General features: G+C 43.8%; 57 protein-coding genes, 2 tRNA genes, 1 other RNA gene and 1 other annotated feature. Of the genes, 20 read left to right on the top strand and 40 right to left on the bottom strand.

Features of this window, described 5'->3' with window-relative positions; genetic code table 11:
- Positions 1-169: 169 nt before the first annotated feature.
- From J0K78_RS08515 to tadA, 7 genes are all read right to left on the bottom strand, one after another.
- Entirely contained in the window at positions 170-433 is a 264-nt protein-coding gene (locus J0K78_RS08515) for a pro-sigmaK processing inhibitor BofA family protein (RefSeq protein WP_206946311.1), read from the bottom strand.
- A 72-nt stretch (positions 434-505) separates the two neighbouring features.
- A complete protein-coding gene (locus tag J0K78_RS08520) occupies positions 506-721 on the bottom strand; it encodes a YaaL family protein (protein ID WP_160910444.1) in 216 nt (71 codons plus the stop codon).
- A 15-nt stretch (positions 722-736) separates the two neighbouring features.
- A complete protein-coding gene (recR, locus tag J0K78_RS08525; protein ID WP_160910445.1) occupies positions 737-1,333 on the bottom strand; it encodes a recombination mediator RecR in 597 nt (198 codons plus the stop codon).
- A gap of 11 nt (positions 1,334-1,344) precedes the next feature.
- Positions 1,345-1,662: a YbaB/EbfC family nucleoid-associated protein gene (locus J0K78_RS08530; protein ID WP_160910446.1), complete on the bottom strand. Its 318-nt coding sequence runs from the start codon at positions 1,660-1,662 to the stop codon at positions 1,345-1,347.
- 25 nt (positions 1,663-1,687) lie between these two features.
- Positions 1,688-3,415: a DNA polymerase III subunit gamma/tau gene (gene dnaX / locus J0K78_RS08535; RefSeq protein ID WP_206946312.1), complete on the bottom strand. Its 1,728-nt coding sequence runs from the start codon at positions 3,413-3,415 to the stop codon at positions 1,688-1,690.
- Between the two features lie 135 nt (positions 3,416-3,550).
- Positions 3,551-3,816: signal recognition particle sRNA large type (gene ffs / locus J0K78_RS08540), an RNA gene on the bottom strand.
- Positions 3,817-3,866: 50 nt separating this feature from the next.
- Positions 3,867-4,349, bottom strand: coding sequence for a tRNA adenosine(34) deaminase TadA (tadA, locus tag J0K78_RS08545; protein ID WP_206946313.1), 483 nt, complete (start codon positions 4,347-4,349; stop codon positions 3,867-3,869).
- An 81-nt stretch (positions 4,350-4,430) separates the two neighbouring features.
- On the opposite strand from tadA, the gene J0K78_RS08550 reads away from it, so the two are divergent.
- A complete protein-coding gene (locus J0K78_RS08550) occupies positions 4,431-5,717 on the top strand; it encodes a glycoside hydrolase family 18 protein (RefSeq protein ID WP_206946314.1) in 1,287 nt (428 codons plus the stop codon).
- Positions 5,718-5,776: 59 nt separating this feature from the next.
- Here J0K78_RS08550 and J0K78_RS08555 read toward each other — a convergent pair whose 3' ends face one another.
- The 5 genes from J0K78_RS08555 to acsA all read right to left on the bottom strand — a co-directional run bounded on the left by J0K78_RS08555 (position 5,777) and on the right by acsA (position 12,065).
- Complete coding sequence (locus J0K78_RS08555; protein WP_206946315.1) at positions 5,777-6,544, bottom strand: DUF3891 family protein; 768 nt, start codon at positions 6,542-6,544, stop codon at positions 5,777-5,779.
- A gap of 386 nt (positions 6,545-6,930) precedes the next feature.
- Entirely contained in the window at positions 6,931-7,443 is a 513-nt protein-coding gene (locus J0K78_RS08560; RefSeq protein WP_206946316.1) for a type 1 glutamine amidotransferase domain-containing protein, read from the bottom strand.
- 94 nt (positions 7,444-7,537) lie between these two features.
- Positions 7,538-8,857 (bottom strand): lysine N(6)-hydroxylase/L-ornithine N(5)-oxygenase family protein, encoded by a 1,320-nt coding sequence (locus J0K78_RS08565; protein ID WP_206946317.1) that lies wholly within the window; start codon positions 8,855-8,857, stop codon positions 7,538-7,540.
- Positions 8,858-8,887: 30 nt separating this feature from the next.
- Complete coding sequence (locus J0K78_RS08570) at positions 8,888-10,198, bottom strand: purine/pyrimidine permease (RefSeq protein WP_206946318.1); 1,311 nt, start codon at positions 10,196-10,198, stop codon at positions 8,888-8,890.
- A 157-nt stretch (positions 10,199-10,355) separates the two neighbouring features.
- The gene (gene acsA, locus J0K78_RS08575; protein ID WP_206946319.1) at positions 10,356-12,065 is read right to left on the bottom strand and encodes an acetate--CoA ligase; all 1,710 of its coding nucleotides are present in this window, start codon (positions 12,063-12,065) and stop codon (positions 10,356-10,358) included.
- A gap of 368 nt (positions 12,066-12,433) precedes the next feature.
- On the opposite strand from acsA, the gene queF reads away from it, so the two are divergent.
- Positions 12,434-12,928, top strand: a complete 495-nt coding sequence (queF, locus tag J0K78_RS08580) for a preQ(1) synthase (RefSeq protein WP_160910455.1) — start codon at positions 12,434-12,436, stop codon at positions 12,926-12,928.
- Positions 12,929-12,966: 38 nt separating this feature from the next.
- Here queF and aldA read toward each other — a convergent pair whose 3' ends face one another.
- The 4 genes from aldA to J0K78_RS08600 form a co-directional block, all read right to left on the bottom strand.
- Positions 12,967-14,418: an aldehyde dehydrogenase gene (gene aldA / locus J0K78_RS08585; protein ID WP_206946320.1), complete on the bottom strand. Its 1,452-nt coding sequence runs from the start codon at positions 14,416-14,418 to the stop codon at positions 12,967-12,969.
- Positions 14,419-14,910: 492 nt separating this feature from the next.
- A complete protein-coding gene (locus J0K78_RS08590; RefSeq protein ID WP_160910457.1) occupies positions 14,911-15,162 on the bottom strand; it encodes a hypothetical protein in 252 nt (83 codons plus the stop codon).
- 109 nt (positions 15,163-15,271) lie between these two features.
- A complete protein-coding gene (locus tag J0K78_RS08595) occupies positions 15,272-15,382 on the bottom strand; it encodes a YjcZ family sporulation protein (protein WP_089650761.1) in 111 nt (36 codons plus the stop codon).
- A gap of 104 nt (positions 15,383-15,486) precedes the next feature.
- A complete protein-coding gene (locus J0K78_RS08600; protein ID WP_206946321.1) occupies positions 15,487-16,143 on the bottom strand; it encodes a M50 family metallopeptidase in 657 nt (218 codons plus the stop codon).
- 95 nt (positions 16,144-16,238) lie between these two features.
- Here J0K78_RS08600 and modA point away from each other — a divergent pair, with 95 nt between their 5' ends.
- Both modA and modB read left to right on the top strand, forming a co-directional pair.
- On the top strand, positions 16,239-17,015 hold the full coding sequence (gene modA / locus J0K78_RS08605) for a molybdate ABC transporter substrate-binding protein (RefSeq protein ID WP_206946322.1): 777 nt from the start codon (positions 16,239-16,241) through the stop codon (positions 17,013-17,015).
- A 4-nt stretch (positions 17,016-17,019) separates the two neighbouring features.
- Positions 17,020-17,694: a molybdate ABC transporter permease subunit gene (modB, locus tag J0K78_RS08610; RefSeq protein ID WP_160910460.1), complete on the top strand. Its 675-nt coding sequence runs from the start codon at positions 17,020-17,022 to the stop codon at positions 17,692-17,694.
- Positions 17,695-17,725: 31 nt separating this feature from the next.
- On the opposite strand, the gene J0K78_RS08615 is transcribed toward modB, so the two are convergent.
- Positions 17,726-17,798 (bottom strand) — tRNA-Arg (locus J0K78_RS08615).
- A 196-nt stretch (positions 17,799-17,994) separates the two neighbouring features.
- On the opposite strand from J0K78_RS08615, the gene J0K78_RS08620 reads away from it, so the two are divergent.
- Together J0K78_RS08620 and J0K78_RS08625 are read left to right on the top strand one after the other, a co-directional pair.
- Positions 17,995-18,636, top strand: coding sequence for a deoxynucleoside kinase (locus J0K78_RS08620; protein WP_206946323.1), 642 nt, complete (start codon positions 17,995-17,997; stop codon positions 18,634-18,636).
- Positions 18,633-19,316, top strand: coding sequence for a deoxynucleoside kinase (locus J0K78_RS08625; protein WP_160910468.1), 684 nt, complete (start codon positions 18,633-18,635; stop codon positions 19,314-19,316). Before J0K78_RS08620 ends, J0K78_RS08625 begins: the two co-directional genes overlap by 4 nt.
- Positions 19,317-19,340: 24 nt before the next feature.
- On the opposite strand, the gene J0K78_RS08630 is transcribed toward J0K78_RS08625, so the two are convergent.
- A complete protein-coding gene (locus J0K78_RS08630; protein ID WP_206946324.1) occupies positions 19,341-19,805 on the bottom strand; it encodes an NUDIX hydrolase in 465 nt (154 codons plus the stop codon).
- A 78-nt stretch (positions 19,806-19,883) separates the two neighbouring features.
- Complete coding sequence (locus J0K78_RS08635; protein ID WP_242517797.1) at positions 19,884-21,092, bottom strand: MFS transporter; 1,209 nt, start codon at positions 21,090-21,092, stop codon at positions 19,884-19,886.
- A gap of 274 nt (positions 21,093-21,366) precedes the next feature.
- On the opposite strand from J0K78_RS08635, the gene J0K78_RS08640 reads away from it, so the two are divergent.
- Entirely contained in the window at positions 21,367-21,711 is a 345-nt protein-coding gene (locus J0K78_RS08640; protein WP_160910471.1) for a winged helix-turn-helix transcriptional regulator, read from the top strand.
- A 149-nt stretch (positions 21,712-21,860) separates the two neighbouring features.
- On the opposite strand, the gene J0K78_RS08645 is transcribed toward J0K78_RS08640, so the two are convergent.
- The 6 genes from J0K78_RS08645 to guaB form a co-directional block, all read right to left on the bottom strand.
- A tRNA-Ser gene (locus J0K78_RS08645) sits at positions 21,861-21,953 on the bottom strand.
- A gap of 244 nt (positions 21,954-22,197) precedes the next feature.
- Complete coding sequence (gene serS, locus J0K78_RS08650) at positions 22,198-23,472, bottom strand: serine--tRNA ligase (protein ID WP_206946325.1); 1,275 nt, start codon at positions 23,470-23,472, stop codon at positions 22,198-22,200.
- 67 nt (positions 23,473-23,539) lie between these two features.
- Positions 23,540-23,761, bottom strand: a binding site (T-box leader).
- 37 nt (positions 23,762-23,798) lie between these two features.
- Positions 23,799-24,389, bottom strand: a complete 591-nt coding sequence (gene pdxT, locus J0K78_RS08655) for a pyridoxal 5'-phosphate synthase glutaminase subunit PdxT (RefSeq protein ID WP_206946326.1) — start codon at positions 24,387-24,389, stop codon at positions 23,799-23,801.
- Positions 24,390-24,406: 17 nt separating this feature from the next.
- The gene (pdxS, locus tag J0K78_RS08660) at positions 24,407-25,291 is read right to left on the bottom strand and encodes a pyridoxal 5'-phosphate synthase lyase subunit PdxS (RefSeq protein ID WP_160910474.1); all 885 of its coding nucleotides are present in this window, start codon (positions 25,289-25,291) and stop codon (positions 24,407-24,409) included.
- Positions 25,292-25,410: 119 nt separating this feature from the next.
- On the bottom strand, positions 25,411-26,742 hold the full coding sequence (locus J0K78_RS08665; protein WP_370551099.1) for a serine hydrolase: 1,332 nt from the start codon (positions 26,740-26,742) through the stop codon (positions 25,411-25,413).
- 104 nt (positions 26,743-26,846) lie between these two features.
- Complete coding sequence (gene guaB, locus J0K78_RS08670; protein WP_206946327.1) at positions 26,847-28,316, bottom strand: IMP dehydrogenase; 1,470 nt, start codon at positions 28,314-28,316, stop codon at positions 26,847-26,849.
- A gap of 173 nt (positions 28,317-28,489) precedes the next feature.
- Between guaB and J0K78_RS08675 the strand changes: the two genes are divergently transcribed.
- Positions 28,490-29,206, top strand: a complete 717-nt coding sequence (locus J0K78_RS08675; RefSeq protein WP_206946328.1) for a YaaC family protein — start codon at positions 28,490-28,492, stop codon at positions 29,204-29,206.
- A gap of 16 nt (positions 29,207-29,222) precedes the next feature.
- Here J0K78_RS08675 and J0K78_RS08680 read toward each other — a convergent pair whose 3' ends face one another.
- The 8 genes from J0K78_RS08680 to dnaA all read right to left on the bottom strand — a co-directional run bounded on the left by J0K78_RS08680 (position 29,223) and on the right by dnaA (position 39,947).
- Positions 29,223-30,317: an HD-GYP domain-containing protein gene (locus tag J0K78_RS08680; protein WP_206946329.1), complete on the bottom strand. Its 1,095-nt coding sequence runs from the start codon at positions 30,315-30,317 to the stop codon at positions 29,223-29,225.
- A gap of 344 nt (positions 30,318-30,661) precedes the next feature.
- Positions 30,662-33,214 carry a DNA gyrase subunit A gene (gene gyrA, locus J0K78_RS08685; protein WP_206946330.1) on the bottom strand — a complete coding sequence of 851 codons (2,553 nt, stop codon included), beginning with the start codon at positions 33,212-33,214 and terminating at the stop codon, positions 30,662-30,664.
- A gap of 80 nt (positions 33,215-33,294) precedes the next feature.
- Positions 33,295-35,217 (bottom strand): DNA topoisomerase (ATP-hydrolyzing) subunit B, encoded by a 1,923-nt coding sequence (gene gyrB / locus J0K78_RS08690; protein ID WP_242517798.1) that lies wholly within the window; start codon positions 35,215-35,217, stop codon positions 33,295-33,297.
- 65 nt (positions 35,218-35,282) lie between these two features.
- On the bottom strand, positions 35,283-35,567 hold the full coding sequence (gene remB, locus J0K78_RS08695; RefSeq protein WP_206946331.1) for an extracellular matrix regulator RemB: 285 nt from the start codon (positions 35,565-35,567) through the stop codon (positions 35,283-35,285).
- A gap of 9 nt (positions 35,568-35,576) precedes the next feature.
- Entirely contained in the window at positions 35,577-36,695 is a 1,119-nt protein-coding gene (gene recF / locus J0K78_RS08700) for a DNA replication/repair protein RecF (protein ID WP_206946332.1), read from the bottom strand.
- A gap of 9 nt (positions 36,696-36,704) precedes the next feature.
- A complete protein-coding gene (yaaA, locus tag J0K78_RS08705) occupies positions 36,705-36,926 on the bottom strand; it encodes a S4 domain-containing protein YaaA (protein WP_160910481.1) in 222 nt (73 codons plus the stop codon).
- A gap of 350 nt (positions 36,927-37,276) precedes the next feature.
- Entirely contained in the window at positions 37,277-38,416 is a 1,140-nt protein-coding gene (dnaN, locus tag J0K78_RS08710) for a DNA polymerase III subunit beta (protein WP_206946333.1), read from the bottom strand.
- A 175-nt stretch (positions 38,417-38,591) separates the two neighbouring features.
- Positions 38,592-39,947, bottom strand: a complete 1,356-nt coding sequence (gene dnaA, locus J0K78_RS08715; protein WP_146814498.1) for a chromosomal replication initiator protein DnaA — start codon at positions 39,945-39,947, stop codon at positions 38,592-38,594.
- Positions 39,948-40,619: 672 nt separating this feature from the next.
- On the opposite strand from dnaA, the gene rpmH reads away from it, so the two are divergent.
- From rpmH to J0K78_RS08760, 9 genes are all read left to right on the top strand, one after another.
- Positions 40,620-40,757, top strand: a complete 138-nt coding sequence (gene rpmH, locus J0K78_RS08720) for a 50S ribosomal protein L34 (RefSeq protein WP_160910483.1) — start codon at positions 40,620-40,622, stop codon at positions 40,755-40,757.
- Between the two features lie 265 nt (positions 40,758-41,022).
- Complete coding sequence (gene rnpA, locus J0K78_RS08725) at positions 41,023-41,376, top strand: ribonuclease P protein component (RefSeq protein WP_160910484.1); 354 nt, start codon at positions 41,023-41,025, stop codon at positions 41,374-41,376.
- A 112-nt stretch (positions 41,377-41,488) separates the two neighbouring features.
- On the top strand, positions 41,489-42,247 hold the full coding sequence (gene spoIIIJ, locus J0K78_RS08730; protein ID WP_206946334.1) for a YidC family membrane integrase SpoIIIJ: 759 nt from the start codon (positions 41,489-41,491) through the stop codon (positions 42,245-42,247).
- Positions 42,247-42,861: an RNA-binding cell elongation regulator Jag/EloR gene (jag, locus tag J0K78_RS08735; protein ID WP_160910486.1), complete on the top strand. Its 615-nt coding sequence runs from the start codon at positions 42,247-42,249 to the stop codon at positions 42,859-42,861. The genes spoIIIJ and jag overlap by 1 nt, the downstream gene beginning before the upstream one ends.
- Positions 42,862-43,774: 913 nt before the next feature.
- Positions 43,775-45,151, top strand: coding sequence for a tRNA uridine-5-carboxymethylaminomethyl(34) synthesis GTPase MnmE (mnmE, locus tag J0K78_RS08740; RefSeq protein ID WP_206946335.1), 1,377 nt, complete (start codon positions 43,775-43,777; stop codon positions 45,149-45,151).
- A 49-nt stretch (positions 45,152-45,200) separates the two neighbouring features.
- Positions 45,201-47,090 (top strand): tRNA uridine-5-carboxymethylaminomethyl(34) synthesis enzyme MnmG, encoded by a 1,890-nt coding sequence (gene mnmG / locus J0K78_RS08745; RefSeq protein ID WP_206946336.1) that lies wholly within the window; start codon positions 45,201-45,203, stop codon positions 47,088-47,090.
- Positions 47,091-47,107: 17 nt separating this feature from the next.
- Positions 47,108-47,824 (top strand): 16S rRNA (guanine(527)-N(7))-methyltransferase RsmG, encoded by a 717-nt coding sequence (gene rsmG / locus J0K78_RS08750; RefSeq protein WP_206946337.1) that lies wholly within the window; start codon positions 47,108-47,110, stop codon positions 47,822-47,824.
- Positions 47,825-47,895: 71 nt separating this feature from the next.
- Complete coding sequence (locus J0K78_RS08755) at positions 47,896-48,390, top strand: metallophosphoesterase family protein (RefSeq protein WP_206946338.1); 495 nt, start codon at positions 47,896-47,898, stop codon at positions 48,388-48,390.
- A gap of 110 nt (positions 48,391-48,500) precedes the next feature.
- Positions 48,501-49,262 carry an SDR family oxidoreductase gene (locus J0K78_RS08760; protein ID WP_206946339.1) on the top strand — a complete coding sequence of 254 codons (762 nt, stop codon included), beginning with the start codon at positions 48,501-48,503 and terminating at the stop codon, positions 49,260-49,262.
- A 17-nt stretch (positions 49,263-49,279) separates the two neighbouring features.
- On the opposite strand, the gene nei is transcribed toward J0K78_RS08760, so the two are convergent.
- From nei to J0K78_RS08785, 5 genes are all read right to left on the bottom strand, one after another.
- Complete coding sequence (gene nei, locus J0K78_RS08765; protein ID WP_206946340.1) at positions 49,280-50,113, bottom strand: endonuclease VIII; 834 nt, start codon at positions 50,111-50,113, stop codon at positions 49,280-49,282.
- An 18-nt stretch (positions 50,114-50,131) separates the two neighbouring features.
- The gene (locus J0K78_RS08770; protein WP_206946341.1) at positions 50,132-51,001 is read right to left on the bottom strand and encodes an SDR family oxidoreductase; all 870 of its coding nucleotides are present in this window, start codon (positions 50,999-51,001) and stop codon (positions 50,132-50,134) included.
- 94 nt (positions 51,002-51,095) lie between these two features.
- A complete protein-coding gene (locus tag J0K78_RS08775) occupies positions 51,096-51,563 on the bottom strand; it encodes a hypothetical protein (protein ID WP_206946342.1) in 468 nt (155 codons plus the stop codon).
- Positions 51,564-51,586: 23 nt separating this feature from the next.
- Entirely contained in the window at positions 51,587-52,573 is a 987-nt protein-coding gene (locus tag J0K78_RS08780) for a DUF3231 family protein (protein ID WP_206946343.1), read from the bottom strand.
- Positions 52,545-52,775 carry a hypothetical protein gene (locus J0K78_RS08785; RefSeq protein WP_206946344.1) on the bottom strand — a complete coding sequence of 77 codons (231 nt, stop codon included), beginning with the start codon at positions 52,773-52,775 and terminating at the stop codon, positions 52,545-52,547. Before J0K78_RS08785 ends, J0K78_RS08780 begins: the two co-directional genes overlap by 29 nt.
- 106 nt (positions 52,776-52,881) lie before the next feature.
- On the opposite strand from J0K78_RS08785, the gene J0K78_RS08790 reads away from it, so the two are divergent.
- The 3 genes from J0K78_RS08790 to J0K78_RS08800 are packed head-to-tail and all read left to right on the top strand — an operon-like array spanning position 52,882 to position 56,574.
- Positions 52,882-54,393: a spore germination protein gene (locus J0K78_RS08790; protein WP_206946345.1), complete on the top strand. Its 1,512-nt coding sequence runs from the start codon at positions 52,882-52,884 to the stop codon at positions 54,391-54,393.
- A complete protein-coding gene (locus J0K78_RS08795) occupies positions 54,386-55,495 on the top strand; it encodes a GerAB/ArcD/ProY family transporter (RefSeq protein ID WP_206946346.1) in 1,110 nt (369 codons plus the stop codon). Before J0K78_RS08790 ends, J0K78_RS08795 begins: the two co-directional genes overlap by 8 nt.
- The gene (locus J0K78_RS08800; RefSeq protein WP_206946347.1) at positions 55,492-56,574 is read left to right on the top strand and encodes a Ger(x)C family spore germination protein; all 1,083 of its coding nucleotides are present in this window, start codon (positions 55,492-55,494) and stop codon (positions 56,572-56,574) included. The genes J0K78_RS08795 and J0K78_RS08800 overlap by 4 nt, the downstream gene beginning before the upstream one ends.
- Before the next feature lie 114 nt (positions 56,575-56,688).
- Here the strand turns inward: J0K78_RS08800 and J0K78_RS08805 are convergent, their stop codons facing one another.
- Both J0K78_RS08805 and J0K78_RS08810 read right to left on the bottom strand, forming a co-directional pair.
- On the bottom strand, positions 56,689-57,192 hold the full coding sequence (locus J0K78_RS08805) for a hypothetical protein (RefSeq protein ID WP_206946348.1): 504 nt from the start codon (positions 57,190-57,192) through the stop codon (positions 56,689-56,691).
- On the bottom strand, positions 57,189-57,662 hold the full coding sequence (locus tag J0K78_RS08810; RefSeq protein WP_206946349.1) for a hypothetical protein: 474 nt from the start codon (positions 57,660-57,662) through the stop codon (positions 57,189-57,191). Before J0K78_RS08810 ends, J0K78_RS08805 begins: the two co-directional genes overlap by 4 nt.
- Positions 57,663-57,671: the final 9 nt, after the last annotated feature.

Consider the following 57,671-nt stretch of genomic DNA (forward strand, 5'->3'; position numbering starts at 1 on the left):
TTTTCTTAAAAAAAGTTACATATTTTCATAGATTGTTCCTTCCGTGTAAGATGCCCCGTCCTATAGACTGTCGGCAAAGGTACCCGGAAGGAAAATAACACAATAAGGAAAGTTTGAATCAAAAGGGTTTTTCCGCAAAATAAAAAGGCGAAGCATAAAACTCCCCCTTTTAAATAATCCAAAAATGAATAGCTGTTAAAGACAATACTCCAGGAACCCCCAGGACAGCTGATACGATTGCCGTAAAACCATTGATTGGAACATGCAGACCAAATTGGGCTCCGAACAGGTTCACAAAAAATAACAGAATGACAGCAACAATCAGTCTTGTCATAACCTGACCTACAGCCTTCAACGGCTTGGACGGCATACCTACAATCAGTAGTAATGGGATGGCCAGTCCTAATAGAAGAATGACGAGTACCGGATCCATAAAAAACCCCCTTGTCCAAGAAACTGTTCTATCAACAGTCTATGCTCTTAGACAAGAGGGTAGTACATTTAATTAAGACAACGCATTGATTCCTCTGAATCTAGCTTCCCTTAATAGGTAAAAATACTTCGCTTTGACAACGGCTAAATCATTCAAGCCCTCGTCGCTCGGTTCGATGCTCTGTTCAATGATCGTGTTTAACGTTTCCCACTCCCGTTTCAACTCTTTAATATGAATGAGGAGTTCACGATCCATTTCTTTTTTTATTGTTTTTTTTCTGCCAAACAAACCTTCTCCCCCTCCCTAAAGTTCTCTACGTCCTTCAAGAGCTTTGGACAGGGTCACTTCGTCGGCATATTCAAGATCCCCACCAACCGGAAGACCATGGGCAATTCTCGTCATACGGATACCAGAAGGTTTCACGAGACGGGAGATATACATCGCTGTCGCTTCCCCTTCAATATTCGGGTTCGTTGCGAGAATTAATTCTTCAATCCCTTCATCTTTCAACCGGTTGATCAGGCTTGCTACGTTAATATCTTCAGGGCCGATGCCATCCATGGGCGAAATCGCCCCGTGGAGGACGTGATACTTTCCGCTGAATTCTTTCATTTTTTCCATTGCGATGACATCCTTCGGATCCTGAACGACACAAATCAACGCTTGGTCTCTCGATTCATCCTGACAAATCGAGCAGGGATCCTGGTCTGTGATATGTCCACATATGGAACAATGGGTAAGTTCCCTTTTCGCATTGACCAGTGACTTGGCAAAATCGAGGACATCATCCTCTTCCATTTCTAAAACGAAAAAAGCCAGGCGAACAGCCGTCTTCGGTCCGATTCCTGGCAGTTTCGTAAAACTGTCGATCAGTTTTGATATAGGTTCCGGGTAATACATGAAAATTCCTCCTAGAACATTCCTCCAGGCATACCTTTCGTGAATTGTCCCATAGTATCATTCGTTTTATCATCTACTTGCTTCAATACGTCATTCGTAGCTGTAATGATCAAATCCTGCAACATTTCCACATCATCTGGATCAACCACTTCTTCATCAATTTCAACATCGGTGATTTCCTTCTTACCGTTGGCTATCACCTTCACCATACCTCCGCCTGCAGAAGATTCAAAGGTCATTTCATAAAGCTCTTCCTGAGCCTTCATCATTTTCTTCTGCATTTTTTGCATTTGCTTCATCATGTTATTCATGTTTCCTCCACCACGCATGGAGCATTCCTCCTTTAAATAGCTGTTAATCTTGTACTTCTATTAAATCATCTCCGACTAGTTTTCGAGCTTCTGAAACTAAGGGGTCTTCTTCTCCCGCTTGAGATGGAGCCGTTTCACTTTCTTCCCCTTCTACTCCAGACCCTCCGTCAGATGATTGTTTCTGTTTCCTGACGTATTCCTCCCTGATTTCCTGCCAGTTCTGTTCAGGAATCGGAATAATTGTCAGCGGCTTGCCAATGAATTCCGTCAGCAATGGCTCAATGGTCTTCTGATGTTCGGATGCCAAAGAACAATGGATATCATAACGGAAGGCAAGCACAAGCGCCTTCGCAGAGGCAGCCCTCGGCTTACTGTTCAAAAGCGTTGCATGAGCTGGAGCGTTTGTCCGCTTCAAAGCTTCCATAAAGTCCGCCCATCGCCCCTGAACATTTTTGATATCCTCCTTCGAGGCTTCGTTCAACACTTGACGAATACGTTCATAAGGAACATTATACCCTTTTTTCCCGGATTTTGCAGGGGACCGCTTTTTCGGTGCCGCCTGTGGTTGTGGTGCTGCACTCACCCCTTTTTCTTTCAGGGTGGCAAGCTCCTTTTCAAGGCCTTCAATCTTTCTTGCCAGCTGATCTACGGCTTCTGATTGAACCGGTTTTCCCTGGGCAGGTCCTGCCTGAACTTCCACCATATTCAGCATAGCAATTTCGATGAACACCTTCGGGCTTGTCGTCCATTTCATTTCCTGCTGACAACGATTCAGCTCGCGGATTGCCTGCTGAATCCACACAGGAGACAATTCGCCTGATAAATTTCTGAAAGCTTCATCAGGAATTGCTCTTTCCAAATTATGTTCAAGGTCTGGCGCACTCTGGAATAAAAGCAGATCTCTCAAATAATAGATCAAATCGAAAACAAAGCGACCGGGATCTTTTCCTTCTTGAATCAAGTCATCCACCGCTTCAAGAGCTGCTCTTGCATCCTGGTTATGAAGGGACTGCAAAACTGCTGTGAGTTTACTTTGAGAAACGGAACCGGTCACCGCAAGAACGTCTTCAATGGTTACTTCATCATCACTGTAGGAAATCGCCTGATCAAGAAGACTAAGCGCATCACGCATTCCACCTTCTGCTGTGAGTGCTACAATTTCCAGCGCTTCTCTTGCAATCGCGATTTCTTCAATTGACGTAATTTTCTCCATCCGTTCAACCATCGCTTTTTGCGAGATCCGCTTAAAGTCGAATCTTTGACATCTGGATATAATCGTCAATGGAATTTTATGAGGCTCCGTCGTTGCCAGTATGAATATGACGTGCTTCGGAGGTTCTTCCAAGGTTTTCAATAAGGCATTGAAAGCCCCCATGGAAAGCATATGGACCTCATCAATGATGTACACCTTGTAAGGCACCGCACTGGGAGCATATTTTACCTTGTCCCGAATTTCCCTGATTTGCTCGACGCCGTTGTTCGAAGCGGCATCAATTTCAATGACATCGGATATCGATCCATCCTGAATACCAAGGCACGCATCACACTCGTTACACGGTTCCTTCACAGGGGAACGCTCGCAGTTGACGGCTTTGGCGAAAATTTTGGCAGCACTCGTTTTCCCCGTCCCTCTCGGTCCAGAGAATAAATACGCATGCGAAAATTTATTCTGCTCAATCGCATTCTGCAGTGTCCGTGTAATATGCGTTTGTCCGACGACTCCTTCAAAATTTCGCGGGCGCCATACGCGATATAAAGCCTGATAGCTCATAAAACCGTTCTCCCTTAATAGTCTCCTCCTCATTATACCTGATTCAAGGTTGTGATGTGAACCTTCGAAAACCGGTATAAAAAAAGAGCTGCTATGAATGGATCATAGCAACTCTTTGGGCTTTCTTATGTAATGCCGTGCACCCATCTTCGATGATGTGGCCCTAAGCGTTACTTATGGTTGTGGCTCGACCCAGGCACTCCCACGGCACACGGGAGAGACAGCTTACTGCTGCTTCCTTCCGGACCTGACAGGATTCACTGTTTCCCGTTGCGCAGGACCTGGGTGTCAACACCACTCACATAAGGCAGACCTTAAGGCCGCACCACCTCGGATGGGGATTCGGCCTCGCTATAGCGGATTGCGAGTACAGGGCACCGCTACCTCCCCGCTTAGCACGGCATTAACAAGTATAGCGAGTTTTCGAGAAAAATGCAATGATAAAACACTGTTAATTATTAGTCGATGGCTTATTTTTCTTACGCTCACGCAGGTCGCGGAAAAAATCCGTCAATATTTTTCCGCATGCCTCTTCCATAACCCCAGGCAGAACTTCTGATTTATGATTGAAACGCTCATCATCCAAAAGATTAAGCAGTGTACCTGCACAACCTGCTTTCGGATCCTTGGCACCATAAACGACCCTTGGAATCCTCGATTGTAAAATAGCACCCGCACACATTGGACAAGGCTCTAAAGTGACATACAACGTACAACCCTCAAGCCTCCAGCTTCCTACTTGCTGGTTTGCCTTTTCAATCGCTATAAATTCAGCGTGAGACGAAGCCAGTTGGGACGTTTCTCTCTGATTGTATCCTTTGGCGATTACTTCCCCATCTTTTACGATGACAGCACCAATCGGAACTTCCCCTTCCAACTCTGCTTTTTCTGCTTCTTTTAAAGCAAGTTTCATATAATGTTCATCGTCAATCATGATGTTCCTCCTGTGATTTTCAAGAATAATTCCGTTTTCCTCTCTCATACATTATTAAAGATGAGAAAGGAGCGAATCCATATGCAAATCCACGTCGTGCAAGAAGGAGATTCGGTATTCTCCATTGCCGGTCTTTACGATAGTACGCCAAATGCCATTATCGAAGCAAATGAACTGGAGACCCCAGGTGACCTTGTCATCGGTCAAGCTCTCGTCATACCGATTGTCGGCCAATTTTATTTTGTCCAGCGGGGGGACAGCTTATATTCCATTGCCCAAAAGTTCAATACCACCGCCGAAAAGCTGGCCCAGGTAAATGGCATTCAAGCCGGCGCCCCTCTTTCTGTTGGCTTACGCCTCTATATTCCAGATGAGCCGCCAAGACCGATTACAGCCAATGCTTATATAGAGCCGTATGGTGGGGAAGTCTCCGACACGCTTCGTGCTTCTGCTGAAAACAGAGCAGGATCACTGACCTATCTGGCTCCATTCAGTTATGAAATTCAGGAAGACGCTTCGTTAAAAGCACCTCCTCTTGATAATTTCAAAGAGATCGCTCAACAGAATGATACGGCTCTTATGATGGTTGTTACAAACCTTTCGGAAGATGGATTCAGTGCTGAATTAGGCAGGAAAATTCTTTCCGATGAAGCGCTGCAGGATAAATTGCTCGACAACATTATTCAAACAACCAAGCAAGTAGGTTTTAAAGATGTCCACTTTGATATGGAGTTTCTCCCTCCTGAAATGAAAGAGAACTACAACCAGTTTTTGAGAAAAGCAAAACAGCGATTGGCGGCGGAAGGATTACTCATTTCCACTGCCCTTGCTCCTAAAACGAGTGCCGATCAAAAAGGAGCCTGGTACGAGGCCCATGACTACAAAGCCCACGGAGAAATTGTAGATTTCGTGGTTTTAATGACTTATGAATGGGGATACAGCGGTGGTCCCCCACGTGCCGTATCTCCAATCGGTCCGGTCACGGAAGTGGTGGACTATGCATTGTCGGAAATGCCAGCGGAAAAAATCCTTCTCGGTCAAAATTTATATGGATATGATTGGACCCTTCCTTACGAGCCAGGTGGAGAGTTTGCTAAGGCAATTAGTCCACAGCAGGCCATTCAAATTGCGAGAGAAAACAATGTACCGATTTCCTATGACCAGGAGGAACAGGCCCCTTACTTCACCTATACCGATAACGCCGGAAAGAAACACGAAGTATGGTTTGAAGATGCCCGCTCCATTCAACGGAAATTCGACTTAATTAAAAATCGCGGTCTTCTTGGAATCAGCTATTGGAAACTGGGACTTTCCTTCCCTCAAAACTGGGTGCTGCTCGATGGACAATTCAGTATTGATAAGAAATAAAAGATACTTTGCCTGCAGGTAAACTATAAAACAGTCGCTTACCGTTGAGATGTAAGTGACTATTCTTTTTTTACAAAAGTAACCATGTGCGTTTTTATTTCTGTGTCGTGAAACGCTTGAGACAGACCTTTTTCTTTAATCTCTATTTTTGACACTGGACGGTAAGGAATTTCTATGCTGAATGGCTTCTCAAATGGAAAAGGATGAACGGAAACATTTTCATCATCGATCCAATGGGCAGCCATACCAGCGGGAGCGAAATCAAAAGATTGTCTGAAACCGCCTTGGAACCATGAAACTTCCTCTTCTTTCGGTGTTCCAGGTTCCTGCATGCATACGTAAAGGGATAAATCATCACAAAATTGCAACCGGCGAAAATGAAGGTCATAGATATCATAAGGAATGTCCATTTCCATTGCTTCGAACAGATCCTGCTGACGTGTTTTTTCTTCAGCTAAAAACGTCTGTACATCGGGATCTTTGTCATCTTTGGAAAAGAAGGACGCATAGTGCATACTGCAGAGCATACCCGCATACAAAGAGCGGTCGGCTACCTCTTTAATCCCGCGCTGATAAGCCTGCAATTTTCTCTCTAACGGATAATCGACGAATGTATAAGGACGTTGCTTTTCTTCATTCCACTCTGGTTGATCATCCAGTGGAATCCAGGCTCTGTCATGCTGTGCAATTGCCCAATCCGCTTCTTCTCTCAATTTTGAGCGTAATAAAAAATTGTTCTTCCAATGAGCGACGATCTGAGCTGATATCTTGGCGTGCTCATGCTGAGGAATCATGTGAAACTGGTTTTCTTTTTCAATGACAATCATCGTGTGGTCCTCCTCCTTGTATACGTATGCGTGTATGTAATATAGAACGATCTATAGTCTTCCCTTCATTATATAGGAAGTTTCTTCTCCTCTCTACAATAGTACGTTACAAAATGATCACTGTTTTGGTAATCCTTATTCAACAATAGGGCAGGATAGTGGAAGACTCAGTTTCGATACTTTTGTGAGAGTTTAGGGCTCCGGGAAACGTCCGCATGAAAAGCGAATGGGGACAAGAATGTGTATGTTTTTCTACTGACTGTTCCAATGCACTTCAAATCGTCATCTCCCTGACCCCGTATCCACGGCCAGGTATGGTCATTCAATATTGCTTAAAAGAAGAAAAGGCCATGGGGAGAAGGTTCCCTCATGGCCTGTCTGTTTATTTATTTCAAGAGTTTTAATGCTTCACGGTTGAAGGCTGGAATGTCATCGGGCTGGCGACTTGTGACCAGCTGATCCTGACAAACGACAACTTCTTTATCCTGATAATTGACTCCTGCATATTCCATATCGACGGAAATGGATTTGAATCCGGTCGCCGTGCGCCCTTCAAGAGTTTTAGCTGTGATCAACAGTTGAGGGCCATGGCAGATGGCGAAGACCGGTTTCTTTTCATCCATAAAATGCTTCGCGAAAGAAACGAATTTCTCATCTCCACGCAGGATATCAGGTGAAAAACCGCCTGGGATGAACAATGCATCAAAGTCTTCAGGTTTCACATCGTCGATGGATGTATCAATTTTAACGGAAGCTTCCCCTTGTTTACCTTCCACTTCTTTGCCCGCTTCCCATTCAATGGTGGTCACTTCATGACCTTCATTTGAGAACGCCTCTGCAGGTTGTGTATATTCTACATCTTCAAACATGGACGTCATTACACAAGCAATCTTACTCATATCTACATCATCTCCTTGAATGTATGGGTTGAATTAGAACACATAAGCTATCTTCCCCTGTGAGATGATTTTAAACCTTATTTCCATTTAATGGTTATTGAAAGTCCTTCATAGAAAACTGTTGGAAAGTTGTATCCGACTGGTTTCGATACACTTCACGGCCTGCAATCGTGTTGATAATATGAACATTCCGATGCACGGATAACCCTAAATTGGTAGCTCCTGCTCCGTGTGAGTGGACAAGGTTGGTCAACGTAAAGAAATGATGATTACGATCATCGTTGAAGACCAGCTGATAATCGCGTGATACTTTATACATCCCTTCTTCTTCCCATTCAATTTTTTCTTTAAAACGCGTCATGAACCAGTCAGGGAAATGCGGTTTATACCCAGTGGCCAGCACAACTTTTTCCGTTGGATACGTGTATTCAACTTCTTCCTGCCACTGTTTACAGTGAAGATAATATCCGTTCTCTTTCGCCTCAATCCCTGTAATTTCCGTCATTGGTTGAATAAGAACACGACTATCCTCCATACCGGCTGTGCGATGGTAGAGCTTCGAATATAACCTCGTGAGTGTATCCGGATCAATTCCTTTTCGAAGCGGCCCAAGCGTATCAAGGGCGTCTTTCCTTTGTTGGAGGCTCAAGGCATGAAAGTAATCGACGAATTCCGGTGTGAACATTTCCTGCGCAAACTTAGCCGTATCCAATTGAAAAAGCCCTCCGGATCTAGTGAAGAGGCTCAGTTTCATATCCGACTGTCTGTCTTGCTCTTCTAATAAATCCAGGAAAACTTCCAAAGCACTCTGCCCCGAGCCGACGATGGTCACATGTTTCGCTTTCAATAAATGATCTTTTTCAAAAAGATAGCGACTCGTATGCATCACGTCTTCGTTCGGTAATCGGTCCATTCCGTCTAAGATTAATGGTTCACTTCCTGTCCCCATGACAATGTGCCTGGCTTGATAATACCTTTCTTCCCCGGTAGCCGTTTCTTTTACCACCACTTCATAGTGGGGGAGATCCGCATCTTTATGGTCGATAACGTCAATGACAGTATGGCCGAAAAGCAGGCCATCCAACTGCTTGGCCACCCACTGCATGTAATGGTTGTATTCTTGACGCGGAATTTCAAAATGACGATGGAAGAAGAAAGGGAACATCCGGTCATGTTCGTGCAAATAATTCATAAAGGTATAAGGGCTTTTCGGATCCGCGAACGAGACAAGGTCCGCTAAAAAAGGAACCTGAAGATCCATCGTTTCAATCAGCATTCCTGGGTGCCAGACAAACTCGGGAGTCTTGTCGAAGAAGACAGCATCCAAATCATCGGTCTGGTCGATCAATGCGGCCATCCCTAAGTTATAAGGACCGATTCCGATCCCGATGACATCATATATTTCTTTTTCCATTCCATCACTTCCTTGTACCTTCAATTTTCCCTATGAGGACGTGTTTGATTCTTTCCACAGCCGGTCCAGTACTATGACAAGCACCGTCCCAACCAATAATCCATTACTCAATAAATTTTGTAATATCGCCGGAACACCACTGAAGGCTTCGGGCGGCAGGAACATCAGTCCTATACCCAGTAAAAAGGACAGTCCTAGAATAGTCAGCCTCCGTTCATCAAGCTTTTCACTCGTCATGTTGGAAATTCCAAGCCCCATCAACTGGACAAAAGTTGCGAGCAAAGCTGCGTTAGCTACCGGTGCCGGAATACCAGAAATAAACGCCACTACCGGTGGGAAGAACGAAAACACGACTAATAATAAAGAAGCATATAAAAACGGACGTTTCCTTTTCTGCCCGGTCAATTGCATGAACCCCGACGATGAAGCAAGCGAAACGTTAGCCACGGCAGAAAATACGGCTGTAATGCCATGGTTCACTCCCAGGAAACTGCTTCCTTTGTTGACCTGATCATATGTATACTGTGGTTTTCCATAAACGGTATGACTTACCGCTATAATGGAAGCCACCAGATTGGACAATAAAATCACAGCGGTAATAAACCCTAAAGGGAGCGTGCCCCATGTCAGCTGAGGGGGTCCCCAAGCAAAAACTTCAGGTAAGGAAAAAGCTGAGGTTCCTCCTGTTTCAGTGGCAGTTCCATTAAAAGTCATGGCATACAATACCCATCCGAAACCAATTCCAATCAAAACAGCGAAACTTTTCAACCAACCTTTTCCCATTACCGATAGTCCAATTACGAGGGCAAGCGTAACAAAGGCGACAAGCGCCTGTTTTCCATCCACCGCTTCTGTCGATTTTTCCATACCTAACATTCCCTGAAGAAACGTCCCACTCAATTGGACGGTCAGTAAAAATAAAAAAGCACCCGTAACGAGTGGTGTGAACACAAAAAGCACCCGGTGCGACAAACGGAAAACACCAAATAGGAATAGGAAAATTCCTGTCCATATCATCGTCCCCTGGAGGATTTGTAATGTTTCCATATAGCTGTCGCCTGACTGGGATCCACTATAGGCCATGACCGCAAATATGCTGATCCATAGGCCTGCAGGTCCTTCCATAATAGGGAGACGATGTCCAAAAACGCCTTGCAGGAAGGAGGCAACCCCGACGACAAAGAATGTCCGTTGCATCAAACCTGCCACTTCATTGAAATTCAATTCGAAAATAGAACCGATAACAATGGGGAGAGCAACTGCGCTCGCCAACAGAAATACAAACCATTGAACGATCTCTAAAGATCCGTCCAAAAATCGTGTTGTTCCTTCTTCTTTCATTTTGCCACCTGCAATCTATGTAATATCTCTCCATATGTTACCATAGGACGAATGAAAATTATGTTCTCATGCTTACCCGTTTCACGTGAAACACCCTGACGAATGAGTCAAAAAAAAATGAAAAGCACAACCCTGATACGGGCTGTGCTTTCATCAATTACTCTTCGAGTGTAGAGGTATCCCCTGTAGGTAAACCAAGCTCCCAAGACTTCAGAAGACGTCTCATGATTTTACCACTACGTGTTTTAGGAATCGTGTCCTTGATTTCAATTTCCCTTGGAGCAGCGTGAGCGCTCAATCCCTTTTTAACGAATTGACGGATATCTTCAAGCAGTTCATCGGATTCTTCATGCCCTTCTCTGAGGGTAATGAATGCTTTAATGATCTCTCCTCGTTCAGGGTCCGGTTTACCGATGACTCCTGCTTCCGCTACCGCTTCATGTTCAATCAGTTTACTCTCCACTTCAAATGGTCCAACACGTTCACCAGATGTGTTGATGACATCATCAAGACGTCCTTGGAACCAGAAATAACCGTCTTCATCCTGGTAAGCACTATCACCAGAAACATACCAGCCATTTAAGAAATAACTTTCATATTTCCCTGGGTTCTTCCATACCGCACGCATCATGGACGGCCATCCCTGTTTAATCGCAAGGTTCCCCATTTGATTAGCAGGGAGTTCATTCCCTTCATTATCGACAATAGCCGCTTCGATGCCAGGGAACGGTTTACCCATTGATCCCGGACGCATATCCATCGCAGGATAGTTACAAATCAACATGCCACCTGTTTCCGTCATCCACCATGTATCGTGGATACGTAAATCAAAGGCTGAAAGTCCCCATGTTACGACTTCAGGATTCAACGGCTCTCCTACACTTAATACGTGACGAAGCGAAGATAAGTCATGCTTTTTAGCAACTTCCTCTCCAGCGCTCAACAGTTTACGGAAAGCAGTCGGAGCGGAATACCACACCGACACATTTTTCTCGGCAATCGTGCCGTACCAGTCATCCGGACTAAATCGTCCTCCCCGGATAACGTTCGTCACCCCGTTTAACCACGGAGCAAAGATGCCGTAACTTGTACCAGTCACCCAGCCTGGGTCTGCGGTGCACCAGTACACATCATCTTCTTTAAGATCCAGCACCCATTTACCTGTCTGGTAATGTTGAAGCATGGCATTATGGACGTGATAAACTCCTTTAGGCTTGCCGGTTGAACCAGATGTATAATGAAGAAGCATTCCGTCTTCAAGATCCACCCACTCGATTTCAAATTCATCCGAAGCCTTCTCCATTTCTTCATCATAGGAAATATAGTTGCCTGGTGCATCGCCGCCAACAAGAACAACCTGCTTCAAGTTCGGAAGGTCATCTGCAGGTACACGCTCAAGCAGTTCCGGTGTCGTAATGAGCATCGTTGCTTCACTATCCTCCAGGCGATCTCGTACGGCTTGTTCCATGAATGCCTCAAAAAGCGGGCCCGCGATCGCTCCTACCTTAAGAATACCAAGGAAGGCTGCATAAAACTCAGGGCTTCTTGGCATGAAGAGAAAGACACGGTCACCTTTTTCTATATTATGTTTTTTCAGTACATTCGCGAATTGATTACTTTTCAATTTCAAATCCTCAAAAGTAAGGGTTTCTTCTCTATCCGGTGCAGAATAGATCAGAGCTGTCTGATCTTTCTTATCAGGATTTTCTGCATGGCGATCGACAGCTTCATAGGCAATGTTCACTTTGCCTGTCTCGTTCCATGAGAATTGCTTTTTCACTTCTTCCCACTGGAAATTCTCATACGCTTCTTTGTAGTTTTCCATGTTGTGATTGCCTGATCGAGCTGGAATTGGTTTCATGTCCATATTCATCATCACCTCATAAGAATGTTTTGTAAACGTTTTCCCTTTGTGGCTGAAGAAAGCTCTGATCCTTTCAGAGCCACGAACTGCATACTTTTCTGAAAATTTTATGAATTACTTCTATTGTAGGGGATTTTTTCTCATATTTAAAGTGTTATCTCCAAAGATTTACAGAATTAGGACAAGGGAACGAGGTAAATTGACAGCATTCCCCCTCTGTTTATATAATGAAACGAGCGTAAAAGCTTCATAGTAGAGGTTTCTTAGCCAACCCCTCTATAAAAAACTAAGGACCACGTCTTATGATAAGCCGCAGCCCTTAGCCGCTGCGGCTTTTTTATTGAAAATACATTCACAAAGGAGCATGCCTCATGCCAGGACGCAACGACCAAGACCTTGATTTATCACTCCTTGGTAACCAAGGAAATTCCTACTCTTTCGAGTACGATCCGGAAGTCCTTGAAACGTTTGATAACCAACATCCGAACCGTGACTATTTCGTGAAATTCAACTGTCCAGAATTTACTACCCTTTGCCCGAAGACGCGCCAACCTGATTTTGCAACCATCTATATCAGCTACATCCCAGACGTGAAAATGGTCGAAAGTAAGTCACTCAAACTCTATCTATTCAGCTTCCGTAATCACGGAGATTTCCATGAGGATAGTGTAAATACAATCATGAATGACCTGATTGACTTAATGGACCCTCGATATATTGAAGTTTGGGGTAAATTCACCCCTCGTGGCGGGATTTCCATTGATCCATTCTGCAATTATGGAAAACCTGGAACGAAATTTGAGCAAATGGCGGACCACCGCCTGATGAATCACGACCTTTACCCTGAAAAAATCGATAACCGATAAAAAAAGAGCTGCGACAAAGATCGCAGCTCTTTTTCTTCTTATTTTTTATCATCTTTATATTGCATATAAACGACTTGTGTCACAAGGAAATCTTCCATTCCGTGTTTGCCGTCTGCTCCACCAAGTCCTGATTTTCTCATTCCTGCATGATAGCCCTGCACGGCTTCGAAGTTCTCGCGATTGACGAATGTTTCACCGAACTTCAGTTCATTCACGACACGCATCGCTTCATTCATGTCTTCAGTATAAACAGATGAGGATAATCCGTAATCTGTATCATTTCCTTTTTCAATCGCTTCATCCAATGTTTTGAACGTTGTCACAGGGATCACAGGACCAAAAATCTCTTCCTGGATAATCTGCATATCATGGTTTACGTTTGTGAGAATCGTAGGTTTATAAAAATAACCTTTGTCTAAGTCGCCTCGTTCTCCTCCAATTTCAACCTTCGCCCCTGCATTAATCGCTTCTTTCACCATGCTTTCTACTTCTTCAAGACGGTCTTTACTTACAAGCGGACCGACATCCGCTTCCTTATTTTCACGAGGGTCTCCCATCGTCACCGACTCAAATTTATGACGTAATTTAGCTAGAAGCTCATCCGCCACACTTTCATGCACATAGACACGTTCAGCATTCGTACACGCTTGTCCATTGTTAGCGAGACGGGAAGTCGTTATGCTCTCAGCTGCCACATCAAGGTCCGCATTAGCGGTAACGATAGCGGGCGCTTTACCACCAAGTTCCAAATTCACCTTCGTAATATTTTGCGCTGCTGCTTCCATTACTTTCGTACCTGCAGGCACACTTCCTGTCATGGTTACCATGTGGACGTTTGGATGAGAGGCCAGTCTATTTCCAATTTCTGAACCTGTACCGGTTACCACGTTATACACACCTTTTGGAATTTCATCCATGGAATCGATGATTTTCGTAAATTCCATTGCTGTATTTGGTGTTTGCTGGCTTGGTTTTAATACTAATGTATTGCCTGTCACCAGTGACGTCGCTACTTTACGGGCTAAAATGAATACGGGGAAGTTCCAAGGGACGATTCCAGCCACTACACCGATTGGCTTTTTATAAATAAAGATATTCTCATTCTTACGATCACTTGGTACAATTTCGCCTTCGATTCTACGTGCCCACTCAGACATGTACCGGAAATAATCAATGGCAAGGTCCACTTCTCCACTGGCAAGCTCATAGTCTTTCCCTTGCTCTTCTTGTAATAAATCAATGAAAGTAGCACGGTTTTCTTCTATACGATCTCCGAGTTTCCTGACGATTTTCCCACGTTCAATATTGGGCGTAAGCTCCCATCCTCTTTGAGCTTCAAACGCTGCTTTCACCGCTCGATCCACATCGTCTTCGGTGCCTTTTGGTATTTGGGAAATGACCTCTTCAGTCGCTGGATTTAGGACATCAATCCATTCTGATCCGTTTGATTCTGTATATTCTCCATTAATGTAAAGTTTATGTTGCTGCATAAAAAATGACCTCCTGTTGGTATTTACCATTTTAATTCCCCGTGTGATTCAAAATAAACAAACCAGTGTTCAACAATATGGCAGGTTTCTTGAGACTCAGTTTCGAGACTTTTATGGAGTGGATGGAGCTGCGGGGAATAACTCGCTTTCCGCGGGAGCGCTGTGAGACTCCTATGGGACGTATGGGACAGGTGAGACCCCGGAAGTCGAAGCCTGAGGAGGCTCACCGCCCGCCCCATGGAAAGTTTCCAAATGCGGAATCGTCCTGGTAGACACGACTGGCATAAGCAGAACAGCAACGAAAAGTGTTTTTCATTCCTTTGCTGTTCTGCTTATGACGCGAGTGTCTGGACGATGAAGCTAGACGAACCTTTTCCGAGATCCCCCAGAATTACACAAACATCTCGAAGCTGATTCTTCAAAAACCGGGAGCTTATTTGCAAGGTCTATGTATTATTTTGGACACAAAAAAAGCCCTGCGGGAACAGGGCTTTACCATTCGAGGATGAAACCTTTGATCTTCTTACCATCCCCAGACTCTGATTGCTGCTCAGCTTCAAAATAAGGGTCCTCTTCCTTGAAATGATAAGAGATTGTGTCAGGCTGGAGATAAAGCTTGTACTCTAAATCCGTCACCTTCGGAAGGGAAATGTCGGCAACTGTAGTCTGGTCGCCCTCTTCATCAATAAGAAGAATATCAATGTGATCATACCCGTTTGCAATTAAGTGTTCTTTTAAATCCATAAACGACTCCTCCGTCCAATTATTCTAGTCCCATGATACCCTTTTCCAAACTTCGAGAAACGTTTAATTTTATGTAACAGCGGGAAAAGATTCCCGCTTTCTTTATTTATTAGTATCCATAACCGTATCCACGGCCACCCATATAAGATGCACCGATGATGATCAAAAGGATGAACAAAACAACCAATAGCGCGAAACCGCCACCGTATCCTCCGCTCATTCCATTCCCCCCTCTCTTACTTACTTTACTACCTTATTCAGAAGGGATGAAGAAGGCAGGGCATGAGCGGAATTTAATCTTTTTTCTTCTTTCCATTCACACCTTCAGAAAGGGAAGACACGCTTAATGGAAAGGAAGGCGAAGTACAGGGCCTGGACGAAAAAAGCCACTCCCCACAAAGGGGCAGGAATGAATTTTGTCGCTCTTGCCAAGTTTGCTGCGTCACCAGCTTGTCCTGGAGATATAAAGCTGATCCACATCACTTCAAAAGCACTGGTTACAGACTCAACGAGAATGAGTGAAGCGAGAAACAATAACACATATTGAACCACCTGTTCATGACCGGTTCTTAGCAGCCATACAAACCCAGCTCCAAAAGTAAGGATCCAGAATAAACCATACACATTCCTTACCCAGAAAAGAAGATTGATGGCAAGGAACGCCATTAAAATATAGATCATCCAATTAAAATGCCCACGACTGATTAGGAAAAAGAAGACGAAGGCAAAGAAAGAAGCAAATACATACCCGGCCATGCTCGTTAATACTTGCCCGATCCATGAGTTATGCCCGGTCAAAGCAAAACCGGATGTATTCGGTAAGAGGGAAATTCTCCTTACTTCGCCACCTGTAATCAGCGCCATCAGGGAATGACCGCTCTCATGAATCATGGTGTTCAGGATAGCGAAATATTTACCAACGACCGGCAGTTGTGTGAGAAGTAAAGCAAGAATAAGAGCTGAAAGAACTTGTAATTTCATATAACGCACTCCTTTCTTCGTGATCTTTTAATCGCTTTCTACTTACATATGACGTATCTTAAGAATAGAATCAATGGTAACAAAGGGGAATAGACATGCGTAAGTTAACATGGATAGGGAGTTCGATCATCGTACTATTTTTATGCAGTTGTGCCGCTCCATCAGAATCGAGTGAAACGAACATAAAAATTGCGGCTGCTTCAAGTTTAAAAGATGTCATGGAAGAGCTGACCCCTCTTTTTGAGGAGCAATACAATATAGAAATCGAAACCATATATGGAGGCTCAGGTAAACTGGCAAGACAAATCGAACAAGGAGCTCCTGTCGACGTATTCCTGTCTGCGGATCTTCGTTGGATCGAACTTCTTAAGAAAGAGAGCCTTGTCGAAAAAGATACATACATAGAGTTTGCCACCAACCAGATTGTTCTTATTGGTCACGATTCCACGAGTCATTTGAATACCATTCAGGACCTGGAACTGACAAAAAATGAACAGCTTGCTGTCGGCAATCCAGAGAGCGTGCCTGCTGGTACTTATACGAAGCAAGCATTGGAAAGGATTCAACTTTGGAGGGAATTAGAGGATCAGATGATTTTCGGAAGCGATGTTAGACAAGTCCTTGCTTATGTCGAATCCGGGCAAGTGGACTATGGTTTTGTCTATGCCAGTGATGCCCTGATTTCAGATCAGGTAGGAACCCTTACAGAAGTAGAGCCTACACTCCACGATTCGATCGTCTATCCTGGCATCATTATTTCAAAAAGCCGGACTAAGAAATCTGGAGAGCAATTTCTATCCTTCTTAAAGAGTGATCAAGCGACAGAAATTTACAAATCTTATGGATTCAATCCTAAGGAGGTGGAAAGATAGAACAATGAACGTCGAACCTCTTTTACTGTCTCTAAAGGTAGCGGCAATCGCTACTTTCATCGTATTTATTATAGGAACGATCAGCGCAAGAGTCATTTCTCGGAAATTATTTCCCGGGAAAAGTATTATAGAATCGATCCTTTTACTCCCTCTTGTCCTTCCTCCGACGGTCATAGGATTTGGCCTGCTTTATTTATTCGGCAAAAACGGCTGGATGGGACAATGGCTCATGGACTGGTTCGGTATTCAGGTGGTTTTTTCCTGGACAGGAGCAGTCATTGCGTCTGCCGTCGTCTCCTTTCCCCTTATGTATCAAAGTGCATCAGCGGCTTTTCAAAATTATGAACAAAACCTGGAGAATGCGGCTTTGACGATGGGGGCTTCGAAATTGAAGGTATTCTTCACCATATCGCTTCCGTTAGCCTGGCCCGGATTGCTCGCCGGCTTAGTCATGACTTTTGCTCGTTCCCTCGGTGAGTTCGGAGCTACATTAATGATTGCAGGATATATCCCTGGTGAAACAGACACCATTCCACTCGCCATCTATTTTGCTGTCGAATCCGGTCGAATGGAAGAAGCTCTCATGTGGGTGATTGTCATACTCTGTCTCGGGTTCAGTGCGGTATTATGGCTCAACACATGGAGCCGGAGGAAAATTATTTTTGTAAGGAAAACATAAAAAAGCTGAAGCTACAATCAGCTTCAGCCAGCGCCCCCGGCAGGATTCGAACCTGCGGCACACGGTTTAGGAAACCGATGCTCTATCCCCTGAGCTACGGGGGCGTATGAACGTACGTGTAATATTATACAAAACAAACCAAAGATTGAAAAGGAAATGCACTTTAAAAATATTGCTCGGATGTTACTTCCAACGTATGTATATGATAAAATGTTATTTGTCTGTCTAAAAGTATCGTATTTTGTAAGTGAGTGATGAGCACTCATGTTTTTTTGAATTGAGTTTGAAGGAGGAAAAGAGATGGGAGATTTACCTTTCATATCCGTTGAAGGGCCCATTGGGGTTGGGAAAACGTCTCTGTCTAAAAAGCTCGCCTCCCAGTTTGATTTTCATTTGCTGAAGGAAATCGTTGAGGAGAACCCGTTTTTAGGCAAGTTTTACGACAATATTGAAGAATGGAGCTTCCAAACGGAGATGTTCTTCTTGTGCAATCGTTTCAAGCAGCTTGAAGACATCGATCGCAAATTTTTGCAGTCGGGGAAGCCGGTGGTCGCCGATTACCATATATCGAAGAATATGATTTTCGCACGCCGCACGTTAAGAGAAGATCAATTTGACAAGTATGCACAGATTTTTGATATATTGACACACGATATGCCTAAACCGAATATGGTCGTCTATTTACATGCGAGTTTAGATACACTGCTCGAACGCATCCGCATGCGTAACCGTGATGTAGAGGCAAATATTCAACCCTCATATCTTGAACAACTCTCTCAAGACTACGAAGACTTCATGAGACATTTTGAGGCGACTCATCCCGAGATTCCTGTGATTCGTTTGAACGGGGATCATTTAGACTTCGTAAAACATCAAGACGATTTGAATTATATTGTTGATCAAGTAGAGCAGCATTTAAATAAAGGAGAAGTTATCAAATGAATGCACGTGAACGCTATGGAATTCCACACGACAGCGTCATAACGATTGCAGGAACGGTCGGTGTTGGTAAGTCAACGATGACCAATGCTCTCGCTGATGCCCTCAACTTCCGTACCTCTTTTGAAAAAGTCGACACAAATCCTTATCTCGACAAATTCTATCAGGATTTTGAACGCTGGAGCTTCCATTTACAGATTTACTTTCTGGCGGAACGCTTCAAGGAACAAAAGAAGATTTTTGAATATGGCGGTGGGTTTATCCAGGACCGCTCCATCTATGAAGATACCGGCATTTTTGCCCGGATGCATTATGAAAAAGGGACGATGTCTGCAACCGATTATGAAACGTACCGAAACTTGTTTGATGCGATGGTGATGACACCATACTTCCCTCATCCTGATCTTTTAATATATTTGGAAGGCTCGTTCGATGATGTCGTTTCCCGAATCAAAGAACGTGGACGTCCAATGGAACAAGAAACTCCTATTGAATATTGGGAAGAGATGTTTACGCGTTATGACAATTGGATTGATAATTTCAATTCCTGCCCTGTCCTGCGCCTCAATATTGCCGACTATGATGTATTGAATGATAAAACAAGCATCGAACCCGTCCTTGAAAAAATCGGCCACTTCATTCAACAATCTCGTAAATGGCGCTCCAGCCATTTATTGACGTAATCATAAAGAAGAAACACCTGACGTTCATTCGACGTCAGGTGTTTTTTTTCTATAATCTTCAATCATCCTCCGGTGACTACCAACCATCTTCTCAGGCAAATCATGAAACTCGAAAAACTTCACCTGTACCGTTTCTGCAGGATCAAAAGCATAGCCCCCACTGAAATGTCTAGTGAAATAAGCTGTTGTAACAACGTAAAACTCATCTCCATTAGGAGCTCGGCTGAATTGATCCTCCCCCGAGTAAACATTCAATAACTGCAGGTCCTCGACCTTTAATCCAGTCTCTTCGAATGCTTCACGTTTGGCGACTTGTTCCGTGCTTTCTCCAAGTTCCATCAAACCTCCCGGCAGTCCCCATACACCTTGAGGGGATGTTCGTTCCTGCAGTAAAATACGTCCTTTTTCATCCAGAATCATTACCACAGAGCCAACTAAAATAATGGGCCGGTGACCGATAATTGCCCGTAAGTCCTCGACGTAACCCATAGCCTTCCTCCTCTCTCCATTATTTTATTATAACAAGAGAAAAGGACCCCTATGAAAAAAAGGAGTCCTTCTCGTAGATTAGCGTTCCATCGTATGCAGCAGTTTTGTTAAGATGACAGCTCCCCCTACCATCACTGCACCAATCCATGGTGTATGAACAAGACCAATCGTATCAACGATGACCCCACCGACGGAGGATCCGATAGCAATACCGACGTTGAAAGCGGCAATATTCAAAGCAGAAGCTACATTAACTGCAGATGGAACATACTTCTCAGCTAATTGAACGACCAAGATCTGCAAAGCAGGGACGTTCATGAAAGCAAACAGTCCCATGAAAAACAATACAACTAAACTCAACACTTTAAATGGAATGACGAAAGCCAACAGGAGCAATACGATTGCCTGCAATACAAACATCCAAAACAAAGCTTTGATCGGATTTTTATTGGAAACTTTTCCACCAATCGTATTTCCGATCGCCACCGCAACTCCATAGATGAGCAGAATCACGCTGACAAACTTCGGATCGAAACCTGTCACTTCTTCCAGTAAAGGAGCAAGGTATGTGAAGGCCACAAACGTTCCGCCATATCCTAATCCTGTAATGACGAAGGAGAGCAGAATTCTTTTTTCAGTTAGTATTTTTAATTGATCACGAAAGCTTGCAGGTGGTGCTTCTTCCAGGTTTTTCGGAACAAGCAAAGCACTTGCGATAATGCCGATTACGCCGAGCAAAGCTACACCGGCAAATGTCGCCCGCCAACCAAAAGTTTGTCCAATGAATGTTCCTAAAGGCACGCCTGTCACCGTCGCAACCGTCAATCCTGTAAACATAAAGGCAATGGCACTTGCCCGCTTATGCTCAGGGACTAAACTGGCAGCAATAGTCGAACCAATGGAGAAGAATATACCGTGAGAAAAAGCAGTGATGATCCTCGCAATTAACAGCAAGGTGAAGCTTGTCGAAACCGAAGCCACTAAATTACCAAGAATGAAAACAACCATCAGAGCCAACAATAAACTTTTCCGGCTCATCTTATTGGTAAGAGCCGTCAAAACAGGTGCCCCCACAGCAACACCGACAGCATAACCGGATATCAATACCCCCGCAAGTGTAATGGATATAGAAAGGTCATCGGCCATCGTGGATAATAAACCTACAGGTACAAATTCTGTCGTTCCTATACCGAACGCACTAATAGCAAGGGCCAACAAAGCAAACGGAAAACTTTTCGACTTATGATCAAGAGAATTTTCTTTGATATTCTCTGCGTGTGAACTCATCATTTTCCTCCTCATATATAAATAAGAATAATATCTGAAACCCATGTATCCAGGGCGCCTCTGGATGACAAACCTTATTATGAGGGCTGATTGAGTACTTGAGAAGTACGCACTTCTGTGTGCTATAGGCACCTGTAAGTAACAATTGTATAGAACAGAGGGGTGTGAGGGTGTTCAGGCAAAATATTTTTAACTTATGTTTCTTTCGTGTATAGTGAATCATCGGTTATACATGCTAAAAAGAAACATAGGAGCTCTAGAGGAGGTCAATCTCATGCCGAAATATAATATACCGGTGGAAGCGGCTCTGGAAGTCATCGGAGGCAAGTGGAAGGTCGTCATTCTGTGCCACTTAATAGAAAATAAACGACGGACAAGTGAGCTCAAACGATTAATGCCAGGAATCACACAAAAAATGTTGACCCAGCAGCTGAGGGAATTGGAAAGCGATGGAGTCATTACACGAATCGTTTATAATCAGGTACCGCCTAAAGTGGAGTATGAACTGACGGAATACGGCTGGACATTAAAAGGGGCATTGGACATGCTTTGTGCCTGGGGTGAGCAGCATATTGAAAAGACCTATCCCAATAAAGAAGAGGTATTATTGGATTCTTAATAAGATAAAAAAATAGCCCTCGCCAGGATAACCGGTGAGGGCTTTACTCTTTATTCATTCAATGAAAGCAAAATAAAAAATCGTTACGCGAAGTAACGATTTCTGTTCTATAAATCTCCAATATTTATGCGCTATTGTTGATAATAATATGGCGGAGGAGGAGGGATTCGAACCCCCGCGGGGCGTAAACCCCCTGGCGGTTTTCAAGACCGCTCCCTTCAGCCGGACTTGGGTACTCCTCCGTGTGACCGACAATAAATATAATATCATGGTTGTCCGTATCCGTCAACAAAATCCTGCAACTTTTTAAAAAAAGAAATTGTTGTCGAACCATCACGAAAAATTGTTACCTCGTTATTATACAAATTCCCTTCCACAGAGTCAACAACCCTTCGCGACCTCTGCTTTCAATTACGAATTCAAAGAAATACGCCTGGAACCAAAAGGATCCAGGCGCATGTTTTGTTGACGCTCGATGTATTTGAGTTATTTGATGACTTCTTTTCCACCCATGTATGGACGAAGAACCTCCGGGACGATGACGGTTCCATCTTCCTGCTGATAATTTTCAAGAATCGCTGCAACGGTACGACCGATGGCAAGACCAGAACCATTCAACGTGTGTACGAATTCAGGCTTACCCTTTTCTTCTCTACGGAAACGGATGCCTGCACGACGGGCCTGGAAATCTTCGAAGTTAGAGCAAGAGCTGATTTCACGATAAGTCTCCTGGCTTGGGATCCACACTTCGATGTCATACTTCTTCGCTGCTGTAAAGCCAAGGTCTCCCGTACACATGCTCATCACACGATAAGGAAGTTTCAACAGCTGAAGGACTTTTTCAGCATGACCTGTCAGTTCTTCCAAAACATCATAAGAATCTTCCGGCTTTGCCAGCTGGACAAGCTCCACTTTATTGAATTGGTGCTGACGAATCAACCCTCTTGTATCACGGCCGGCAGACCCTGCCTCGGAACGGAAATTCGTGCTGAAAGCTACAAATTTTTGTGGAAGGTCTTCAACAGATAGTATTTCTTCTCGATAGAAGTTTGTGACGGGAACCTCAGCTGTTGGTACGAGGAAGTAATCCCAGTCTTCAATTTTAAACGCGTCTTCTTCAAATTTAGGTAATTGCCCTGTACCTGTCATCGCTGTGCGATTGACCATTTGTGGTGGGAGCATTTCCTGATACCCGTGTTCATCCGCATGCAGATCCATCATGAAATTGAGCAATGCACGCTCTAAACGGGCACCTAGCCCTTTGTAGAATACAAAACGACTGCCTGTCACCTTGGATGCTCTTTCAAAATCAAGGATGCCTAAATCTGTCGCTACATCCCAGTGAGGTTTAGCTTCAAAATTAAATGTCGGGATCTCTCCTGCTTTTCGTGCTTCGATATTGTCTTCTTCATCGCCTCCGACAGGTACACTTTCGTGAGGAATGTTCGGGATGGATAATAGAAGCGTTTCAAGTTTCTCTTCCACATCTTTAAGCTCTGTATCCAGAGTTTTAATACGATCCCCGACTTCGCGCATTTCCTTGATTTTATCGTCCGCATCTTCCTTCGCTTTTTTCAGCTGGGAAATTTCTTTGGATACTTCATTCCGCTTGGCCTTCAGTTCTTCTGTTTCCTGAATCAGCTCACGGCGTTTGCTGTCCAAATCGCCGAAAGCATCCAAGTCAGAGAGGTCTTCTCCACGATTTTGCAGTTTTCCTTTTACTTCTTCAAAGTTCTGGCGTAAGTATTTCATGTCCAACATGTTTATCTCCTCCTTTATTTACTCACTTCGATTAGTTGTAAGCTAAATAAAAAGCTCCCGTCCCTAAAGAAGGGACGAGAGCTTTGGTTTATGCTTCCCGCGATACCACCCAAGTTGAAGGTCTGTGTGACCTTCCGGCTTCACTCATAACGGTGAGTACCGGTCTGACCTACTTCATTCAGTCAGACACTCGAGGATGGATTCACATGGCTTCTCCGTCAGTTCACACCAGCCACTGACTCTCTTTGAGAAGAAGGGACATGTTACTATTTCCTGTCATCGCGTTTGTTTATGGTTTGTGTTACATAAGATTAGCGGATTCAGAATTATAATGCAAGTGTTTTCTTAGCTTCTTCTACCATTTTCACAAAATGGGCGGTTAAACGGTGGTCGTCCGTCAATTCTGGATGGAAGGAACAAGCTAAATAGTGACCTTCCTGAGCGGCTACAATATGACCGTCGTAGCGGGCCAGCACTTTCGTATTTTCCCCGACTCCTTCAATGTAAGGAGCACGGATGAATACGGCATTAAATCCTTCTGCCACACCTTCAATATCAAGATCCGCTTCAAAACTTTCACGTTGGCGTCCAAAAGCGTTACGACGAACTTTAATATCCATGACCCCTAGATGTACGTCATAAGAACCATCGATTTCTGAAGCGAGCAGGATAAGTCCGGCACATGTACCGAAGATCGGATTGCCGCTTTTTCCGAACTCACGGATCGGTTCTAAGAACTCGTACTTATCGATCAGTCTACGGATGGTCGTACTCTCGCCACCAGGGATAATCAAGCCATCAATATCTTTCAGTTGTTCTGTCCTTTTGACGACGACGGCTTTGGCACCGGTCGCTTCGACAGAACGCACGTGCTCACGGAAAGCGCCTTGCAGGCCTAATACACCGATTGTAGTCATGCTGCATTCTCCTTTATTTACTGGCTGCGATCCTGCATACGCTGTTCAGGAGTAAGAGTAGACATTTCCATACCCTTCATGGCTGTTCCAAGACCTTTAGACAATTCACCAATCAGCTTGTAATCGTCATAGTGAGTCGTTGCTTCAACAATTGCACGGGCGAACTTTTCTGGGTTGTTGGATTTGAAGATACCAGACCCAACGAACACTCCGTCTGCTCCAAGCTGCATCATCAAGGAAGCATCTGCAGGGGTTGCAATGCCGCCGGCAGCAAAGTTAACGACAGGCAGACGCCCTTCTTCACGAATCTCCATCAGTAGATCAAATGGAGCGCCGTTATCTTTTGCGTAGACCATCACTTCATCTTCTGAAAGTCCACGCAAATGACGGATCTGTGACTGGACCTGACGCATATGGCTGACAGCCTCTACAATGTTACCTGTTCCTGGTTCACCCTTTGTACGAAGCATGGATGCACCTTCACGGATGCGGCGTGTCGCTTCACCCAAGTTACGGCAGCCACATACGAATGGCACTGTGTAATCATCTTTTTTGATGTGATAGATTTCATCAGCTGGAGTAAGAACTTCACTCTCATCGATATAGTCAACGCCCATAGCTTCAAGAACGCGTGCTTCTGTAATATGCCCAATACGAGCTTTTGCCATAACTGGAATAGAAACGGCATTCATTACTTCTTCAACGATCGTAGGATCAGCCATACGAGCGACCCCGCCTGCTGCGCGGATGTCTGCTGGAACTCGTTCGAGAGCCATTACGGCTACCGCACCCGCTTCTTCAGCGATTTTTGCTTGTTCTGCGTTTACGACGTCCATGATGACGCCACCTTTTTGCATTTCTGCCATGCCGCGTTTTACGCGATCCGTACCTGTTTGTGCCATGTTGATTCCTCCCTAACAGCTCTATAGTTTAAACATTTTATTTCGAATCATAGATTCTTATCCTCTATTGTAACGCAATACTATATTAAATCCCACTGGTTATCTAGGGATTTTTTCACCTAAAACCAGCCTTTAACCATGTCGACGGCGCCTGTGAAGATATCACTGAAGAATTCTCCGATCGCACCAAGGGTCAGCATGAACCAGTTTGCTTTCTCCACACTGGAAGAAGTGACGATTTCGACGGTTGGTCCACCGTCAGCAAGAATATTCCCATAGTCCTCTTCTCCGTTGTAAACGAGCTTCGCTGTCCCGACTTTCTGCCCTTTTTCTACGGGAGCGACAAGGTTACCGTTGTCATCCAACTGATCCTCAGAGATATTGAACTGAATCTCATATTGATCTTCTTCACCGTTTTTAACAAGTGTGCTCAATGCCGCACTCGTTTCAATCGCTACATTATCTTCTTTTCCTTTTGCGACAGGTAGTGTCGACTCTTCTTCAGGAGTCGCTCCTGCTGCGAAAAGTTCCTGACGTGAGAATTGATTGAATCCGTAGTCGAGCAATTGTTTCGTTTGATTAAAACGGGAAGCTCTGGATTCGGATTTCATAACAACGGAAATAAAACGCTGCCCATCTCGTTCTGCTGTTCCTGTAAACGTGTTCTGGGCAAGTTCTGTGTAACCTGTTTTCAATCCGTCCATTCCTTCATATTCGAACTGCGCCAAGTTCTGTCCAGGCATACCTGGAAGCATCCAGTTCCAGTTCGTTACGGTTTGTCCGGCAAAATCAAGTGTCGGTTTGCTTGAGATCTCAAGCGCTTCCGGATAATCATTCGTTAAGTGATAAGCAAGCAGTGCAGCAGACTTCGCTGAAAGCATATTCGTTGCTTCAGGATCTGTGCCTTCAGGATAATTGTCTCCCAAGTGGGAGTTATTCAGTCCTGTTGCATTCACAAAATCATAATCAGGCAGCCCCATTTCTGCTGCTTTTTCGTTCATCATTTGAACAAATTCACCTTCGCTGCCAGCAATCAATTCTGTAAGAGCTATGGTTGTCGCATTATCTGAGTTTATTGCCATCGCTTCATACAGTTCACGTACCGTGTATTGCTCGTCCAGCTTCAGGCCAACCCCTGAAAACTCAGGATTTGCCGATATATCAAAAGCGTATTGACTAATTTGTGTTGTCGTATCCCAGCTGATTTGCCCTTCCTCAATTGCCTCCATGACAAGATATTCGGTCATCATCTTCGTCATACTGGCAGGAGGTAATGTCAAATCCGCCTCTTTTTCAAATAAAATCTTCCCTGTTTCCGCGTCCACGAGTATTGCCGATTCTGCGCCAACATCTACGCTTGCGTATGTATGTCCAGGATTCATGGACACAGCAAAGAACCCCATAAGCAATGCCAACATCAAGGCCATAGATGTTTTTATTCTTTGTGTCACTTTCTCAACCTCCACCCTTAAAATATGCATCTTTGTTATTTTATCACATGCGTATATAAAAGAATAGACAGGGAAAAGTCCCTGTCTATCACTTTTTATACGGGTCAAACGGAGTAGTTTGGCGCTTCTTTTGTAATTTGTACATCATGTGGATGACTCTCTCTTAAGCCTGCTCCTGTAATTCTTGTGAATTGTGCGTCTGTACGTAAAGCCGTGATAGTTGGTGTTCCACAATACCCCATACCCGAACGAATACCACCGAGAAGCTGATGAATGGAGTCTGCCAATGGTCCTTTATATGGCATACGTCCTTCAATCCCTTCCGGTACAAGCTTTTTCGATTCTTGCTCGCTTTGGAAGTAGCGGTCTTTGGATCCGGATTCCATGGCACCGACAGATCCCATTCCACGATAGACTTTGAAACGGCGGCCCTGGAAGATTTCTGTTTCGCCAGGACTCTCAGAGACACCGGCAAGCAAGCTTCCGAGCATGACGGCATGTCCGCCTGCGGCAAGAGCCTTCACAATATCACCGGAGTATTTGATTCCTCCGTCGGCAATGATCGGCTTATTGTATTTCGCCGCTTCTTTCGCACAGTCATAGACGGCTGTGATTTGAGGGACGCCGACACCAGCAACGACACGTGTGGTACAAATGGAACCTGGCCCGATTCCGACTTTGACAACGTCCGCTCCGGCTTCGATCAATTCGCGTGTTGCATCTGCTGTCCCTACGTTGCCTGCAATGATATTCACTTTTGGATGACGGTCACGGATGCGCTTGACCTGTTCGATCACACCCTGAGAATGTCCATGAGCAGTATCAACAACAAGAGCATCGACACCTGCTTCTACTAATTTATCAATACGCGTCATCGCATCTGCCGTGACACCAACAGCTGCAGCACACAGAAGACGTCCTTGCTCATCTTTTGCTGATAAAGGAAATTCGATCACTTTCTCTATATCCTTAATGGTGATCAATCCTTTGAGAATCCCATTGTTGTCGACCATCGGAAGCTTTTCAATCTTATATTGCTGCAAGATTTTTTCTGCTTCATCGAGTGTCGTTCCTACAGGTGCTGTGACAAGGTTCTCGTGCGTCATGACGTCACTGATTTGAATCGAATAATCTTCTATAAAACGGAGGTCACGGTTGGTGATGATTCCGACAAGTTTCTGTTCTTCCACACTATTGACGATCGGCACACCGGAAATACGGAATTTCCCCATTAAATGTTCAGCATCAAAAACCTGGTGTTCGGGAGTCAAAAAGAACGGGTTCGTAATGACGCCGCTTTCGGAGCGTTTCACTCGGTCCACGTGTTCCGCCTGCTCTTCAATCGACATATTTTTATGAATGACGCCAAGTCCTCCCTGACGTGCCATACCGATCGCCATCTTGGCCTCCGTCACCGTATCCATTCCGGCACTGATGATGGGCATATTCAGACGTAACGTTGGAGACAACTCTGTTGCCAGCGAAACATCACGCGGCAAAACATCGGACTTAGCAGGCAAAAGTAGTACATCGTCAAACGTTAAACCTTCTTTTGTAAACTTGTCTTCACGCATGCTTGACCTCTCCTTTTCTTCTTAAAATAGTTTGGGTGAAAGTGGGTAAAATAAGTGGTATATTCTCGTAACACCATTTCTTATTGTTATTTACAATACGACAATGGTCGGGCTTTTTCAACCATAAAAAAATGGGAGAGAATTCCTTTGATGTTAGAAAGGAGGAACTTTCTTTGCACTCCACCGATCCAATTCTCACTTACCTTCAAGTGACTGCACATACAAGACCCTTCTTGTTGTCTTGTTATGAAAAGATCAATCATTCACGAGCCGAACATCATGCATACAACAATGCAGAACGATTCATTCACGGTCTCAGCCTCGGGCAGGATTATTGGTCGACAGCTTTACATACACCTCTGAGTGTAAAGCCTCTTCTTTTTTATTATGGAATGAACCATTTTATTAAAAGCTGCCTGTTGACGGTTGATCCTGGATATCCTGCCACTGCAAAGGTTCTTGCCCACGGGCTGTCGACACGTAAAAGAAAAAAACAGCATTATCGTTTTTTAGAGGACGATATCCGTATTCAGCCGCATGGATTATTTCCGCATGCAGCTGAGCATTTGTTTCAATTTTCCTCACAAAAAACAAAGATATCAATGGATGAATTGCTCCGTCCGCTTCCTGGAATGGAAGAGCTGTTTCTCCTAAAGAACCCGCTCCCTATCACCATTGATGAAGAATGGCCTGAACTGCTGGCTTATTTTGCTGTCCTTTATAACTTGAGTATGCTCGTCCGTTATGAAGGGGAGTGGTGGGGGGAAATGGAGCAGATGAAAGATCGAGAGGATTATGTGTTCATCGTACACTTTTTACATTCAGCCTCGGGTCGCATTCCAAAAATTTTCGCTTCCTGGCTGAAAGACCAGTTTGCCTCCCTTTCCTGAAGCAAACTGGTCTCTTTTATTCATATACTTCTTCAATATGAAGGTCCAGTTGTTCTTTCAACGCGAGAATCTGTCCGTCATCTATGGTCCGTACCAGCGGCCTTGTCGGATTTGCCTTTTCCACGAAAATTACCTCTGCCTCGCGATGATCAGACAAACGAATGTTGGTCCCTGTAGAATAACTGGTCATTTCCTTAACTAAAGCGCTGATTACTTTATGGTCATAGCGGCCGAACTGTTCCTGGAGGATTTCTTCGAGCACTTTATAAGGGGACTGTTTCCTACGGTACATCCTCTCAGACGTCATAGCGTGATACATATCACAAACAGCGATGATCTGACTGAACGGATGGATTTTATTCTGACTGACTCCTAAAGGATAACCTGTCCCATCCAAACGTTCATGATGCTGTAAAATAGCAATCTTCGCGTGATTGCTCAAGGAAGAGATTTTTTCTACGTTGCGATAGCTGTAAGTCGGATGGTTTTTCACCCTCTCATATTCCTGCTCTGTTAAAGGGGAATCTTTCCATGTAATTCGTTCACTGATTTTAGCCATCCCACTATCTGCTAGAAGACCTGCTAAACCGACTTGAATCCATTCACCATAATTGTATCCCATTTTTCGTGCAACATAGCTGGACAACAGCCCCATCGCTACACTGTGATGATAGATATAATCTTTACTGGATGTATAATGATGGAGCGAGAAAACCTCCCTCCCTGCGGAATCAGCCGCTCTCTCAAGGAGGGGGACCATCACTTTGCGGATCTCGCTAATATTTACAGGCGAGCCTCCCTGCCACGAAATGAACCATTTTTTATATTCCTGAACGGCAGCTAAGTAGGATTCAAAAAATGGAAGGGGCGTTTCCTCCATCCCCCGTTTCTGATGTGGATCTTCCTGGTCTGTGGTTCCGGAAGCTATAAAAAGCGAACCGTCCGACCGGCGATTGGAGATTTCCACGAGATCAATGTTGAATTTTTGCAGTACATCAATATGGACAGGCTGAAGGGTCGTATTTTTAGGAACAATCGGTCGATTCGTCCGCCCCATGACATCTTTCGTCAAGAGACAACCCGGTTCCAATTGAGATGTAGCTACCCTCATGACAACGAACCACCTTTCACTAGTTTCTTTTTATGTCAGAACCTTAATCTCACAGTCATTTCAGATAAGCGAGCTATCCTGAAAGACTAAACCGCGGCATTTAAATACTGCAGATCTCCCGTGAGGACGGCTTGCCGCCATGCCCTCAAGAAAGCAAACTGCACACTAAATACTTATATAAAGGTCTTATGTATGACGTCTAGTTCTATATTACCATGAATGATGTAATAAAATAGCAAATATTGAAAATTTAATGGATCACTTTTACTCTGTTATTCCTCCATCTATAAAAAAGTCGCCTGTCGAATAATTCGACAGGCGACGGATCATAGAAGTTTGCTTACTTATGATTCATCTGATTCTTCTTCTGTTGAATCAGATGGTGTTTCAGCATCTTCAGAAACCTCATCTTGAGATTCCGCTTCTTTTTCAAGCGCTTCTTCTAATAATTCTTCTTCTTCTTTTTCTGACTCGACACGAGCGACGGTAGCGACTTCTTCACCTTCTCCAAGACGAATCAAGCGTACACCCTGTGTGTTCCGTCCTGTTTCAGAAATACTTTCCATCGGCATACGGATTAAGACACCACTCTCTGTTATGATCATGATATCTTCTTCACCATTAATGGCTTTCGTAGCGACGACCTGACCATTTTTATCTGTCAGATTACACGTAATGATCCCTTTACCACCACGGTTGGTAATCCGGTATTCCTCGGCCGGTGTGCGCTTTCCATACCCTTTGCTTGTAACGGTGAGTACTTGCAGGGAATCATCAAGGATTTCCATGGATACGACTTTGTCGTCTTCCCGGAGGGAGATCCCTTTAACACCTGCGGCTGTACGTCCCATCGCTCGGATTTGATCTTCATTGAAACGGATCAAATAGCCGTTCTGGGTTCCGATCATGATATCTTTCGTTCCATCCGTCAGACGGACGGAGATCAGTTCATCATCTTCACGTAAACCGAGAGCGATCAATCCGCCTTTTCGGATATTCGCAAATTGGGACAGTGTCGTACGCTTCGTGATTCCGTTCTTCGTTGTAAAGACCAGGTACCAGTCATCGACAAAGTCTTCAACTGAAATCACTGCATTGATCCACTCATCACGCTCCACGTTCAACATGTTGATGATTGGAATTCCTTTAGCCGTTCGGCTGAATTCAGGGACTTCGTAACCTTTAGCTTTATATACTTTCCCTTTGTTTGAGAAGAAAAGCAAAGTATTATGTGTCGATGTGGATAATAGGTGTTCAACGAAATCTTCTTCGTGTGTACCCATTCCCTGCACTCCTCGTCCACCTCTGCGCTGTGAACGATAAGTAGATGCAGGAAGACGTTTGACATAGCCCTGGTGAGTGACCGTGACAATGACCGTCTCTTCAGGAATTAAGTCCTCATCCTCAATGAAGTCTGTTCCGCCAAGGACGATTTCTGTACGGCGCTCATCATTGTAGCGTTCCTTCACATCCAGTAGTTCCTCACGGATAATTTCAAGGACCTTTTCATCGTCTGCAAGAATCGCTTTTAATTCTTGAATCAATTCCATGACTTCCTGATATTCATTCTCGATTTTCTCACGCTCTAAACCGGTTAGGCGCTGCAGACGCATATCAAGAATTGCTTGGGCCTGCTTTTCAGAAAGACCGAAACGTTCCATCAAACCGGTACGTGCAATCTCAGTCGTTTGAGATTCACGAATCAGTGAAATCACTTCATCCAGGTGGTCAAGGGCAATACGCAGACCAGCCAGAATATGAGCACGCGCTTCTGCTTTTCTAAGTTCGTATTCGGTACGGCGGCGAATGACGACTTTCTGGTGTTCCAAATAATGCTCAAGGCACTGTTTCAAGTTGAGCACTTTCGGGTGGCCGTTGACGAGTGCGAGCATATTGATGCCGAACGTTGATTGCAGGGCCGTCATTTTGTAAAGGTTGTTGAGAAGCACATTCGGATTTACATCACGACGTAACTCAATAACGATACGCATACCATTACGGTCCGACTCATCACGAAGATCTGTGATGCCATCGATTTTCTTATCGCGAGCAAGATCGGCAATTTTTTCAACAAGTCGGGCTTTGTTCACCTGATAAGGAAGCTCGTGCACGATTAAACGGGCTTTGCCATTGGCTTGTTCTTCAATTTCTACATCTGCGCGGACCGTGATTGAGCCTTTCCCTGTTTCATAAGCTTTGCGAATGCCACTTAAGCCGAGAATTTTACCTGCTGTCGGGAAGTCCGGACCATAGATATGGTTTTCCATCAATTCCTGGATGGTAATATCCGGGTCTTTACTGAGCGCGAGAACCGCATCAATAACCTCGCCAAGCTGGTGAGGGGGAATGTTTGTCGCCATTCCGACAGCAATCCCTGAACCCCCGTTGACGAGCAAGTTCGGAAACTTGGATGGAAGCACTACAGGCTCCCGCTCTGTTCCATCGTAGTTATCGTTATAATCAATGGTATCTTTGTTGATATCACGCAGAATCTCCATGGAAATCTTGGACATACGTGCTTCCGTATAACGCATGGCGGCTGCGGCATCTCCGTCCACCGAACCGAAGTTTCCGTGTCCATCGACGAGCATGTATCGGTAGTTGAAGTCCTGTGCCATACGCACCATTGTGTCATAGACAGCAGAGTCCCCGTGAGGGTGGTACTTACCGATCACTTCCCCTACGATACGTGCAGACTTTTTGTAAGCTTTGTCCGCATGCATACCAAGGTCATGCATCGCATATAAAATCCTTCTGTGTACAGGTTTCAGGCCGTCTCTAACATCAGGAAGGGCACGGGCCACGATGACACTCATTGCATAATCCAGGAATGAAGTTCGCATTTCGTGACTGATGTTGACTTCCTGTACGCGCGGACGTTCGGGTTGATCCACCATTCTTTTACCTCCTAGTTACCTAAAAGGGGAAAGGAAATGTTCGCCTCCCTTTCCCTCTCTTTCATGACATTCGTTGTATATTAAACATCAAGGTTTTGTACGTATTGTGCGTTCTCTTGAATGAAGTTACGACGTGGTTCGACCTTGTCCCCCATAAGAATATCGAAGGTTTCATCCGCCCCCATCGCATCCTCTAAGCTGACCTGAAGCATCGTTCTCGTTTCAGGGTCCATTGTCGTTTCCCATAGCTGTTCCGGGTTCATCTCTCCAAGACCCTTGTATCGCTGAACACCGGGCTTCGGTGAGTTGGAAAGCTCCGCAAGCTTCGCATCCAGTTGCTTATCACTGTACGTGTAGTAGATCGCTTTTCCTTGCTGGATCTTATAAAGCGGCGGCTGAGCGATATAGATATAGCCATGTTCAATCAATGGACGCATATAACGGTAGAAGAACGTCAATAGTAAAGTACGGATGTGTGCACCATCGACGTCGGCATCGGTCATAATGACAATCTTATGATAACGTGCCTTTGAAATATCGAATTCTTCACCGATCCCTGTACCAAGGGCGGTAATAATGGCACGGACTTCATTGTTGGAAAGGATTTTATCCAGGCGTGCTTTTTCAACATTGATGATTTTACCGCGCAATGGCAAAATCGCCTGAAAATGACGATCTCGTCCCTGCTTGGCAGATCCACCGGCAGAGTCCCCCTCAACGATGTAAAGTTCAGAGATGTTCGCATCTTTGGACGAACAGTCCGCCAATTTACCTGGCAGGTTGGAGACCTCAAGCGCATTTTTACGGCGTGTCAATTCACGAGCTTTCTTCGCGGCCATTCTTGCTCTTGAAGCCATCAATCCTTTTTCAACAATCGTTTTCGCCATGTTTGGATTTTCGAAAAGGAACTTTGTGAAACTTTCTGAGAACAGAGAGTCCGTAACGGTACGGGCTTCACTATTGCCGAGCTTCGTCTTTGTTTGACCTTCAAACTGCGGGTCCGGATGTTTGATCGAGATGATCGCTGTCAAACCTTCCCTGACATCGTCGCCGGTCAAATTCGGATCCGTCTCCTTGAACATATTGTTCTTACGTGCATAGTCGTTGATCACACGTGTCAAACCGGTCTTGAACCCGGATTCGTGTGTCCCGCCTTCATACGTATGGATGTTGTTGGCATAGGAATAAATGTTGCTCGCGAATCCATCGTTGTACTGCATGGCGATTTCTATGGAAATCTCGTCCTGCTCATCCTCGATGAAAAAGGCATCATGCAGGGTTTCGCGCGTCCTGTTCATATGTTCGACATAAGAAAGGATTCCGCCTTCGAAATAGTAATTCACAGGCTCTTCATCTGTACGTTTATCTTCGATTGTGATCGTAAGCCCCTTGTTGAGGAAAGCGAGCTCACGCAAACGATTAGCTAGAATTTCGAACTTATATTCCTCTGTTTCTGTGAAAATTTCAGGGTCTGGTTTGAATTGAATGCGTGTTCCGGTCTGATCAGTCTCTCCGATCACCTTCAAGTCTTCTTCTGGAACACCACGGTGATAAGCCTGGTAATGGATATTTCCATCACGGTGAACAAACACTTCCAGTTTCGTAGATAAGGCGTTTACGACGGACGCCCCTACACCATGGAGTCCTCCGGATACTTTATAACCGCCCCCGCCGAACTTACCTCCGGCGTGAAGAACGGTCAGTATGACTTCAACAGCGGGACGTCCTGTTTTCTCCTGTATCCCGACCGGAATACCACGGCCGTTATCGGTAACCGTAATGCTGTTGTCTTTTTCGATCGCGACTTGAATATGATCGCAAAAACCGGCCATCGCTTCATCGATACTGTTATCGACGATTTCCCATACGAGGTGGTGAAGGCCTTTTTCGTTGGTGGAACCAATATACATTCCTGGACGTTTTCTTACCGCTTCTAATCCTTCCAGTACCTGTATTTGACTCTCATCATATGCCTGCTGCTCTTCGATAATATCTTCCTTCATGGTACTCACCTACATTTCTCAAGTGGTTTATCTCTAATCCCTTACGTCTATCATCTATGGATATATTAAAAATCGGACTCTTCCGAGAAATCTTCCAATTTGTTCAGTGTCGTCATCATGTTCGCCCGTTTCTTTAAAGTATAGACAGATAATGGGCTGAAATAGATGACATCATTCGTAATTACAATGGCTTTCGCCTGGTGGTCTTCCGTTTCAATGACCTGCTTGTCCTTACGTTGGTTATGAATCATCTCTTCGATGATGGAAGAAGATGAAATCAAACTATGATCAATGATCGCCACGACATCCTTCGACTGGATGACGTGATCATCCCCGATATGAATGAACAATTCGCCACCTCATTTCTCTACGTCTATCGTTCCTTCTTTCACACGGAAAATTTCCGCTTGTTCCAGTGCTTCATGTTCAATTCCATCAATACTCGTCGTAGAAACGAACGTCTGCACTTTTCCTTGAATCGTATGAAGCAGATGCGATTGCCTGAAATCATCCAGTTCACTAAGTACATCATCAAGAAGCAAAATGGGGTATTCGCCTACTTCACTATGAATCAGCTCTATTTCAGCGAGTTTCAAAGACAAAGCTGTCGTCCGCTGCTGGCCCTGTGACCCATACGTTTGGACATCTTTTCCGTTCACGTAAAAAACCAAATCATCCCTATGTGGTCCTGCCAACGTCGTCCCGCGTTCCACTTCTTTTGATTCAATTTCTGCAAACTTTTCAGAGAATGTATTCTTTATTGTTTCCAAATTCATATCCTCTGATACTCGTACACTCGCATCATAAGCAATTTCGAGCTTCTCCAACTGCCGACTGATTCCTTCGTGGATCGGTGTAGCCCATGATCTTAGGAGCTGTAGGAATTTAAACCGGCGTTCGACAATCGTCGTTGCATGTTCAATCAGCTGCTCTGTCAAAACACCGAGCATCGTCCGGTCCGCTCCCGGCTTACGCTGTAAATCTTTCAACAGATGATTTCGTTGTCTGAGAATCTTCTGATACTGTCCTAAATGATAAATATATGTCGGTTGGATCTGGCCGATTTCCATGTCAATAAACCGACGACGCACCTGAGGACTCCCCTTTACAAGATTGAGATCCTCAGGTGCAAACATCACCACGTTCAAAGCGCCGATATAGTCGCTCAGACGCTTTTGCTCAATATGATTCAATTTCGCTTTTTTCCCCTTTTTAGAAACGATGATTTCCAAAGGAAAGCGACGATTACGTTTAAAGATACTCCCTTTTATTTTACCATACTCTTCATCCCACTGTATCAGTTCTTTGTCTCTCGGCGTACGATGGGATCTCGTAAAAGCGAGTACATAGATCGCTTCCATCAGATTGGTTTTTCCCTGGGCATTCTCACCAATGATGACATTGATCTTATGGTCGAACGTCAATGAGAGCTCATCATAGTTCCTGAATGAACGTAATGATAACTCATGGATATACATACGCCTGACCTAAGCTTCTTCGACGACAGTGAAGCTGCCGAATTCTTCCACTTCTACTGTATCGCCCACATACAGTTTGCGGCCACGACGATTGTCAGGTTCTCCATTTACCAAAACTTCAAATTCCGACAAGAAAATTTTCACCATTCCACCCGATTCGACAATATTGGCTAATTTTAAAAATTTCCCTAATGGAATATATTCTGTACTGATACCGATCTCTTCGTTCATATCATTTCACCCTATTTCATGAATTCACCTATTTTTCATTTTACTAAAGATAGGTGTGTAAAGAAAGTGTGAGAAGACGAAACAGGTCTGTATGCCTCTTTCATCCCTTTACTATGGAGTTTTCAACTTCTGTATTTTATCTATTCTTTCATCATTCAATCATTTTCGATTTTTCACTGCTTATCAAAAAACTTAGCTGCCTAAGTAATGAGTTCTGTGAAACGAACGGTTATGAACAAAGTCACTTATGATCCAATGTCTCTACAAATAATCCTCCAAAACTGCCCAATAAGAAAAGGTGCTCTATGCAAAACATAAAGCACCTTTTTACCTTTACCTTTTTCTAAGATTTAATAAGTTCTGACAGGGAGAATCAACTGTAAAATCTGGTCGTCATCGACAGGGCGGATCAAGAATGGACGCATGGCTCCTGTAAACTCGACTTTTACCTGGTCATAATCGACCGCTTTCAGTGCATCCATCATGTATTTGGCACTGAAGGAAATCTTCAGATCTTCTCCATCGACAGCAGTCGCCATCACTTCTTCGACAACATTCCCTACTTCGGGGGAGTTCCCTGTAATTTCAAGATGATTGTCTTCTTTTGTAATTAAACGAACAACATTGTTGCGATTCTCTTTCGCGAGAAGAGACGCACGATCTACTGATTGCAGCAATTCTTTTGTATCGATTTTGACAATGGTCTTGCTCTGTTCGGGAATTAATCGGGAAGTTTCAGGATAATTTCCATCTAGCAGACGTGAAAGGAAATAAAGATGTTTCGTACGGAACAACACCTGATTTTCTGTCACACTTACTTCAATCGTTTCTTCGGAATCATCAAGGATTTTATTTAATTCCGTCAAACTTTTACCAGGAATGACAACCGCCGGTAATGATTTTCCTTCCGGTTGTTCCAATGGAATTTTACGCGAAGCTAACCTGTGGCTGTCGGTCGCAATGAATTCCAGGCTTCCGTCTTCAAGTTTTACATGAACCCCCGTGAGGATTGGTCTTGTTTCAGAAGTCGATACAGCGAAAACTGTCTGACGTATTAAATTTTTTAAAAGGTCAATCGGCAGTTCAAAGCTCTCTTCTGTATGAAGTTGAGGAAGTTGCGGGTATTCTTCTGGATCCTGTCCATTCAAATGGAATTCTGCATTCCCGGAACGTATCGTGACATTACGCGTATGGTCACTCTCTATCTCCACCGTATTTTGAGGAAGTTTACGCACAATATCAGGGAAATACTTAGCCTGAAGTACGATGCTTCCCGGTTCGATGTTTTCTACATAAACAATGCCGTCTTCTTCACTAGGAATGAAAGATTCAATCGAAATATCTGAATCACTACCTGTTAATTTGATTCCTTCTTCGGTTGCTTCGAGTTTCATTCCTGTAAGAATTGGAATCGTGGTTCTGGAAGAGATGGCTTTCATGACGTTTTGAACACTATTGATCAATTGATCCCTTTGGATAACGAATTTCATTTTGAATACACTCCTCCTACTTGAGCATATATTAATTATTTTTATTATAAAATGCAGTAATAGTACTAGTATGGGCTGTGGAAATGTGGATAACAAGAGTGAACGGTGATTTGCTATGGTTATCCACATGTGGATAGGCTGTTGACGAACGTGCAACCACTATTCACATTATCCACTAGTGAGATTTCAACTGTTCTCTGATTTCATCCAACTCTTTTTGCAGCTGTTGATCATCTGCCACCATTTTTGAGATTTTTTCATGGGCATGAATGACCGTTGTATGATCACGGCCTCCAAATTCCTCACCAATTTTCGGCAAAGAGAAATCAGTCAGTTCCCTTGAGAGATACATGGCGATCTGTCTTGGAAAGGCGACAGATTTTGTGCGTTTCTTTGCCGGGAAATCTTCCAGCCTCACATTGTATTTTTCACCGACCATTTCCTGAATAGCTTCAATTGTAATGACCTTGGGTTTGGAGCTCGGAATGATATCTTTCAAAGCTTCTGCTGCAAGCGACGCGTTTATATCACTATTGATTAAAGAAGAGTAAGCAACGACACGGATCAGTGCACCTTCCAGTTCGCGGATGTTTGTATCAATTTGATTGGCGATGTAAAGCATCACTTCGTTCGGGATATCCAATCCTTCCGCTTTTGCCTTTTTACGAAGGATGGCGATCCTTGTTTCCAAATCAGGAGGAGTAATGTCCGTGATTAATCCCCATTCAAATCGTGAGCGCAGGCGATCTTCCAGTGTTGGGATTTCTTTAGGCGGGCGGTCACTGGAAATGACAATCTGCTTGCTTTCTTCATGGAGTGTATTGAACGTATGGAAGAACTCTTCCTGTGTTTGTTCTTTTCCTGCAAGGAACTGTATATCATCTATTAAAAGCACGTCGACACTTCGATATTTGTTACGGAAGTTGACGGCTTTATTGTCTCTGATGGAATTAATGAATTCATTTGTAAACTTTTCTGATGATAGATAAACCACTTTGGCATTTGGATTATGATCGAGTACATAATGTCCAATCGCATGCATCAGGTGCGTTTTACCAAGTCCTACGCCACCATAGATAAACAAAGGGTTATAGGCTTTGGCTGGTGCTTCTGCAACAGCTAAGGAAGCTGCATGAGCAAAGCGGTTGCCTGAACCGATGACAAAGGTATCGAAGGTATATTTGGAATTCAGCATGCTTTGCGGTGACTCTTCGTTTCCATTGTTCTTTACATTCGGTACTTTTTTAGATGATAGTTTCACATCTTCCAGGGAGTCGTCCTTAGATTCCGGAATAATAAACTTTGTATCAAGTTCCGCCCCAGTCACTTCATATAAAGTTTCCGTAATCAAGCTCTCATATTGATTTTCAAGCCAATCTCTGGCGAATTCATTCGGAGCAACGATCGTCAGCGTATTTTCATTTAAAGAATCTGCTTTAGTTGCTTTCAGCCATGTTTCAAAGCTCGGTTTGCTGATTTTTTCTTTAATCTGCTCGAGCGTATTGTTCCATAATTCATTGATGTTCTCCAAATTGTTTCACCCCTCTCTGTTTCAGTGGAAAACAAAAAAACCTTTCGTTCTCTTTTTCGAACGTAGCAAAAGGATCGAAAGGTAATCGTATAAGGTTTGTATAATGGATGTCGTTAAAAAACCTCTGATCGGATGTGGATGTCCGAAAGTTGATTTTACTAGAGTTCTAGAAAGTTATTTTCAATATCCACACTCTTGTGCATAACTACATAAACAGCCGTGTTAATAACTGTCCACACGTTATCCACAATCTGTGGAAAAGGTTTATGGTCTTCAGAAGTCATTCACGGTTAAACACAAATATAATACCAGATAAAAACGGCAGTTGCAATGGTTCACACTAACTTATCCACAATTTCAACGCCTTGTAGACAAAAGTCATCCACAACACTATATTTTGTGATTTTCTTGTCGATATTTGTTGTGGACAGTAGAAAACGCAGGGTTAAATTATACACAGATCCTGTGAATGTTCGCCAGGGGGAGAGTTTGTTCGCTTATTTTAGACAAAAGCTTTCGTTTGTTATAGTACAGACCTGTTATATAACGGGTGTGATCTTTAAGGATCCATCCTTAAAATAAAAGTTGACAAAAAGCAAGGGGATTTATTATACTAATCGGGACTGCCTTTTAGATGTATTATTGGAATTTTCCTCAGGAGGTGTATATATAATGAGTAAACGCACGTTTCAACCAAATAATCGTAAGCGCAAAAAAGTACACGGCTTCCGTGCACGTATGAGCAGTAAGAATGGTCGTCATGTTCTTGCACGTCGTCGTCGTAAAGGAAGAAAAGTTCTATCAGCATAGGCCACTGAAAACAATCAGTGGTCTTTTTTTCAGTATAAGGGTCAAAAGAAGGGGCGGATCTTCGTCCCTCTTTTGTTTTTTTATAGAAAAGAAGGACTTAGAAATACTTTTTCATTCTTTATAGATGTTTAATCACCAAAAAGGTGATAGAAGGATAAAAAGAGATATTTTTCTACATAATGGTAAAAGATCTCTTGCTGGAAAAATAGTGGAAGGCAAAACGGTCTGCCCAAGCCACCTTGTATGTGATTTTGGAGGGTGTTCGATGAAAAAAGCTTATCGTATTAAAAAAAATGAAGAATTTCAAAAGGTTTTTCGTCGCGGGCAGTCGTTCGCCAATCGCCAGCTGGTCCTTTATTATATGAAAAAGGAAGAGCAATCCCATTTTCGAATCGGTTTATCCGTCAGTAAGAAAATCGGTCATGCGGTCATGCGGAACCAGATCAAGCGGTATCTCAGGCAGGCCTTTCATGAACTGGAGGCAGAGATCCACCCAAATTATGACCTTGTCATCATTGCACGGAAACCGACCAATCAAATGGAATTTCATGAGATAAAGAAAAGCCTGACCCACGTATTATCACGGTCAAAGCTATTAAATAAAAAAATTCACACGTAATCATATAGAATTATGGTGTCAACTAATGCTAAACTTATGATTGTCGTATAGTCATTCATCGGTTTGTATTAAAAAAAGATAGAAGAGCGATTTTATTAAGGAGGAAGGAACGTTGCGGAATAAATTACTCATCCTGGTCGCGATGACAGGTATGCTTACGTTCCTATCCGGGTGTATGGACGTCAACCAAGAGATCACCTCGGATAGTACAGGATTTTGGAATGAATATATTGTTTATCCATTATCACAAACATTGTTGTTTTTCGCTGATGCCACGAATGGAAGTTACGGATTGGCGATTATTATCGTTACAATCATTATCCGCGTCTTGCTTTTGCCATTGAACGTCAAACAATTGAAAAGTTCAAAAGCGATGCAGGATATTCAACCGGAATTGAAAGAATTGAGAGAGAAGTATTCTTCTAAAGATGCTCAGACTCAACAGAAGCTTCAACAAGAAACAATGCAGCTTTTCCAGAAAAACGGCGTCAATCCACTAGCTGGGTGTTTGCCGATTATCGTACAGATGCCGATCCTGATTGGTTTCTACCATGCGATTATGAGAACGCAGGAAGTTCAAACCCATAATTTCCTATGGCTTGAGCTTGGACAATCGGATCCATTTCTAGCGATTCTGACAGCGGGAACTACGTTCCTTCAGCAGAAATTGATGATGGCCGGAGGCGCAGCTGCGCAGAATCCACAAATGCAAATGATGCTATATATCATGCCGTTGATGATTGGTACATTCGCATTCTTCTTCCCATCTGCCCTTGCGTTGTACTGGATTGTCGGTAACGTTGTCATGATTCTTCAAACCATTTTCATTCGTAGACCAATGATGAAAGATGAGACAGGAGGAGCAAACTAGTGAAGCAATGGACTGCTACGGGAACTACAGTTGATGAGGCGATCCAAACAGCACTAGAGCAATTGCGTACATCAAGAGATCAAGTCGATGTCGAGATCATTGATGAAGGTAAAAAAGGATTTCTCGGTTTTGGTACGAAACCAGCGATTGTAAAAGTAACGATCAAGAAAAATCCAGTGCAGGACGTTGAAACATTCATCTATGAAGTAGCAGAACAAATGGGCGCTCCTGTCCAGGTGAGAACCGAGCTCCGGCAGCGCGACATTTACATGGAGCTTGAAGGTGAAAAGATTGCGATGCTGATTGGCAAACGTGGCCAAACATTGAATTCCCTTCAATATTTGGCTCAACTTGTCGTGAATCGCGAGTCCGATGTTTTCTATACTGTCATGTTAGACGCAGAAGGATATCGTGGTCGCAGAAAAGAAACCTTAGAGAACCTCGCGCATCGATTGGCTGAGAAGGCGATACGGACAAATCAGGAAGTGAAGCTTGAGCCGATGCCTTCGTATGAAAGAAAAATCATACACAGCGCATTGCAAAACCATAAAAAAATCGAGACCGATTCTGACGGGAACGATCCCCGCAGGCACGTCGTCATTCGACCTCAATAATGTGTTACTCATGCTTCTGTTCATCTTTCATGAACAGGAGCATTTTTTATGGATTCCTAAACCAACAAACGCTCCCTATTGTTAAGTAATTAGTTTCGAAACTTTTGTTGAGTAGATGGGCTGCGGGGAATGACTCGCTTTCCGCGGGAGCGCGGTGAGCCTCCTCGGACTGCGTCCAGTGGGGTCTCACTAAGCACTCTTTTCCTCCTAGATATCCGGTTCCGGCGCCTAGCGGCTAGTGAGACTTCCCTCGCTTCTGTACGATAAGTCAACATCGAATCGCTATGCTCTCCGTGTTTCCTTTATCTCCGCCAGCTCAGTCCAGTCCATACGCCGCTGATCGAGGCCCCTGCACACTTAAAATAGGAGTCTCGCCATTCCACTCCGCCCCTTTGTTATATAAGTATCTCGAAACCACTTCGGAATAATCTGCTTTTTTGACATGGTAATTGGATGGGAAGCAACCTCTTACAGTGAAGCGTTCGTACTCTCCTACATCGAATGGGTGGTTGGGAAGCTGCGAGACTCCCGTGGGAGAAGGAGATAGGCGAGATCCCGCACGACGTAGTCCGAGGAAGCCACTCGCTCCCCCACAGGAAAGCGAGTGGCTTCCCAGCGATCCCTCACGCTCAACATGGCAACGAACCTCGAGGCATCTCGAAACTGAGTCCTCAACAATCCTGCCAGTTCGTTCAATAAATAGCTTGTGGTCGTATTGTTCCCTGGTATGGTGGAGAAAATGATAGGAAGAGTTATGCACATGTGGATAACTAAAAGGTGCAAAAAGAGGGAATATACGTGTTGATATCTTTTCAAAACACGTGGCGGTGTGGTAAGCTAGTTTGTTAGTGACATTAATAATATTCCTATTGTGGATAAATATAAATCAAAAATTTTCAGGAGGTGAGTGCGTGTGGAAACAGATACAATAACCGCTATTTCGACCCCGATGGGAGAAGGGGCGATTGCCATTGTGCGCTTAAGTGGACCAGAGGCCGTGACGATTGCTGCCAGCCTTTTCAAAGGGAAGGATTTGAATGAAGTCGATTCCCACACGATGCATTACGGAAAGATTATTGACCCTGAGACGGGCGAAATGGCGGAGGAAGTAATGGTATCTGTCATGCGTGCCCCGAAGACTTTTACGAGAGAAGATATTGTCGAGATCAACTGCCATGGCGGCCTCGTTTCGGTTAACCGATTGCTAGAGATTGTGCTGGCGAGTGGCGCCAGATTGGCTGAGCCCGGTGAATTTACGAAACGCGCGTTTTTGAATGGTCGTATCGATCTTTCCCAAGCGGAAGCAGTCATGGACTTGATTCGTGCAAAAACGGACAGGGCTATGGATGTCGCGTTGAAGCAGATGGATGGGCGATTATCGAACTTGATTCAGGATTTAAGACAAAAACTTCTGGAAACGCTCGCTCATGTGGAAGTGAATATCGACTATCCAGAGTATGATGACGTTGAAGAGATGTCGCATGAAATGATGGAAGAGAAAACAAAAGAAGTGCACGAAGAAGTTACTCGCATTCTGGAAACGGCGAAGCAAGGGAAGATATTAAGAGAGGGACTGGGTACGGCCATTATCGGCCGTCCTAACGTCGGTAAATCTTCATTGATGAACGCTCTTGTCCATGAAAATAAAGCGATTGTGACGGAAGTTCCAGGAACGACCCGTGATGTGATTGAGGAGTACGTCAATGTTCGCGGTGTTCCACTTCGTCTAGTAGATACAGCGGGGATCAGGGAGACAGAAGACATCGTGGAAAAAATCGGTGTTGAACGTTCGAGGCAAGTACTGAAAGAAGCTGACCTGATTCTGTTTGTGTTAAACTATGGGGATGAGCTGAGCGAAGAGGATCAAAAACTTTTTGAAGCCATCCGCGATATGAATATTATCGTGATTGTTAATAAAATGGATCTGGAACAACGCTTAGACCTTGATCAAGTGAAGGAATTGGCCGGGGATCACCCTGTGATTACAACATCCTTGATCCGTGAAGAAGGGATTGACCAATTGGAACAAGCGATTGGCGATACATTCTTTGAAGGAGATCTTGATGCCGGTGATATGACGTATGTTTCGAATGTCCGTCATGTTCAGTTATTAAAGCAGGCGAAACAAGCCCTTGAAGATGCCCAAAATGGTATGGAGATGGGAGTTCCGCTTGATGTCGTCCAGATCGATGTCACAAGAACGTGGGAGATTCTCGGGGAAATCGTCGGGGATACCGTTCACGAGAGCTTGATCGATCAGTTATTCTCGCAATTCTGCTTAGGAAAATAAACGTTCTGTTGAACGCTATTCATTATGATAAAAAAGGAGAGTCATCCGAATGACATATGATGCAGGGCATTATGATGTAATTGTTATTGGTGCTGGTCATGCCGGAGTAGAAGCAGGTCTTGCTGCCGCGCGCCGCGGAGCGAAAACGTTAATGCTGACTTTGAACCTCGACCTCGTTGCCTTTATGCCGTGTAACCCGTCCATTGGTGGTCCCGCAAAAGGGATTGTTGTACGTGAAGTTGATGCATTAGGCGGAGCTATGGGTCGAGTCATTGATAAAACCCACATCCAAATGCGCCTTTTGAACACAAGAAAAGGTCCTGCTGTGCGTGCGTTGCGTGCACAAGCAGACAAACCATTGTATATCAAAGAAATGAAGCGGGTTCTTGAGAATCAGGAGAACTTGACGCTTCGCCAGGCGATGGTTGAAAAAGTACTGGTGGAAGATAATCAGGTGAAAGGTGTCGTAACAGAAACGAAAGCAGCCTACTATGCTCCTACTGTAATTGTGACGACAGGTACTTTCATGCGGGGACGCGTCATCATTGGCGACTTGTCGTATGAAAGTGGCCCAAACAACCAACGTTCAACGGTTTCACTTTCTGAACAGCTGGAGGAAATGGGCATAGAAATGGTCCGTTTCAAAACCGGAACGCCGATGCGTGTTAACAGTCACACGATCGACTATTCCAAAACAGAAATTCAGCCGGGAGAAGAAGAACCACGCTCCTTTTCCTATGAAACGACAGAGTTCATCACCGATCAAATTCCGTGCTGGCTGACGTACACGAATGAAGATACACACAAAATCATTAACGATAACTTAGGGTTATCTGCGATGTATTCAGGAGCAATCAAAGGGACAGGGCCGCGATATTGTCCATCCATCGAAGATAAAATCGTTCGTTTCAATGACAAACCGCGTCACCAGATTTTCCTTGAGCCTGAAGGAAGAGATACAGAAGAAGTGTATGTCCAAGGTCTTTCCACTTCTCTTCCAGAATACGTGCAGAATGAAATGATGCGTACCGTTCCAGGTCTTGAAAAAGCGGAAATCATGCGTGCAGGGTATGCCATCGAGTATGATTCCGTTGTGCCGACACAGTTATGGCCGACACTTGAAACGAAGCAGATCGAAGGCCTGTTCACAGCTGGACAGCTTAACGGAACTTCCGGATACGAAGAAGCTGCCGGGCAAGGCTTGATGGCAGGAATCAACGCCGCTGCGAAAGCGCTCGACCTTGAACCATTAATCCTTGACCGTTCTCAAGGTTACATTGGCGTTATGATTGATGACCTTGTCACTAAGGGAACGGGTGAACCATATCGCCTTCTTACGTCACGCGCGGAATTCCGCTTGATGCTTCGTCACGATAATGCGGATCTTCGTCTCACAGAAATCGGCTATCAACTTGGTTTAATTCCTGAAGATCGTTATGAGCGTTTCAAGGAGAAGAAGCGCTTGATCGAAGAAGAGAAAAAGCGTCTCGACAAAGTCATTTTGAAAGAGACGGAAGAGGTTCAAGCTGTCATTGAAGAAGCGGGTGGATCGAAACTGAAAGACGCCATTCGTGCAACAGACTTACTGAAACGTCCGGAAATGAATTACAGTCACTTGGAACGCTTGACTCCAAGCGATGCTTCCCTGCCTGATGATGTTAAAGAGCAGGTGGAGATCCAGGTGAAATACAGCGGCTATATTAAAAAAGCTCTGGAACAAATCGACCGCATGAAAAAGATGGAGACGAAGAAAATTCCTGAGGATATCGATTATGATGCGATTCATGGTCTTGCGACAGAAGCCCGTGATCGTCTGAAATCCGTACGACCTCTATCTGTCGGGCAGGCCTCTCGTGTTTCAGGGGTCAATCCCGCGGACGTTTCCATCCTGCTTGTTTATATTGAACAAGGGAAAATCGCCCGCGTATCCGGGGAATAATTTGAAAGGATGGACTTATGAATATCAATACCTTTCTAAAAGCATTAGATGAACATGGCATAGAGCTTGACGATCACCAGCAGCGCCAGTTCGAGAAGTATTTTGAGATTCTCGTCGAGTGGAATGAAAAAATGAATCTTACGGCAATCACCGATCAGGAAGGCGTCTATTTGAAACACTTTTATGATTCTTTGACGGCAGCCTTCTACTATGACTTCAATCAACCGCTCCGTATTTGTGATGTCGGAGCGGGGGCCGGTTTTCCGAGCTTACCATTGAAAATCGTCTTCCCACAGTTAAAAGTGACGATTGTCGATTCTTTGAAAAAACGAATCACATTTTTGAACCACTTAGGCCACGAATTGGAGCTGGATGATGTCGCATTTTATCATGATCGTGCCGAGAATTTCGGGAAAAATGCGAATTTCCGTGAAAGTTATGACCTTGTGATGGCCCGCGCCGTTGCGCGAATGTCCGTCCTTAGTGAGTTATGTTTGCCCTTGGCTACGAAAGGCGGCAGATTCATGGCGATGAAAGGTCCGAACTTGAAAGATGAAATGGAAGACGCTAAAGCTGCTATTCAAATCGTCGGTGGGGAAGTTCTTGATGTTCACACGTTTGAATTGCCCGAAGAGGGCAGTGAGCGAAACATCGCCATCATTGAAAAAAGAAGAAAAACACCGAAGAAATACCCGAGAAAAGCGGGAACACCGAATAAAACACCGATTCAATAAATTGTTTGCCTCTCTGCCTAAGGGTAGAGAGGTTATTTTTTTAAGGAATAAGAGAAAGAGGAGGGGTAAGAATGGAAATCCTTGTGCTGTCAGATACTCATATGCCGAAAAAAGCAAAACAGCTTCCAAGACGTTTTATAAAAGAATTGAAGGATGTGGATGCCATCATTCATGCTGGAGATTGGAAGACTTTAGAGCTTTATGAAATGTTGAAAGACTATGCTCCCGTGTATGGAGTGTATGGCAATGTGGACGGAGAAGATATTCAAGACAAATTTCCGGCCAAACAAACACTGGAATGGAAAGGGTACCAGATTGGAATTGTCCATGGCCACGGAGATAAAAAGACGACGGAAAAGCGTGTACTGGAAGCTTTTCAAGAGGATCCCCCGGATGTGTTGATCTACGGACACTCTCATATCCCAGTTCTTCGTTATTTTAAAAAAACACTGCTTTTCAACCCTGGATCTTTGACGGATAAAAGGCGGTTACCTATGTATTCATTCGGAAGACTCACCTTATCGGAGGACGGCATCCATGCGGAACATATTTTCTTTCGTTCATAGTGAAAATAAATTTCATAAATTAATTTAAAATAATGAAAGGAATTTCCTTGTTATTATAGAATGGTATATAAGAGAATGTAAACGCTATCGTATCGTGAAAGGGGATTGGAATGTCAGAGAATTTATTTCGTTTAGATGGAAAAGTAGCGGCTGTAACCGGTGGAACTAGAGGGATTGGCCGTGCTGTGGCTATAGGCCTGGCTGAGGCTGGTGCCGATATTGCTCTGCTACAGAGGAACACCTCACAAGTAGACGTTAAGGAAGAAATTGAAGATCAGGGGCGAACTTGTCACATCATTCCGTGTGATTTAAATGATAAAGAGCAAGTGAAAGAGGGCATACCTCTCGTTGTGGAAGCATTCGGCCATGTAGATATTCTGGTGAATGCAGCAGGAATCCAGAGACGTTCGGATGCTGTTGATTTTTCTGAAGAGGACTGGGACGATGTTCTGAATATCAATCTGAAAACGACTTGGACCCTTTGTCAACAAGCGGGGCGCTATATGGTACCGAACAGAAGCGGGAAAATCATCAACTTTGCTTCCTTGTTGTCCTATCAGGGGGGGATTCGCGTACCCGCCTATGCGGCTTCTAAAGGTGGTGTTTCCCAGTTGACGAAAGCTCTATCGAATGAATGGGCGAAAGAAGGAGTCAATGTCAACAGTGTCGTTCCTGGCTACATCGCAACTGATATGAATACCGCGCTCATTCAGGATGAAGAGCGGAACAAGCAAATTCTTGATCGTATTCCAGCTGGTGACTGGGGCAAACCCGAAGACTTCATCGGTGCCGCTGTTTTTCTCGCTTCTGATGCTTCTCGTTATGTACACGGCCATCAGTTGGCGATTGATGGTGGCTGGTTAGGAAGATAAGAAAGATCCCGCTCCTATTAAGAAGGAGCGGGATTTTTTTGGCAGGTTGGACAGTAGTAACAGCGCCTGGAAGCAGCACGGAACTTAATGATTTCCGTTCCATCAATGCGACAGGGATTACCTTCCCTGTTGAAAACCCAATGTCGATACTCGTACCGCTTTTTGCCTTCTTTTTTTAACTTTTCTGCAAGGGCTGGATCGTTGGTGATGCCTTTGTTCTCATACGAACGCCACATCAAGTCGATACAAGCTTTTGCTGCACGATAAAGTTGGTCATCTGTGCAATCGATCGGTCTTACAAATGGGGAAATACCAGCAACAAATAGAATTTCACTGCGTAAGTAATTACCGATCCCTCCGATGAAGGATTGATCGAGCAATAAAGACGTCCATTTCCTTCGTTGGAATCTCTTTTCCTGAAAACGTGCAAAAAGATCGTCAGGATTCACCTCTTCACTTAAGAGATCAGGTCCTACTTTTGAAAGAAAAGGGTGATCTTCCTCTTCGCCGTCTTTGAGCACTTCAATATCGGAAGCACTGTAAAGGAGGGCTGACTTCTTTTCATTATGAATGGCCATCCGCAATTGCCGGTTCGTTTTCGGGTAGTTATAAGCGTTTCTAATGTACCACTTTCCGTATAATTGGTTGTGTGAATAAATAACCAGGTCATTGTTGAAGCGGATAAGCATCGCTTTTCCCTTAGTGTCGACGCTTGTCACCGTGGCCCCGCGCAAAATTTCTTGATACCCTTGTAAATCCTCAAAGGCAAAATGGATATCGAGGACGGTTTTGTTCTTTAATGCTCTTTCTACGGAATCTGCTGCACGTCTGATTTCTGGTCCTTCTGGCATCTGTTTCTTTCCTTTCGATCAGCTGGATGTAAACATTCCACCATTGATATGGATAACCTGGCCTGTCATATAGGTGGAATCGTCGGAGGCAAGCAGAACATAGCTTCCAACGTGCTCTACCGGTTGTCCTGGACGTCCCATCGGTGTGTTAGTACCGAATTCTTCGACTTTATCTTCTGGGAATGTAGCTGGAATGAGCGGGGTCCAAATCGGACCTGGAGCAATTCCATTCACACGGATCCCCTTGTTCACTAATTGCTTGGCCATGGAGCGGGTAAACGCGACAACTGCTCCTTTTGTTGCTGTGTAATCGACAAGTTCAGGGTTCCCGACATAGGGATTGACCGAAGCAGTATTGATAATCGCACTTCCCTGTCTCAAATGAGGAATAGCCGCTTTTGTAAGATGGAACATAGAGAAAATGTTCGTCCGGAAGGTACTCTCTAATTGTTCGGTTGATATATTTAACAAATCATCCGTTGGGTGCTGTTCAGCAGCATTATTGACGAGAATATCTAATTGACCGAGCTCATTCACCGTGCGTTCAACCGCTGTTTTACATATTTCTTCATCCCCTACGTCTCCAGGAATCAAGATGGCACGGCGTCCTTCCTCTTCAATTTTCTTCTTCGTATACTCAGCATCATCATGCTCCTCTAAGTAGGAAATGGCAACATCGGCACCTTCTTTTGCATAGCCAATGGCTACCGATCTTCCAATGCCACTGTCCCCACCTGTAATTAATGCGACTTTTCCACCTAATTTATTACCACTCTTGTAGTCCTCGTCTGCTTGTAAGGGAGAGGGATGCATCTCTTTCTCCTTGCCCGGCTGTATGGATTGTTCTTGTCCTGGTTGACCATCTGTTTGGCGTTGTTCTCTATTCATAAATGAAGTCCTCCTCAAATCATGTTTGTTTGGTGTCATTCCACCATTTTGGAAAAACCAAACAAACATAACAAAAACCCCTTCATGGTAAGAGTTATGAGGGGGTTCTGGAAGAGCGTAATAATAATGATCTTACGAAGAGTCCAAGGATAATTCCTGGCAGCAGGAATAGAATGGGCAGCCAAACCGGTCCAATTAAAACTCCTCCTACCTTAAACAGAGGAGAATAGATCAACCCAATGGTTACGGAATAGGCACAAAATGCAAAAGGAACAAAAGTATAAGGGGGACATTCCCCATCGGCCTGACAATAAGCATCCCAGACTGCGAACATGTACACACAAGGGTAGAACATGAGCCATTGATAGTCCGTCACTTCAATGGCTTTTTCTATATTTCCGTGAAAACTATGGACAATGGCCATGTTGAAAGAGCTGTTCACGTTGAGAATCACTTCTAAAAGGATGAAGGATAACCCCTTGATGACCTGCCCGTTCAATAGCTGACCGAATCCCGGAAAGGCAATGCTCCATAATAAAATTTCCAGTCGTTTTTCTTTCATATCGATTCCTCTTCCGCTAAAAATTATTGGATGAGTTTCTCTCTGTCTGGAGCTTGAGGGGGTTCTTCAAACCATCCATTGTGGATCATGATATCCAGACCGTCTTTAGAATAGATCGCTGTATCTAAGATCAACCTCTGATAGGTAAATACGATATCGTAGCGGAGGCTGACAGATGAACTGGTGGCGTAATTTCCTTGTCCAGCTGAAGCAAGAACGCTGATTAAATACATCATCAGTCGGTCAGAAAAGACAGGGTCTGTGTGGGTGGTCAAGAAGTTCGCAGATACCATTGGTGTCATGATGCCGGACTGGTCCAAAAGGTCTGAGAATAATTTGCGATGTTTAATCGACATTTTCTTCCCTTGTTTCATGTGCTCTTTGACCGTTTTGTTTTTACTTGTCTGAGCAAATCCTTGACATAACACTTCCCCGATTGTGTTATTTTTTATGTTTTCATACAAGTGGGTGATTTCCATTGCGTTCAAAGAACGTTTACTGAAAGGGTGATAGTAGCTTTTCGATTCAATGTACTCGGTTTCATTTTTGATAGCAATTTGAGGGGGCCTTGTATAAATACCTTTATCAAGTCCGATGTTCACACACTCGTGAAAAAGATGGTCCTGCTTGCGTATTCGTTCACTGAAGAAATTCCGAACATCTTCTCTGGAAGAGGCTCCTAAAGAAAAACCATCGGAAGTAAGCCCTGCCTGCCCCATATGTTCTAAAAAGGTTAACATGAATGAATCCGTAAAAAGTTTTGGTGCATTCGGATTCAGGTCATCCATAGAATAACCGTTGGGAATGGGAAGTTCTGCTTCCTCAAAGAAACGATGGCAATCGTTCACTCCCTGTTCCGCAATTTCCCTTGCCAGACTAATTAAAGGTTGGATTTCTTCATCCCTGTGGGTGAGTTGAAAATGTTCCAGAACAGGGATGGCCATACTGTTCTGAATATATTGTGTCCATAATAGACCTATTTCATTGGCTGTCAGTGTTTTTTGGGACATATTGATTCCCCTCCTGTGGTGATGGTGGCGGTTCTAGTTTACTTTCTTTTACTTCTTCCTTGTACAGCAGATACCCCGGTAAACAAACCAGGTTCACAAGGAAGATGTAAATCAGCAATTTAGCTAACCAGTCGATGACGAACAACGTTGATATAAACACTAAGGCAACGATGAATAATGGCGATACATAGGCGTAAATCATGGTTCGTCCTCCTTGTCTCTTTTATACTTTCCGTCCAGGTATAAATTATTACGAAAAGAGGATGATAGGAGAAAGTAGTCAGATTTTGATTAAAAGGGAGTTCGTTATGTGGAAATGGAAGCGGAAAAATAAAAAGGAGCCACAAAATCAACAAAACCAAAAAAAGCAGAACGGTACTCTTTCTGAATTTCTTCAAGCAATGCAACAATCGGAGGATTTTGTCCATTACCAGTTAAGTGGAAATACGAGATGCACAATTTCGTATTTGAAAACGATGTGTGATTCGAAGATATTGAATCGAAGTGTGTTAACGACATTGAATGAAGAGTCCTTGCACACATTAGAAGAGATGAAGGAAAGAATTCCAGTGGAGAACGTTCGAGTGACATCTAAACTCGATCTAATACAAGAGAAAGTCATGTTTGGTTACATCATGATTCAGATGCATGAAACCGATGAGGAAGTAGTTCTTATTCCTTCCATTTCTTTAGAATCAAGAGATGTCAGCATACCTGAAGTTGAATTCAGTGTGGTAGGACCTAAAGAGGCGTTTGTAGAGACGCTGAACACGAACATTAATCTCATTAGAAAACGTCTACCTTTACCGCAGTTAACGATAAAAGAAATGAATATTGGCAAAGTATCAAAAACGCGTGTATGTGTGATCTATATTGATGGGATTGTAAACCAGGACAATGTAGAAACCGTTGAACAGAGGTTGAAAGGAATTGAAATTGATCACTTGACGGATAGTTCCTTTATAACCCAGATCATTGCTGATAATTCCAATTCCCCTTTCCCTCAGTTGCTGGATACTGAGAGGCCTGATAGGGTTGTTTCGAACTTAGTTGAAGGAAAAGTTGCCATTCTTGTCGAAGGCTCCCCCCATGCTTTAACCTGTCCGACAACGGTTGTCGAATTCTTTGGGGCGTCTGATGACTATTTCCTCCCCTGGCACTTAGCGACCGCTTTCCGTTTGATTCGTTTATTTGCTGTCATTTTTTCCGTTTTAAGTACACCTTTATATGTAGCGGTCCTCACGTACCATCACGAAATGATACCAGCTGCACTCATGGCAACAATCGTTTCGTCCCGTTCGGATATTCCGTTTCCACCGATACTGGAAGTGATTGTTCTTGAATTGACGATTGAATTATTACGTGAAGCAGGAGCCAGACTTCCGACGAAAATCGGTCAAACGATCGGTATCGTAGGAGGTATCGTTATTGGTACAGCAGCAGTAGACGCGGGACTTACGAGTAATGTGCTATTGATTATCGTCGCCCTTAGTGCCCTGGCTTCCTTTACGACCCCTGTTTACCAAATTGGTAACACCATTCGGTTGATCCGCTTTCCATTTATCATTGGTGCACAGCTATGGGGGCTTATAGGGGTTTCGATGTGTATGGTCTTTTTTATTGGTCATCTCATTAAATTACAATCCATCGGGCGTCCTTTTTTCGAACCGCTTTATCCGCTTAGAATCAAAGATTTGAAGGATGCTTTTATCCGTCTGCCTTTCAACAAGCAGACGGAGCGGCCGGTTCTCATGAGGACAGAAGATCCACAACGGATGAATCCATCACGAGTGAACGCGAAGAGGGATATCGATGAATAAGTTGAACAACAGCCAAGGATTAAATATACCTGAGAATTACTTAGTCACACCTGCCTATGTCTTCTTTCTGATTCATAGCATGCAGGTGGGTGTCGGAATTCTCGGTTTTGAAAAGTACTTAGTAGAAAAAGCAGGATTTGATGCATGGGTTGCTGTATTGATTGCGGGTGGTATCTTACATGTGATCCTTTGGATGATCTATCGACTTCTTCAAAATGGAGGAGGCGATATTGTCGAAATCCATAAGAAGATTTTTGGTAAATACGTAGGAGGTTTTTTAAGCCTCCTCTTTTGTGCTTATTTCACTCTGCTCGCCTTCACCGTGATTATTACATTCATAGAAGTCATTAGAGTCTGGGTATTCCCCGGGCTTCACGTATGGGTATTCGCCTTTGTACTCCTGCTTCTTGTGTATTATCTGGTCAGCGGGGGGTTCCGGGTGATTACGGGGGTTTGCTTGATCAGCGTCATTATTGGACTACCAATTCTGCTGCTTAAATATTTCCCTGTAGAAGCTGGTCACACCATGAACATCTATCCAGTGATCAGTCATAGTGTTCCAGACATATTAGCTGCAACGAAAAATAGTATTCTCAGCTTTATAGGCCTGGAATTCCTCTTGATTTACTATCCTTTTATCAAAGACCCGCAAAAATCCAAGAAATGGGCTCATTATGGAGTATTTTACACGACGATGATTTATTTAATCAGTGTCCTTGTGACGTTCGTTTATTATAGTGAAGAGCAATTGAAGCAAGTGGTATGGGGTACGATTTCCGCGTGGAAAATTGTCGAATTTCCTTTTATTGAACGGTTTGAATTCGTAGGGATAGCCATGTGGCTTTATGTCGTCCTTCCGAATATATGTCTGGGATTATGGGGAGCTACCAGAATTCCAAAGCGAGTATTCAATGTGAAGCAGAAATATTTGGTCATTATTTTCTGTATCGCCCTCTATTTCCCTGCTGTCCTAATCGATGCGCGGCCGATGATTGATTCTGTGAATAACTGGTCGGGACAACTTGGTTTATACGTCCTGCTATATATCCCTGTGTTATTAATTCTCAAGACGATTACAGATAAAGTGAGGAAACGGACATGAAAAAACAATGGCTTTTTCTTATGATGGTGTCTGTTGTACTTTTGAACGGGTGTATGCCAAGCAGGAGCGTGGAGGAGAACGCGATTGTTCAAATTGTCGGATACGATGCAGGAGAGGAAGAACGACTTCAGGGGACAGTATCCATTCCTCAATACGGAAAGAGCGAAGATAAGCAGGCAGCTTCGGAACTCTATTTAACGGTTCAAGCTGATTCAACCAAAGATGTAGAAGTAGAAATACAGAAGCAATCTTCAAGACCTATATCAATCGGGAAATTGGCTGTCACATTATATAGCAAAGAACTAGCAGAAAATGATCTGGCTGATTTTATCGATGTCCTTAGTCGAGATCCCAGGCTAAGCAGAAATATGTTCTTAGGAGTTGCGGAAGGCTCTTCTAAGGACTTAATTGAAGGTGGGTACACTCAGGATGAGACGACCTCGAAGCATTTGCAGGGGCTCATTGAAAATAATACCCTCTACAATTTTCCATCGACAAGCCTGCATGATTTCTTATATGCGTATTATGCGCAGGGAATGGATCCATTCCTTCCACTATTGAAAAAACACGAAACCTTTGTCGAACTTTCCGGAGTTGGCTTCTTTAAAAGAGGAGTACTTGTCGCTGAGATACCCGATTCTGCTATTTTTACATTTAAAATGTTAAAAGAAAATTTTATTAAAGGGATGCAGGAAATCCCGTTTGAAGGGGGCGTGATCATGATGGAAAACATCGGGTCAAATGTTGACTACAGTCTATCAGGACCCACCGACAATCCGCAGTTTGACATCAAAGTCAAGTTAAAAGCCGAAGTAAATGAAATGTCCGGGATTAAACGCGATGCGTCTCCCGAATTAGCGAGAGAAATGGAAGAGAAATTCGCTGAGTTTTTTAACAAGGAAGGAAATGAATTGATTTCTTTGTTTAAGGAAAAAGGGGTGGACCCGCTGGGACTTGGGAATTTTGCCAAGACGAGGAGGGGGGATTTTGACCTTACGCAATGGCGGGATAACTATTCGGAGCTTGAGGTTAATGTGAAAGTGGATATAGAAATTAATGAATACGGAATCTTCTCCTGAGACTTTATCCTCTCCGAGAAAAAAGGAAGGTCACCCTAAAAAAGAAGGGTGACCTTTCGTGTTGAGAAATGGAAAAGAAAAAAATTTTCGCCTTGGAGATTAAATTCAGGGGTTTCAGATTTTTTTCAAAACCTGAACGCCTGATTGGATAAGCTCATAATAGAGCGCTGTAAACGTCTGAGTCGTTAAAAAGACTGCGAAAGAAAAACTGATTCTATAGCCGTTTTGGAATTCAACAATCCCAAGCTTTGTAAACACCCACTGCATACTGACTCCAACGATGACCCAGAGAAGAATATAGAAAATAAACGTTTTTTTATGGATGTTGAACATGTCATAGAAATAAATGAAAAAATAACTGAATGGTGCGAAAATCAAGTAATAGCATAAGTCGAACAATTCATAGTGATTCGTATCATTCAACGTGAAAAAATCAATGAGCCCTCCACCTATGGTAAAGTCGAAGAACACCCCGATTGTAAAACCCAGGAGCATTAACAGCCAGGTGATCTCCCGTTTGAATTTAAAAGGGAGGATAAAAAAGAGGGTGTAGGCAAGAGTGAGGAGTATTAAAATGGTTATTTCATTTTTATCGAAGGTCTGCCAAAGGAAGTTCACGAGTGCTTCACCTCATTGTGCGTTGTTTTCCTAATTAATTTCCATACACCGATGCTGAAAAAGTGGAGAAATACATAGTAAATAGCATCAAAACCCAGACTCCATTCTTTGTAAGTAGAAATATCAAGGACCCTGGATAGAATGGTAAGTAAAAGTAAGCAAATCACGGAAGCAGTGAAAATTACTCCCTTTTTCATCGCAGATGATGAATGATCGTATAAATTCAGTTGAACCATCAAAAGAGTAGGGATAATTATACTCCGAAAAATTAAAAAGCCGGCGTAATTTGCAGGGTCCTCTGTAATTTTCACATACTTTAGCTCTTCGTTAATGATCCACGTCCAGTTAATGCTGATGACACTTGTGGTTAAAAATATAAATGAATTTTCTATGATCGTTAATCGCTTCGGGATGATCGTGAAGATACTTATAATCAGCCACGCAGACACAAAAAAAACGGTAAAAGCCATACGAACCCT

The organism is Halobacillus sp. GSS1 (genome assembly GCF_017307035.1).
Taxonomy (GTDB): domain Bacteria; phylum Bacillota; class Bacilli; order Bacillales; family Halobacillaceae; genus Halobacillus; species Halobacillus litoralis.

Bases quoted from the DNA above. Each gene is read 5' to 3' on its own strand.
- J0K78_RS08515 (WP_206946311.1), bottom strand. From the start codon at position 433: ATGGATCCGGTACTCGTCATTCTTCTATTAGGACTGGCCATCCCATTA.
- recR (WP_160910445.1), bottom strand. From the start codon at position 1,333: ATGTATTACCCGGAACCTATATCAAAACTGATCGACAGTTTTACGAAA.
- J0K78_RS08530 (WP_160910446.1), bottom strand. From the start codon at position 1,662: ATGCGTGGTGGAGGAAACATGAATAACATGATGAAGCAAATGCAAAAA.
- dnaX (WP_206946312.1), bottom strand. From the start codon at position 3,415: ATGAGCTATCAGGCTTTATATCGCGTATGGCGCCCGCGAAATTTTGAA.
- tadA (WP_206946313.1), bottom strand. From the start codon at position 4,349: ATGATTGACGATGAACATTATATGAAACTTGCTTTAAAAGAAGCAGAA.
- J0K78_RS08550 (WP_206946314.1), top strand. From the start codon at position 4,431: ATGCAAATCCACGTCGTGCAAGAAGGAGATTCGGTATTCTCCATTGCC.
- J0K78_RS08555 (WP_206946315.1), bottom strand. From the start codon at position 6,544: ATGATTGTCATTGAAAAAGAAAACCAGTTTCACATGATTCCTCAGCAT.
- J0K78_RS08560 (WP_206946316.1), bottom strand. From the start codon at position 7,443: ATGAGTAAGATTGCTTGTGTAATGACGTCCATGTTTGAAGATGTAGAA.
- J0K78_RS08565 (WP_206946317.1), bottom strand. From the start codon at position 8,857: ATGGAAAAAGAAATATATGATGTCATCGGGATCGGAATCGGTCCTTAT.
- J0K78_RS08570 (WP_206946318.1), bottom strand. From the start codon at position 10,198: ATGAAAGAAGAAGGAACAACACGATTTTTGGACGGATCTTTAGAGATC.
- acsA (WP_206946319.1), bottom strand. From the start codon at position 12,065: ATGGACATGAAACCAATTCCAGCTCGATCAGGCAATCACAACATGGAA.
- queF (WP_160910455.1), top strand. From the start codon at position 12,434: ATGCCAGGACGCAACGACCAAGACCTTGATTTATCACTCCTTGGTAAC.
- aldA (WP_206946320.1), bottom strand. From the start codon at position 14,418: ATGCAGCAACATAAACTTTACATTAATGGAGAATATACAGAATCAAAC.
- J0K78_RS08590 (WP_160910457.1), bottom strand. From the start codon at position 15,162: ATGGATTTAAAAGAACACTTAATTGCAAACGGGTATGATCACATTGAT.
- J0K78_RS08595 (WP_089650761.1), bottom strand. From the start codon at position 15,382: ATGAGCGGAGGATACGGTGGCGGTTTCGCGCTATTGGTTGTTTTGTTC.
- J0K78_RS08600 (WP_206946321.1), bottom strand. From the start codon at position 16,143: ATGAAATTACAAGTTCTTTCAGCTCTTATTCTTGCTTTACTTCTCACA.
- modA (WP_206946322.1), top strand. From the start codon at position 16,239: ATGCGTAAGTTAACATGGATAGGGAGTTCGATCATCGTACTATTTTTA.
- modB (WP_160910460.1), top strand. From the start codon at position 17,020: ATGAACGTCGAACCTCTTTTACTGTCTCTAAAGGTAGCGGCAATCGCT.
- J0K78_RS08620 (WP_206946323.1), top strand. From the start codon at position 17,995: ATGGGAGATTTACCTTTCATATCCGTTGAAGGGCCCATTGGGGTTGGG.
- J0K78_RS08625 (WP_160910468.1), top strand. From the start codon at position 18,633: ATGAATGCACGTGAACGCTATGGAATTCCACACGACAGCGTCATAACG.
- J0K78_RS08630 (WP_206946324.1), bottom strand. From the start codon at position 19,805: ATGGGTTACGTCGAGGACTTACGGGCAATTATCGGTCACCGGCCCATT.
- J0K78_RS08635 (WP_242517797.1), bottom strand. From the start codon at position 21,092: ATGAGTTCACACGCAGAGAATATCAAAGAAAATTCTCTTGATCATAAG.
- J0K78_RS08640 (WP_160910471.1), top strand. From the start codon at position 21,367: ATGCCGAAATATAATATACCGGTGGAAGCGGCTCTGGAAGTCATCGGA.
- serS (WP_206946325.1), bottom strand. From the start codon at position 23,472: ATGTTGGACATGAAATACTTACGCCAGAACTTTGAAGAAGTAAAAGGA.
- pdxT (WP_206946326.1), bottom strand. From the start codon at position 24,389: ATGACTACAATCGGTGTATTAGGCCTGCAAGGCGCTTTCCGTGAGCAC.
- pdxS (WP_160910474.1), bottom strand. From the start codon at position 25,291: ATGGCACAAACAGGTACGGATCGCGTAAAACGCGGCATGGCAGAAATG.
- guaB (WP_206946327.1), bottom strand. From the start codon at position 28,316: ATGCGTGAAGACAAGTTTACAAAAGAAGGTTTAACGTTTGACGATGTA.
- J0K78_RS08680 (WP_206946329.1), bottom strand. From the start codon at position 30,317: ATGAGGGTAGCTACATCTCAATTGGAACCGGGTTGTCTCTTGACGAAA.
- gyrA (WP_206946330.1), bottom strand. From the start codon at position 33,214: ATGGTGGATCAACCCGAACGTCCGCGCGTACAGGAAGTCAACATCAGT.
- gyrB (WP_242517798.1), bottom strand. From the start codon at position 35,217: ATGAAGGAAGATATTATCGAAGAGCAGCAGGCATATGATGAGAGTCAA.
- recF (WP_206946332.1), bottom strand. From the start codon at position 36,695: ATGTATATCCATGAGTTATCATTACGTTCATTCAGGAACTATGATGAG.
- yaaA (WP_160910481.1), bottom strand. From the start codon at position 36,926: ATGAACGAAGAGATCGGTATCAGTACAGAATATATTCCATTAGGGAAA.
- dnaN (WP_206946333.1), bottom strand. From the start codon at position 38,416: ATGAAATTCGTTATCCAAAGGGATCAATTGATCAATAGTGTTCAAAAC.
- rpmH (WP_160910483.1), top strand. From the start codon at position 40,620: ATGAGTAAACGCACGTTTCAACCAAATAATCGTAAGCGCAAAAAAGTA.
- rnpA (WP_160910484.1), top strand. From the start codon at position 41,023: ATGAAAAAAGCTTATCGTATTAAAAAAAATGAAGAATTTCAAAAGGTT.
- mnmG (WP_206946336.1), top strand. From the start codon at position 45,201: ATGACATATGATGCAGGGCATTATGATGTAATTGTTATTGGTGCTGGT.
- rsmG (WP_206946337.1), top strand. From the start codon at position 47,108: ATGAATATCAATACCTTTCTAAAAGCATTAGATGAACATGGCATAGAG.
- J0K78_RS08755 (WP_206946338.1), top strand. From the start codon at position 47,896: ATGGAAATCCTTGTGCTGTCAGATACTCATATGCCGAAAAAAGCAAAA.
- J0K78_RS08760 (WP_206946339.1), top strand. From the start codon at position 48,501: ATGTCAGAGAATTTATTTCGTTTAGATGGAAAAGTAGCGGCTGTAACC.
- nei (WP_206946340.1), bottom strand. From the start codon at position 50,113: ATGCCAGAAGGACCAGAAATCAGACGTGCAGCAGATTCCGTAGAAAGA.
- J0K78_RS08770 (WP_206946341.1), bottom strand. From the start codon at position 51,001: ATGAATAGAGAACAACGCCAAACAGATGGTCAACCAGGACAAGAACAA.
- J0K78_RS08775 (WP_206946342.1), bottom strand. From the start codon at position 51,563: ATGAAAGAAAAACGACTGGAAATTTTATTATGGAGCATTGCCTTTCCG.
- J0K78_RS08780 (WP_206946343.1), bottom strand. From the start codon at position 52,573: ATGTCCCAAAAAACACTGACAGCCAATGAAATAGGTCTATTATGGACA.
- J0K78_RS08785 (WP_206946344.1), bottom strand. From the start codon at position 52,775: ATGATTTACGCCTATGTATCGCCATTATTCATCGTTGCCTTAGTGTTT.
- J0K78_RS08790 (WP_206946345.1), top strand. From the start codon at position 52,882: ATGTGGAAATGGAAGCGGAAAAATAAAAAGGAGCCACAAAATCAACAA.
- J0K78_RS08795 (WP_206946346.1), top strand. From the start codon at position 54,386: ATGAATAAGTTGAACAACAGCCAAGGATTAAATATACCTGAGAATTAC.
- J0K78_RS08800 (WP_206946347.1), top strand. From the start codon at position 55,492: ATGAAAAAACAATGGCTTTTTCTTATGATGGTGTCTGTTGTACTTTTG.
- J0K78_RS08810 (WP_206946349.1), bottom strand. From the start codon at position 57,662: ATGGCTTTTACCGTTTTTTTTGTGTCTGCGTGGCTGATTATAAGTATC.